The 56,653-nt window shown below is 64.4% G+C and carries 52 protein-coding genes and 2 tRNA genes (2 of these 54 running past the window's edge); 42 read left to right on the top strand and 12 right to left on the bottom strand.

What is annotated here, in order from left to right; translation table 11 throughout:
* Nucleotides 1-341, bottom strand: the start of a protein-coding gene (locus HGB41_RS10530; RefSeq protein ID WP_171083983.1) for a DEAD/DEAH box helicase. It extends 1,216 nt beyond the left edge of the window; only the first 341 of its 1,557 coding nucleotides appear in the window; its start codon is at nt 339-341; its stop codon lies off the left edge, out of view.
* Between the two features lie 404 nt (nt 342-745).
* A complete protein-coding gene (locus tag HGB41_RS10525; protein ID WP_171083981.1) occupies nt 746-2,089 on the bottom strand; it encodes a transglycosylase SLT domain-containing protein in 1,344 nt (447 codons plus the stop codon).
* Nucleotides 2,090-2,452: 363 nt separating this feature from the next.
* Between HGB41_RS10525 and HGB41_RS10520 the strand changes: the two genes are divergently transcribed.
* Together HGB41_RS10520 and HGB41_RS10515 are read left to right on the top strand one after the other, a co-directional pair.
* Complete coding sequence (locus tag HGB41_RS10520) at nt 2,453-3,028, top strand: DUF1415 domain-containing protein (protein WP_171083979.1); 576 nt, start codon at nt 2,453-2,455, stop codon at nt 3,026-3,028.
* Entirely contained in the window at nt 3,009-3,227 is a 219-nt protein-coding gene (locus HGB41_RS10515; RefSeq protein ID WP_171083977.1) for a DUF1289 domain-containing protein, read from the top strand. The genes HGB41_RS10520 and HGB41_RS10515 overlap by 20 nt, the downstream gene beginning before the upstream one ends.
* A 159-nt stretch (nt 3,228-3,386) precedes the next feature.
* On the opposite strand, the gene HGB41_RS10510 is transcribed toward HGB41_RS10515, so the two are convergent.
* Nucleotides 3,387-3,896 (bottom strand): DUF1993 domain-containing protein, encoded by a 510-nt coding sequence (locus HGB41_RS10510; RefSeq protein ID WP_171083976.1) that lies wholly within the window; start codon nt 3,894-3,896, stop codon nt 3,387-3,389.
* Between the two features lie 190 nt (nt 3,897-4,086).
* Here HGB41_RS10510 and HGB41_RS10505 point away from each other — a divergent pair, with 190 nt between their 5' ends.
* Together HGB41_RS10505 and HGB41_RS10500 are read left to right on the top strand one after the other, a co-directional pair.
* Nucleotides 4,087-7,296 carry a bifunctional diguanylate cyclase/phosphodiesterase gene (locus HGB41_RS10505; protein WP_171083974.1) on the top strand — a complete coding sequence of 1,070 codons (3,210 nt, stop codon included), beginning with the start codon at nt 4,087-4,089 and terminating at the stop codon, nt 7,294-7,296.
* Nucleotides 7,253-9,565 carry a xanthine dehydrogenase family protein molybdopterin-binding subunit gene (locus tag HGB41_RS10500; protein ID WP_171083972.1) on the top strand — a complete coding sequence of 771 codons (2,313 nt, stop codon included), beginning with the start codon at nt 7,253-7,255 and terminating at the stop codon, nt 9,563-9,565. The genes HGB41_RS10505 and HGB41_RS10500 overlap by 44 nt, the downstream gene beginning before the upstream one ends.
* 42 nt (nt 9,566-9,607) lie before the next feature.
* On the opposite strand, the gene HGB41_RS10495 is transcribed toward HGB41_RS10500, so the two are convergent.
* Nucleotides 9,608-10,027 carry a thioredoxin family protein gene (locus tag HGB41_RS10495; protein WP_171083970.1) on the bottom strand — a complete coding sequence of 140 codons (420 nt, stop codon included), beginning with the start codon at nt 10,025-10,027 and terminating at the stop codon, nt 9,608-9,610.
* Nucleotides 10,028-10,126: 99 nt separating this feature from the next.
* Between HGB41_RS10495 and tsaB the strand changes: the two genes are divergently transcribed.
* Genes tsaB through HGB41_RS10475 form a run of 4 tightly spaced genes read left to right on the top strand, consistent with a single transcriptional unit; the run spans nt 10,127 to nt 13,074 of the window.
* Nucleotides 10,127-10,837 carry a tRNA (adenosine(37)-N6)-threonylcarbamoyltransferase complex dimerization subunit type 1 TsaB gene (gene tsaB / locus HGB41_RS10490; RefSeq protein ID WP_171083968.1) on the top strand — a complete coding sequence of 237 codons (711 nt, stop codon included), beginning with the start codon at nt 10,127-10,129 and terminating at the stop codon, nt 10,835-10,837.
* Nucleotides 10,834-11,304 carry a ribosomal protein S18-alanine N-acetyltransferase gene (gene rimI / locus HGB41_RS10485; RefSeq protein ID WP_171083966.1) on the top strand — a complete coding sequence of 157 codons (471 nt, stop codon included), beginning with the start codon at nt 10,834-10,836 and terminating at the stop codon, nt 11,302-11,304. The genes tsaB and rimI overlap by 4 nt, the downstream gene beginning before the upstream one ends.
* Nucleotides 11,305-11,309: 5 nt before the next feature.
* Complete coding sequence (locus tag HGB41_RS10480) at nt 11,310-12,140, top strand: uracil-DNA glycosylase (protein WP_212760904.1); 831 nt, start codon at nt 11,310-11,312, stop codon at nt 12,138-12,140.
* On the top strand, nt 12,124-13,074 hold the full coding sequence (locus HGB41_RS10475; protein ID WP_171083962.1) for a DUF1853 family protein: 951 nt from the start codon (nt 12,124-12,126) through the stop codon (nt 13,072-13,074). Before HGB41_RS10480 ends, HGB41_RS10475 begins: the two co-directional genes overlap by 17 nt.
* Before the next feature lie 121 nt (nt 13,075-13,195).
* Here the strand turns inward: HGB41_RS10475 and lplT are convergent, their stop codons facing one another.
* Entirely contained in the window at nt 13,196-14,458 is a 1,263-nt protein-coding gene (gene lplT, locus HGB41_RS10470; protein ID WP_171083959.1) for a lysophospholipid transporter LplT, read from the bottom strand.
* A 169-nt stretch (nt 14,459-14,627) separates the two neighbouring features.
* On the opposite strand from lplT, the gene alr reads away from it, so the two are divergent.
* The 10 genes from alr (at nt 14,628) to phoR (ending at nt 24,581) form a co-directional block, all read left to right on the top strand.
* Nucleotides 14,628-15,734, top strand: a complete 1,107-nt coding sequence (alr, locus tag HGB41_RS10465; protein ID WP_171083958.1) for an alanine racemase — start codon at nt 14,628-14,630, stop codon at nt 15,732-15,734.
* Nucleotides 15,727-17,103, top strand: coding sequence for a DNA repair protein RadA (radA, locus tag HGB41_RS10460; protein ID WP_171083956.1), 1,377 nt, complete (start codon nt 15,727-15,729; stop codon nt 17,101-17,103). The genes alr and radA overlap by 8 nt, the downstream gene beginning before the upstream one ends.
* 65 nt (nt 17,104-17,168) lie before the next feature.
* Complete coding sequence (locus HGB41_RS10455; protein ID WP_171083954.1) at nt 17,169-17,489, top strand: PilZ domain-containing protein; 321 nt, start codon at nt 17,169-17,171, stop codon at nt 17,487-17,489.
* 531 nt (nt 17,490-18,020) lie between these two features.
* Nucleotides 18,021-19,058: a phosphate ABC transporter substrate-binding protein PstS gene (pstS, locus tag HGB41_RS10450; protein ID WP_171083952.1), complete on the top strand. Its 1,038-nt coding sequence runs from the start codon at nt 18,021-18,023 to the stop codon at nt 19,056-19,058.
* Between the two features lie 109 nt (nt 19,059-19,167).
* Nucleotides 19,168-20,163, top strand: coding sequence for a phosphate ABC transporter permease subunit PstC (pstC, locus tag HGB41_RS10445; protein ID WP_171084845.1), 996 nt, complete (start codon nt 19,168-19,170; stop codon nt 20,161-20,163).
* The gene (pstA, locus tag HGB41_RS10440; protein ID WP_171083950.1) at nt 20,163-21,023 is read left to right on the top strand and encodes a phosphate ABC transporter permease PstA; all 861 of its coding nucleotides are present in this window, start codon (nt 20,163-20,165) and stop codon (nt 21,021-21,023) included. The genes pstC and pstA overlap by 1 nt, the downstream gene beginning before the upstream one ends.
* Nucleotides 21,024-21,060: 37 nt before the next feature.
* Nucleotides 21,061-21,855 (top strand): phosphate ABC transporter ATP-binding protein PstB, encoded by a 795-nt coding sequence (gene pstB, locus HGB41_RS10435; RefSeq protein WP_371868502.1) that lies wholly within the window; start codon nt 21,061-21,063, stop codon nt 21,853-21,855.
* Nucleotides 21,856-21,888: 33 nt separating this feature from the next.
* Nucleotides 21,889-22,590: a phosphate signaling complex protein PhoU gene (phoU, locus tag HGB41_RS10430; RefSeq protein WP_171083947.1), complete on the top strand. Its 702-nt coding sequence runs from the start codon at nt 21,889-21,891 to the stop codon at nt 22,588-22,590.
* A gap of 2 nt (nt 22,591-22,592) precedes the next feature.
* Nucleotides 22,593-23,279, top strand: coding sequence for a response regulator (locus HGB41_RS10425; RefSeq protein WP_171083945.1), 687 nt, complete (start codon nt 22,593-22,595; stop codon nt 23,277-23,279).
* A 9-nt stretch (nt 23,280-23,288) separates the two neighbouring features.
* Nucleotides 23,289-24,581, top strand: a complete 1,293-nt coding sequence (phoR, locus tag HGB41_RS10420) for a phosphate regulon sensor histidine kinase PhoR (RefSeq protein WP_171084841.1) — start codon at nt 23,289-23,291, stop codon at nt 24,579-24,581.
* Between the two features lie 418 nt (nt 24,582-24,999).
* Here phoR and HGB41_RS10415 read toward each other — a convergent pair whose 3' ends face one another.
* Nucleotides 25,000-25,302 (bottom strand): hypothetical protein, encoded by a 303-nt coding sequence (locus HGB41_RS10415; RefSeq protein WP_171083943.1) that lies wholly within the window; start codon nt 25,300-25,302, stop codon nt 25,000-25,002.
* Nucleotides 25,303-25,529: 227 nt separating this feature from the next.
* On the opposite strand from HGB41_RS10415, the gene HGB41_RS10410 reads away from it, so the two are divergent.
* The 6 genes from HGB41_RS10410 (at nt 25,530) to HGB41_RS10385 (ending at nt 32,873) form a co-directional block, all read left to right on the top strand.
* The gene (locus HGB41_RS10410; RefSeq protein ID WP_171083941.1) at nt 25,530-26,447 is read left to right on the top strand and encodes a patatin-like phospholipase family protein; all 918 of its coding nucleotides are present in this window, start codon (nt 25,530-25,532) and stop codon (nt 26,445-26,447) included.
* A 43-nt stretch (nt 26,448-26,490) separates the two neighbouring features.
* Nucleotides 26,491-26,901, top strand: a complete 411-nt coding sequence (locus tag HGB41_RS10405; protein WP_171083940.1) for a GlcG/HbpS family heme-binding protein — start codon at nt 26,491-26,493, stop codon at nt 26,899-26,901.
* Between the two features lie 496 nt (nt 26,902-27,397).
* Nucleotides 27,398-28,561 (top strand): glutamine-hydrolyzing carbamoyl-phosphate synthase small subunit, encoded by a 1,164-nt coding sequence (gene carA, locus HGB41_RS10400; protein WP_171083938.1) that lies wholly within the window; start codon nt 27,398-27,400, stop codon nt 28,559-28,561.
* Between the two features lies 1 nt (nt 28,562).
* A complete protein-coding gene (carB, locus tag HGB41_RS10395) occupies nt 28,563-31,793 on the top strand; it encodes a carbamoyl-phosphate synthase large subunit (RefSeq protein ID WP_171083935.1) in 3,231 nt (1,076 codons plus the stop codon).
* Nucleotides 31,794-31,920: 127 nt separating this feature from the next.
* The gene (greA, locus tag HGB41_RS10390; protein ID WP_171083933.1) at nt 31,921-32,400 is read left to right on the top strand and encodes a transcription elongation factor GreA; all 480 of its coding nucleotides are present in this window, start codon (nt 31,921-31,923) and stop codon (nt 32,398-32,400) included.
* On the top strand, nt 32,400-32,873 hold the full coding sequence (locus HGB41_RS10385) for a DUF4149 domain-containing protein (protein ID WP_171083931.1): 474 nt from the start codon (nt 32,400-32,402) through the stop codon (nt 32,871-32,873). The genes greA and HGB41_RS10385 overlap by 1 nt, the downstream gene beginning before the upstream one ends.
* 182 nt (nt 32,874-33,055) lie before the next feature.
* Here HGB41_RS10385 and yhbY read toward each other — a convergent pair whose 3' ends face one another.
* Nucleotides 33,056-33,526 carry a ribosome assembly RNA-binding protein YhbY gene (yhbY, locus tag HGB41_RS10380; RefSeq protein WP_171083929.1) on the bottom strand — a complete coding sequence of 157 codons (471 nt, stop codon included), beginning with the start codon at nt 33,524-33,526 and terminating at the stop codon, nt 33,056-33,058.
* Between the two features lie 42 nt (nt 33,527-33,568).
* On the opposite strand from yhbY, the gene HGB41_RS10375 reads away from it, so the two are divergent.
* The 10 genes from HGB41_RS10375 (at nt 33,569) to HGB41_RS10330 (ending at nt 43,549) form a co-directional block, all read left to right on the top strand.
* Nucleotides 33,569-34,216 carry an RlmE family RNA methyltransferase gene (locus HGB41_RS10375; protein WP_171083927.1) on the top strand — a complete coding sequence of 216 codons (648 nt, stop codon included), beginning with the start codon at nt 33,569-33,571 and terminating at the stop codon, nt 34,214-34,216.
* Between the two features lie 218 nt (nt 34,217-34,434).
* Complete coding sequence (gene ftsH, locus HGB41_RS10370) at nt 34,435-36,321, top strand: ATP-dependent zinc metalloprotease FtsH (RefSeq protein ID WP_171083925.1); 1,887 nt, start codon at nt 34,435-34,437, stop codon at nt 36,319-36,321.
* A gap of 116 nt (nt 36,322-36,437) precedes the next feature.
* The gene (gene folP, locus HGB41_RS10365) at nt 36,438-37,286 is read left to right on the top strand and encodes a dihydropteroate synthase (RefSeq protein WP_171083923.1); all 849 of its coding nucleotides are present in this window, start codon (nt 36,438-36,440) and stop codon (nt 37,284-37,286) included.
* 77 nt (nt 37,287-37,363) lie between these two features.
* The gene (gene glmM, locus HGB41_RS10360) at nt 37,364-38,704 is read left to right on the top strand and encodes a phosphoglucosamine mutase (protein ID WP_171083921.1); all 1,341 of its coding nucleotides are present in this window, start codon (nt 37,364-37,366) and stop codon (nt 38,702-38,704) included.
* 63 nt (nt 38,705-38,767) lie between these two features.
* Nucleotides 38,768-38,844 (top strand) — tRNA-Pro (locus HGB41_RS10355).
* Nucleotides 38,845-38,928: 84 nt separating this feature from the next.
* Nucleotides 38,929-39,005: transfer RNA gene (locus HGB41_RS10350), tRNA-Arg, on the top strand.
* 138 nt (nt 39,006-39,143) lie between these two features.
* Nucleotides 39,144-39,476 (top strand): DUF5710 domain-containing protein, encoded by a 333-nt coding sequence (locus HGB41_RS10345; RefSeq protein ID WP_171083919.1) that lies wholly within the window; start codon nt 39,144-39,146, stop codon nt 39,474-39,476.
* A gap of 108 nt (nt 39,477-39,584) precedes the next feature.
* Entirely contained in the window at nt 39,585-40,547 is a 963-nt protein-coding gene (locus HGB41_RS10340) for an MBL fold metallo-hydrolase (protein WP_171083917.1), read from the top strand.
* 525 nt (nt 40,548-41,072) lie between these two features.
* Nucleotides 41,073-42,503, top strand: coding sequence for an energy transducer TonB (locus tag HGB41_RS10335; protein ID WP_171083915.1), 1,431 nt, complete (start codon nt 41,073-41,075; stop codon nt 42,501-42,503).
* 167 nt (nt 42,504-42,670) lie between these two features.
* Nucleotides 42,671-43,549, top strand: coding sequence for a polysaccharide biosynthesis/export family protein (locus HGB41_RS10330; protein WP_171083913.1), 879 nt, complete (start codon nt 42,671-42,673; stop codon nt 43,547-43,549).
* Between the two features lie 148 nt (nt 43,550-43,697).
* Here the strand turns inward: HGB41_RS10330 and HGB41_RS10325 are convergent, their stop codons facing one another.
* Nucleotides 43,698-45,542 (bottom strand): polysaccharide biosynthesis protein, encoded by a 1,845-nt coding sequence (locus tag HGB41_RS10325; RefSeq protein ID WP_229422999.1) that lies wholly within the window; start codon nt 45,540-45,542, stop codon nt 43,698-43,700.
* Here HGB41_RS10325 and HGB41_RS10320 point away from each other — a divergent pair.
* The gene (locus tag HGB41_RS10320) at nt 45,541-45,744 is read left to right on the top strand and encodes a hypothetical protein (protein WP_171083550.1); all 204 of its coding nucleotides are present in this window, start codon (nt 45,541-45,543) and stop codon (nt 45,742-45,744) included. The genes HGB41_RS10325 and HGB41_RS10320 overlap by 2 nt on opposite strands.
* 362 nt (nt 45,745-46,106) lie before the next feature.
* On the opposite strand, the gene HGB41_RS10315 is transcribed toward HGB41_RS10320, so the two are convergent.
* Nucleotides 46,107-47,057, bottom strand: a complete 951-nt coding sequence (locus HGB41_RS10315) for an N-acetylmuramoyl-L-alanine amidase-like domain-containing protein (RefSeq protein ID WP_171083908.1) — start codon at nt 47,055-47,057, stop codon at nt 46,107-46,109.
* Between the two features lie 265 nt (nt 47,058-47,322).
* On the opposite strand from HGB41_RS10315, the gene HGB41_RS10310 reads away from it, so the two are divergent.
* The 3 genes from HGB41_RS10310 to HGB41_RS10300 all read left to right on the top strand — a co-directional run bounded on the left by HGB41_RS10310 (nt 47,323) and on the right by HGB41_RS10300 (nt 50,974).
* Complete coding sequence (locus HGB41_RS10310) at nt 47,323-50,286, top strand: TonB-dependent receptor (RefSeq protein ID WP_171083906.1); 2,964 nt, start codon at nt 47,323-47,325, stop codon at nt 50,284-50,286.
* A gap of 290 nt (nt 50,287-50,576) precedes the next feature.
* The gene (locus HGB41_RS10305) at nt 50,577-50,738 is read left to right on the top strand and encodes a hypothetical protein (protein WP_171083904.1); all 162 of its coding nucleotides are present in this window, start codon (nt 50,577-50,579) and stop codon (nt 50,736-50,738) included.
* Between the two features lie 62 nt (nt 50,739-50,800).
* Nucleotides 50,801-50,974 carry a hypothetical protein gene (locus HGB41_RS10300; protein ID WP_171083901.1) on the top strand — a complete coding sequence of 58 codons (174 nt, stop codon included), beginning with the start codon at nt 50,801-50,803 and terminating at the stop codon, nt 50,972-50,974.
* A 71-nt stretch (nt 50,975-51,045) separates the two neighbouring features.
* On the opposite strand, the gene HGB41_RS10295 is transcribed toward HGB41_RS10300, so the two are convergent.
* Nucleotides 51,046-51,192: a hypothetical protein gene (locus HGB41_RS10295; protein ID WP_171083899.1), complete on the bottom strand. Its 147-nt coding sequence runs from the start codon at nt 51,190-51,192 to the stop codon at nt 51,046-51,048.
* Between the two features lie 27 nt (nt 51,193-51,219).
* Between HGB41_RS10295 and HGB41_RS10290 the strand changes: the two genes are divergently transcribed.
* The 4 genes from HGB41_RS10290 to HGB41_RS10275 are packed head-to-tail and all read left to right on the top strand — an operon-like array spanning nt 51,220 to nt 54,126.
* The gene (locus HGB41_RS10290) at nt 51,220-51,597 is read left to right on the top strand and encodes a LiaI-LiaF-like domain-containing protein (RefSeq protein WP_171083897.1); all 378 of its coding nucleotides are present in this window, start codon (nt 51,220-51,222) and stop codon (nt 51,595-51,597) included.
* Nucleotides 51,587-52,300 (top strand): LiaI-LiaF-like domain-containing protein, encoded by a 714-nt coding sequence (locus tag HGB41_RS10285; RefSeq protein ID WP_171083895.1) that lies wholly within the window; start codon nt 51,587-51,589, stop codon nt 52,298-52,300. Before HGB41_RS10290 ends, HGB41_RS10285 begins: the two co-directional genes overlap by 11 nt.
* A 13-nt stretch (nt 52,301-52,313) precedes the next feature.
* Nucleotides 52,314-53,387 (top strand): sensor histidine kinase, encoded by a 1,074-nt coding sequence (locus tag HGB41_RS10280; RefSeq protein WP_171083893.1) that lies wholly within the window; start codon nt 52,314-52,316, stop codon nt 53,385-53,387.
* A 10-nt stretch (nt 53,388-53,397) separates the two neighbouring features.
* Entirely contained in the window at nt 53,398-54,126 is a 729-nt protein-coding gene (locus HGB41_RS10275) for a LytR/AlgR family response regulator transcription factor (protein WP_171083892.1), read from the top strand.
* Here the strand turns inward: HGB41_RS10275 and HGB41_RS10270 are convergent.
* Together HGB41_RS10270 and HGB41_RS10265 are read right to left on the bottom strand one after the other, a co-directional pair.
* Entirely contained in the window at nt 54,123-56,384 is a 2,262-nt protein-coding gene (locus HGB41_RS10270) for an ATP-dependent DNA helicase (RefSeq protein WP_171084838.1), read from the bottom strand. The genes HGB41_RS10275 and HGB41_RS10270 overlap by 4 nt on opposite strands.
* 11 nt (nt 56,385-56,395) lie before the next feature.
* Nucleotides 56,396-56,653 carry the end of a VRR-NUC domain-containing protein gene (locus tag HGB41_RS10265; RefSeq protein ID WP_171083890.1) on the bottom strand. The gene runs 1,389 nt beyond the window's last position, so the window shows 258 of its 1,647 coding nt (coding positions 1,390-1,647); its start codon lies beyond the right edge, outside the window; the stop codon is at nt 56,396-56,398.

Raw genomic sequence — 56,653 nt, 5'->3', positions numbered from 1 at the left:
GCGCTGGTCACTTGCAGTGCCAGTTCGCGGGTCGGGGTCAGGACCAGCATTTTTGGCTGGGCTGCGGTGAAGCGGACTTTTTCGCCGCGGGCACGGGCCGACTGCGCGCTCTGCGCAGTGGTGCGGCCGGCGTCAAGCTGCTCGGCATTGGCCAGTTTGTTCAGGGCCGGCAGCATGAAGGCTGCGGTCTTGCCTGAACCGGTTTGCGACGACACCAGCAGGTCACGGCCGGCGATGGCAGCAGGGATAGCCTGTGCCTGCACCGGGGTCGGCTGGGTGTAGCCGGCGGCAGCGACTGCGTTGACGAGGGATGCGTGTAAACCTAGGGCTTCAAAACTCATGTGGATTTTTACTTTCGAATTAAATCATGATCGCGCGTGTCGAAACGACGAGCGCAAAATAGCAACGCGAACCAACACTACGAAATGACTCAGAATTGAAAGAAATTTCGGCACAAAAGCTTTGCGCCGGGACGGTGTCTTGTTGCTGACACACAGGGCGGGAGGGCTTTATGGGGGGCGACCAATTTGTCGCCAAGGGTTGCGATGCTGCTTGTTGTGTTACTTGTGATGCCGCTTGCTTCGTTGCCTGAGACTTTGCCTCGGCAACTGCTGCGTCCAGTCTGTTCGGACGTTCTATTGCAGCGCACAAACGACACTATACAACAGATTGGAAAACTCTGCACGCACCTGTTCAGGTGTGCAAATGGGGTGCGGGGCCGGCGCAGGGCCGGCCCCGGCGGGGATCAGCGATGCTTGCGCTTCGAGGAGGTATTGCGGGCGATGCGGTTCTTGGACGTACGGGCTTCGGCCTTGGACTTGTAGCGCGAGCCGCTTGATGCCTTGACGCGCTTGCTGGCGCTGCGTTCGGCTTCAAAGGCCACCACGGCGTTCTCGATGATGTTGTCGGCGATGTCGCCGGCATTCGATGCGGACACCTTCGGCACCAGGATGGTCGAGCCGGCCGATACGGTGGATTTGGCCGGGATGTTGTTGGCCTGGCGGATGATTTCCGGGGTGGTGCCGAACTTCGAGGCCAGCGAGGCGATGGACACGCGGGCGCCGGTGATCTTGTGGGTGGTCCAGGTGGACAGGTTGCGGCCCCACTGCGCCAGGTTCAGGTGGAACTTCTCGGCGTTTTCCTTCGGCAGCAGGATCTTGGTCTTTTCGCCGCCGGTGATGACCGGCTTCTTGAACTGCGGGTTCAGGGCGCGGAATTCGTCGAGCGACATTTCCGCCAGCTGGGCGGCGACGGCGACATCGATGTCGCTGGTCTTGTCGATTGCGGTGAAATAAGGCTGGTTGTCGATCGCCGGCAGTGCCACGTTGTACTGGGCCGGGTTGGCGACGATGTTCTTGACGGCCTGCAGCTTCGGTACGTAGTTGCGGGTCTCGGCCGGCATCAGCTCGGCCAGGCTTTCGAAGTCGGTGCCCTTGCCGAGCGCCTGGTTCTTCTTGATGGCGCGCTGGACATTGCCTTCGCCCCAGTTATACGCTGCCAGGGCCAGCTGCCAGTCGCCGAACATCGTGTACAGGCGCTGCAGGTAGGTCAGGGCAGCATCGGTCGAGGCCAGCACGCCGCGGCGCTCGTCCTTGAACATGTTCTGCTTGAGGTCGTAGTCCTTGCCGGTGCCCGGCACGAACTGCCACAGGCCGGCGGCGCTGGCGGTGGACAGGGCTTGCGGGTTGAAGGCGGATTCGATTACCGGCAGCAGCGCCAGTTCGGTCGGCATGCCGCGCTTTTCGAGTTCCTGCACGATATGGTAGAGATAGGGCGAGGCGCGGCCCGATATGCGCTTGAGGCTGTCCGGACGGACGCTGTAGGCCTGGGTGTGGCGGGCGACCAGGCTGTTGTCGATATCCGGGATCGCGTAACCGCTGCGGATTCGGCCCCAGACGTCGGTTTCCTTGAATTCGTCCGCCTTGAGCAGGCCAGGTGCGGTCAACAGGGCAGGGCGGAGGGTCGACGCGGAGGCAGTCGCTGTGCTGGCCACAGGGGCAGCGGGCGCGGTCTCCATCGCGTAAGTCATCGGGGCGGCCAACAGGGCCAGCGCGGCAGTCGCTAAGGTCTTGCGGATCATATCGTGCATCGCTTTCCAGTGTTGCGTCCAGGAACGAACGGACTAGGTAAGGGGGCAGTGTACGTAGGCATGCTCTTACGCGTCAAGAAGTAAGTCCTGCTCGTTACAAATTATTCTCCAGTTGTTATCTTCGTAAATTGCCATCCTGAACACGAAAGATGGGTGCAAATTGGCAGGGGATCGCGGTAACAAGCGAACGAAACTTGGCTCTGCCTGTGCGTTGATAAGGACGCTGGAACCCGCATGCATGCGGCATGAATCCTATGCCTTCAGGGCTAGCCTAGTCCTGCCGGGGTACCGATCTATGAGGGCACGCAAAGAGTGCGTACAATCCGGCTTCCGCATCCCGCATTCCTGAATGAGCCGTCACCCATGAGCACTACGAAACCGAACCTGAACGCCGACGACGACGCAGTCATTGCCGCCACCCGCCGCTGGCTGGAACGGGCCGTCATTGGCCTGAACCTCTGTCCCTTTGCCAAGGCTGTCTATATAAAGGAGCAGGTGCGCTATGTGGTGTCGAATGCGACTACGCCTGAAGCGCTGCTCGAGCAGCTCATGGACGAACTGCAGCGCCTGTCGGACACCCCGGCCGAAGAGGTCGACACAACCCTGCTGGTCCATCCTTTCGTGCTGACCAGTTTCGAGGACTACAACGAGTTCCTGGATGTGGCCGATGCGGCGGTCGAGGACATGCAGCTGGACGGCGAACTGCAGGTGGCCAGCTTCCACCCGGACTACCAGTTCGCCGATACCGACCCGAACGACATCGCCAACTACACCAACCGCGCGCCTTACCCGATCCTGCACCTGCTGCGCGAGGACAGCATCGACCGCGCGGTCGAGGCCTTCCCGGAAGCGGCCGAGATCTTCGAGAAGAATATCGATACCATGGAAAAGCTGGGTCATGACGGCTGGGACAAGCTCGATGTCGGCCCAGCCCAGTAATCCCGCCGGGCCGGGCAAGGTGCCGGAGCGGCCGGACACGCCTTGCGTGGCGGTGTGCTCGACGACCTTCGATGACGTGTGCCGGGGCTGCGGGCGGACCGTGGCCGAGGTGGCGCACTGGGTCTCGATGAGCGCCGAGGATAAAGAGAAGGTGTGGGTGCGGATCCTGTCTGAGGGATATCCACGGCGAAATACGTAGGGTGGGCGGCTTTGCCGCCCGCGCGTTCAACCAGCGGTAGCACGGACGCAGTGCGGTTTTCATCCGATAACTTTCACCGCGTGGGCAAGGTAATTCAGGGCAATGCCCTGAATTACGGATTGCCCACCCTACGGGTTGGTGGCTATTCCACGGTCGCGATCAGCTCACACCCAAAAAGTCGCGCTTGCCGATCGGCACGCCGTTGTGGCGCAGGATCGCGTAGGCAGTCGTGACATGGAAGTAGAAGTTCGGCAGCACGAAGCCGACCAGGTAGGCGTCGCCGCTGTCGAAATGGCGTGCGCGTTCGCCGGCGCCGTGGGTGACCGGGCGCTCGCCCGACGCCGCGATGTCTTCCTCGGGCAGCGACTCGATATAGCCGAGGGTCTTGGTGATGCGCTGCTGGAGTTCGGCGAAGGTCTGCTCATTGTCCTCGTAGCGCGGCACTTCCTGGCCGGCAAGGCGCGCACTTGCGCCCTTGGCGAAGTCGGTGGCGACCTGCACCTGCTTGATAAGAGGGAACATGTCGGGGAACAGGCGGGCCTGCAGCAGGGCCACCGGTTCGATCTTGTGCTGCTGGGCGTGCGTTTCGGCGGTTTCCAGCACGGCGGCGAGGCTGCCCAGCGTGCGGCGGAACACCGGGACCGAGGCGGAATACATGGTCAGGCTCATCGAGTCTCCTCTGAAAGATTCAATCATAACAAGTCTTGTCGCGTCCTGCCGACAGGCGCAGGCAGGCTGGTCCGGCGGTGCCCGCAATTGCGTGACTCGTTGCAATCTAGCATGCATAATCAAGGTATTCTCTTGCCATAAATAAATGGGTGTTTCCTTGCGCGAGCGCAAGGGCCGCGCCGACTGCCCCATGCCCCTGTCACGTTTCACTTTCCGCGGATTGCCGGCCCGGCTGCGCAAACTGTATGGCCGCTCGATCTATGGCGCGCTGCTGCTGGTTGTGTTCGGCAGCCTGGCCGTGCCCGCCGTCGTCGGGGGTGTGTTCCTGATCGGCGTGCAGGAACGCGAAGCGGCCGTGCGCAGCCTGAACGATGCGCTGCAGCGCAATGCCGATATCCTGGCCCTCGGCATGCAGGAGTCGCTGTGGGACATGAACCTGGAAGCGGCGCGGTCGCTGGTCGATTCCTTCATGCGCGACCCGGCCGTGGTGCATGTCGAGGTGCGCGGCCTGTCGCAGGAAGAAATCATCAGCCGGCGCGCCGTGCTGGCGCCGGGCGCGCGCGCCTACCGCGCCGAGCGCGACATCGTGGTGCAGGGCCAGAAGATCGGCCGGGTGGTGCTCGAGATGGGCGATTACCGCAGCGAGCAGGAACTGCGTGCCAAGCAGCGCAATTATGCGCTGGTGCTGGCGATCCAGCTCGGCATCTCGCTGCTGCTGATCGCGCTGCTGCTCAGGCGCCGCCTGCTCTCGCCGCTGCGCACGCTCACCGGTTTTTCCGACCGCCTGGCGCGCGGCGACTTCGATACCCCGCTGGTGCTGGATGCCGGCGACGAGCTGGGACGCCTGGGCGGGCAGATGGAGCGCATGCGCATGGCGATCGGCGAACTGTTCGCCGACATCGGCCGGCGCGAGGAACAGTTCCGCACCATCGTCACCCAGGTGCCGGGCGCCGTGTTCCGCGCCCGTCCCGGCGGCGCGATCGATTTCGTCAGCGACGCCATCGAGGACATCACCGGCTATCCGGCCGAGCGCTTCATGCTGGCCACGACCGACGACTGGGCCAACATCATCCATCCCGAAGACCGGCGCCTGCAGCGCCACCTGGCCAAGGACGCGCTAACGGCGGGCAGCCCCTACGAAGTCGAATACCGCATCATCGACGCAGGCGGCATCGAACGCTGGGTGCTGGAAAGCGGCCAGCCGCAGGGCGAGTGGGGCAGCGACGGATTCCGGGTGGACGGCATCATCTACGACATCAGCGCGCGCAAGCATGACGAAATGCGCATCGAGGCGCTGCTGACCGAGCAGGGTGCGATCCTGGACAACGTGATGTTCGGCGTGCTGTTCGTGCGCCAGCGCCGCATCGTCTCGGCCAACCGCCGCGGCGAAGAGCTGTTCGGTTATGCCGACGGCGGCATGGTCGGCAGTTCGACCGAGATCCTCTTCCCCGGCCGCGCCGAGGTCGAGCAGCGCTGGATCGAGAGCTACCCCGGCCGTGCCGGGAGCCCTGACACCGGCGAGGAAATCCAGTTCCGGCACCGCGACGGCACCCCGTTCTGGCTGCTGGTCAGCGGCAGCGCGCTCGATCCGGCGCGGCCCAACGACGGCAGTATCTGGGTGTTTGCCGACATCACCGAACGCAAGCAGGCCGAGGAAAAGCTGCGCCTGTCCGCCACCGTGCTCGAACACATCGCCGACGGCGTGATGGTGCTCGACGTGTTCGGCAAGATCATCGCCACCAACCCGGCCTTCACCCAGATCACCGGCTATACCGAACGCGAAGCGCTGGGCCAGCACTCTAGCCTGACCCGCTCGACCCGCCACGACGACGGCTTCTACCAGCAGCTGTGGGGCGACCTGGCCGACACCGGCTTCTGGCGCGGCGAGATCTGGGACACCCGCAAGAATGGCGAAGTCTACCTCGAGTCGCTCACGGTGTCGGCGGTGCGCAACGACGAGGACGGCGACGACGAAGACGCGGTCACCCACTATGTCTGCGTGTTCAGCGACATCACCCGGGTCAAGGAATCGCAGGACAAGCTCGACCACCTTGCTCACCACGACCCCCTGACCGCGCTGCCCAACCGGCTGCTGTTCCACGACCGCCTGCAGCACGCGATGGTCCGCGCGGCGCGCGCCGACGAGCAGCTGGCGGTGCTGTTCATCGACCTGGACCGCTTCAAGAACGTCAACGACACGCTCGGCCACCACGTCGGCGACGAGCTGCTCAAGCAGGTTGCCGGCGCGCTCACCAAGTGCCTGCGCGAAGGCGATACGCTGGCGCGCCTGGGCGGCGACGAATTCATCGTGCTGCTGGAAGACGTCAAGGGTGCATTCGGTGCGGTCCACGTAGCCGGCAAGCTGATGACCCTGTTCGAGCAGCCGTTCACGGTGTCGGGCTACGAACTGTTCGTCACCGCCAGCGTCGGCATCAGCCTGTTCCCACAGGACGGCGTCGACCTGAACATGCTCATTCGGAATGCCGACGTGGCGATGTACCAGGCCAAGGCGCGCGGCCGCAACGGCTACCAGTTCTATGCGCCGTCGATGAGCGGCGAGGGCGTCGAGCGCCTGCGCCTGGAAACCATGCTGCGCCGCGCGATCGAGAAAAACGAGATCTTCCTCCACTACCAGCCGCAGGTCGACATCGACAGCGGCCGCCTGGTCGGCGTCGAGGCCCTGGTGCGCTGGCAGAGCCCGGAGCTGGGGCGGGTAGAGCCGACGCGCTTCATCCCGGTGGCCGAGGACACCGGTTTCATCGGCCAGCTGGGGCAGTGGGTGCTGGCCGAGGCCTGCCGCCAGATGGTATGCTGGGATACCGATGGGCTGCGGGTGCCGAAGATGGCCGTCAACCTGTCGGTGCGCCAGTTCGACCGCGGCAGCATCGCGCCGACGGTGGCGGCGGTACTGCACGGCGCTGGCTTGGCGCCGGCGCGCCTGCAGCTCGAGGTGACCGAGTCGGTCATCATGAACACCGGCGATGCGCTGGAATACATCAACGACCTGCGCGCGATCGGCGTGGGGCTGGCGATCGACGATTTCGGCACCGGTTATTCGTCGCTGGCCTATTTGAAGCAGCTGCCGGTGCAGACCCTGAAGATCGACCGCAGCTTCATCAAGGATATCTCGGCCGACGCCGGGGCCGATGCCAATGCGGAAGCGATCGCGGTGGCGATCATCCAGCTCGGCAAGAGCCTGAATTTGTCGGTGATTGCGGAAGGCGTGGAGTCGGAAGAGCAGGCGGCCTTCCTGCTGCGCCATGGCTGCAGCCACGCGCAGGGTTACCTGTATAGCCGGCCGGTGCTGCCGGCGGAAATACTGGCACGCTGGGGCCAGGGACAAGACAAAGAACAACATGACGCGAACGAGGCCGCAGCAAGCAACACCGACAACACCTGACACCAGGCCAAAGCGCGGGCGCCGGCGTTTCCTCGCCGGCGGCCTGCTCGCCACCGGCGCCCTGCTGGTCGGCTGGGGCTTCCAGCCGCCGCGCCAGCGCCTGCATGCGGCCGAACCGCTGCCGCTCGATGGCGGGGCGGTCGGCCTGAATGGCTGGGTCGCGATCGCGCCGGACGGCACGGTCTCGGTGGTGGTGCCGCGCAGCGAGATGGGGCAGGGCGTGCATACCGCCCTGCCGATGCTGGTGGCCGAGGAGCTCGACGTGCCGCTGGCAGCAGTGCGCATCGTGCAGGCGCCGATCGACAAGATCTACGCCAATCTCACCGTCCTGCGCGAGACTCTGCCCTTCCATCCGGACGACGATGGCCGCACGCGCCAGGGTGCGCAGTGGCTGGCGGCCAAGCTGGGACGCGAACTGGGCATCATGTTCACCGGCGGTTCCACCAGCGTCAAGGACGCCTGGCTGCCGATGCGCGAAGCGGGCGCCGTGGCGCGCGCCATGCTGGTCAAGGCGGCCGCCGAGCGCTGGCGGGTGCCGCTGGCGCAATGCCGGACCGAAGACGGTTTCGTGGTCCACGCGCGCGGCGCACGCCTGGCCTACGGCGCACTGGCGCAGGATGCCGCCCGTGTCGGCGCCGGCATCGATAGCAGCGACGTGCGCCTGAAGGAAGCAGCCGAATTCCGCCTGATCGGCAAGCCGGTGCCGCGCCTGGACAGCCGCGCCAAGGTGACGGGCGCCGCGCGCTTCGGCATCGATGCGCGCGTGCCCGGCATGGTGTATGCCGCGGTGAAGATGTCGCCCGTGGTCGGGGGCACGGTGGCCTCCTTCGACGCCGCCGCCGTGGCCGCGATGCCGGGCGTGCTGCAGGTGGTCGCGATTCCTGGCGTGCCGGGCGACCGTACTGGCGCCGGGGCCGGCGTGGCTGTGGTCGCCGCCAGCTGGTGGCAGGCGCGCCAGGGGGTGGCGGCCTTGCCGGTGACCTGGGACGAGGGCCTGTCGGCACGGTTGTCGACCGAGGTCGTGTTCGAGCAATTCGCGCGCGCACTCGATGAAGAAAGCGGCTATGTCTACCACGAGGCGGGCACCCAGGACGTGCGCGGCGCGGCCCTGACTGTCACGGCCGAATACCGCGCGCCCTACCTGGCGCATGCGACGATGGAACCGGTGAACTGCACCGCCCAGGTCGAAGGCGGCAAGGTGCGCCTGTGGGCCTCGACCCAGGTGCCGAGCGTCGCCGTCGACGTGGCCGCGCGCGTGGCCGGCGTGGCGCGCGAGGACGTGGCTATCGAGGTGATGCTGCTGGGCGGCGGCTTCGGCCGCCGGCTCGAGGCCGACATGGTGGCCCAGGCAGTCACGGTGGCGCTGGCCGCTGGCGGCAAGCCGGTGCAGCTGATCTGGACCCGCGAAGACGACACCACCCACGACGTCTACCGTCCGGCGGCGCTGGCGCGCTTCCGCGCCCACCTCGACGCCGGGGGGAACATCCTGGCCTGGGATAACAAATCCGCCAGCGGCGCCATCGGCCACCAGTATTTCGCCCGTAACCTCGGCTTGCCGGGCGTGGGGCCGGACAAGACCACGGCCGAAGGCGAATACGACATGCAGTACGCGGTCGCGAACCAGCGCATCGCCCACGTCACCGTCGACAGCCCGGTGCCGATCGGCTACTGGCGCTCGGTGGGGCATTCGCACAATGCCTTCTTCAAGGAGGGTTTCATCGACGAGCTGGCGCATGCAGGCAAGCGCGATGGGGTCGAATTCCGGCGCGCGATGCTCAAGTCGCACCCGCGTGCGCTGGCGGTGCTCGATGCCGCGGTGGCCCGGGCCGGCCAACCGGAAAAGGGGCGTGCCCACGGCGTCGCGCTGCACCGCTCCTTCGGCAGCACCGTGGCCCAGGTGGCCGAGGTGTCGGTCGAAGGAAAGCAGATTCGCGTGCACCGGGTCTGGTGCGCGATCGATTGCGGCATCGTGGTGAACCCGAACATCGTCGCGCAGCAGGTGGAGTCGGGCGTGCTGTTTGGCCTGTCGGCGGCGCTGCACGGCGAGATCACGCTGAAGGACGGGCGGGTGCAGCAGTCGAATTTCGGCGACTACCCGGTGCTGCGCATGAGCGAGGCGCCGCAAGTGGAAACCATCATCATGCCGAGCGCAGCGCATCCGGAAGGGGTGGGCGAGCCGGCCACGCCGCCGATCGCGCCGGCGGTGGCGGCAGCCGTGTTCACGCTGACCGGGCAGCGGCTGCGCAGCCTGCCGCTGCGGTTGAGTTAAGAAGAATTAACCCAAGCCGGCAAAGAATAAGCGGAAGTTAATCTAGGCCGCCAGCAGCGCGCGCAGGTTGCAGTCGCGCTGCCAGGCGCGCCGCTCTTCGCTCGAGTTGGCCCAGCTAGCCATTTCTGCCGGCGTCTGGGCGGCCTGGGCCTGCACCAGCCGGTCGGCCACGATCGCATCCGGCAGCATGGTGCCGAAGAAGCCGACGGTATCGCCGCGCTGCACCAGCAGGGTCGGGAAGTTGTCGACGTCGAGGTCGCCCACGATGTCGGCCTGGTCTTCGATGTCGATCCAGACGAAGGTCTTGTCCGGGTGGCGCGTGGCGAGCAGCTCGAAGGTGGCGCGGTAGGTCGCGCAGGTGCCGCACCAGGCGGCGCACAGGCAGGCGACCGTCAGGGCGTCTCCTTCGATGGCGGCGGCGACGGCTTCGCGGTTGGCGGAATCCAGGGTCAGGCTTTGCATGAGCCGAATTCTACCGCGTGTTGCCCGGTTCTTGTGCATCCCGGATGTGCCGGCGGCGCCGCCGTGGTAGATGGGCGGCCGAGCGGGTAAAATGTCGGCATGTCATACATCCTCGCCATTGAAACCTCGTCCGAGCTCGCATCCTGCGCGCTGCTGGCCGGGGACACCGTCTTCGCCCGTTCCACTTCCGGCGTGCGCACCCATTCGCAATCGATTTTGCCGATGGTGCAGGAATTGCTGGCCGAAGCCGGCATCCGGCTCGCCGATTGCGATGCCGTGGCCTTTGGCGCCGGCCCCGGCTCCTTTACCGGCGTGCGCACCGCCTGCGGCGTGGCCCAGGGCCTGGGCTTCGGCGCCGGCCTGCCGGTAGTGCCGATGGTGACCCTGGCGGCGATGGCCGAAGCCTGCCGCGCCCGCACCGGCGCCAGCGAGGTGCTGGCGGTGCTGGATGCGCGCATGAACGAGGTGTACTGGGCGCAGTACCGCCATGACGGCGCCGGCTGGACCGAAATGGTGGCGCCGGCCTTGAGTGCACCGGAGGCCGTGCAGCCGCTGCCTGTGGACGGACTGGCTGCCTGCGGAAACGGCTTCGCGGTCTACGCCGAGGCATTTGCCGGGAAGGACTTCGCCGCCGGCGCCATCGACGACATCCTGCCGCATGCGCGCGAGATGGCGCTGCTCGCCGCGCCGGCCCTGGCGGCCGGCCTGGGTGTGCCTGCGGCCCAGGCCCAGCCGCTCTACCTGCGCAACAAGATCGCCTTCACCAGCGCCGAGCGCCTGGCGATCAATGCGGCAAAGGCCGGGGCATGACGGGTTTGGACGCGGTCGGCCGGCTGGCGTTCGCGCCGATGACGGCGTTCGATGTCGACGAGGTGCATGCGCTCGAATGCAGCGTGTTCCCGCATCCGTGGAGCCGGACGAATTTCACCGATTCGCTGGCCAGCGGCTACGATGCCTGGACCGTGCGCGACCCTGGTGGCCTGCTTGCCGGCTACTACCTCTTGATGTATGCGGTCGACGAGGCGCACCTGCTCGACGTCGCGGTCGCTGCCGGCCGCCAGCGCCAGGGGCTGGGGCGTTACCTGCTCGACCGCATCGGCGCGCGTGCGAAGGCGCAGGGCATGGACTCGATCCTGCTCGAAGTGCGCCCGTCGAACGAACGCGCTGTCGCTGTCTACCGCCGCTACGGCTACCGTGAAATCGGCCGCCGCAAAGGCTATTATCCGGCCCATGCCGGCCTGCGCGAAGATGCCATTGTGATGAGGCTGGACCTGTGAACCGAATGACCAGCCGCGACGCGGCCTTCCTGGCCGAGATGGGCATCGGCCCGTTGTGGAGCGTGCGTGCAGCATCCGAGGCTGCAGCCGACGCCGTCCCCGAAGCTGTCGCGGCAGCGCCCGTTGTACCCGCACCCGCGCCGGCAGCTGCGCTGGCGCCGCCGCCGATGCCGCGCCAGGTCGCCGAGCCGGCCGCGGCGCGCACCTGGACCCCGCCGGTCGTCGAGCCGATCCCCGTGCCGGAGCAGGTCGACGTCTCCGCGCTCGACTGGGACGGCCTGCGCCAGGCTGTGGCCAACTGCCGGCATTGCAACGCCTGCAGCGAAGGCCGCAAGCCGGTGTTCGGCACCGGCGCCCGACAGGCGCGCTGGCTGGTCGCTGCGGGCACTGCCAGCGTTCTTGACGAACAGGCCGGCGAGCCGATGACGGGCGACCCCGGCAAGCTGCTCGACAACATGCTGCTGGCCGCCGGCATGTCGCGCGAGACCGACGTGTACATCACCAGCCTGGTGAAATGCCGGCCCGCCAACCGCAATGGCGGCGACCGTGCGCCGACGCTCGATGAAGTGGCGGCCTGCCGTCCCTTCCTGGAGCGCGAGCGCGAACTGTGCGGCGCTTCTGCCATCCTGACCCTGGGCCAGGTGGCCGCCAACGGCCTGCTCGGCAAGCCGCTGCAAGAGCCTCTGGCCGGTTCGCGCGGCGCCACCCACCGCCTGGGCGCGGTGCCGATGGTCGCCACCCTGCACCCCGGCGAACTGCTGCGGCGCGGCGCCGACAAGGCGCTGGCCTGGGCCGATCTGTGCCGGGCGAAGGCGGCCAATGGACAAGCTGGCTGAGAGCTACCAGCAAGGTTTCCACCGCCGCTTGGGCCACCTGCGGCGGGCCCGGGTGCGGGCCCTGGCCTGGCTGCTCGATGCGCCTGATTTACTGGATGCGGACGAACCCCTGTGGCTTGGGCGCATCGCCAGGCTGGGCCCCATCACGCCCGAAGTGGCCGCATGGCTGGCCCGCCTCGACCACGATCCCGCCCCCCTGGATGCCGCGCTCGGCCCGCGCGTGTACACGCGCCTCGGCCTCTACGCCGAGAAGCTGATGGCCTTCTATTACGAGCAGCAGGGCCGCTTGGTCGCCCACGGCCTGCAGGTGCGCGCCAACCGCAACGCTACCATCGGCGAATTCGACTTCCTGCTGGAAGACGGGCCGGATGCGGTCGAGCACATCGAATTCGCTACCAAGTTCTATTTGCTCGACGGTGATGGTGGCGACAGTCCGCGGCAATTCGATGCCCTGGTCGGTCCCAACCTGGCCGACAGCCTGGGCGCGAAGATGCGCAAGGTGTTCGAGCGCCAGCTCAGCCTGGGCGAGCATCCCGCCGCCCAGCCGATCCTGCCGCGCCCTGTCGCCAAGGCGCGGGCGCTGGTCAAGGGCTGGCTGTTTTACCCGGCAGGCAGCTGGCCGGACATGCAGGGTATCGCTGCCGGCCATTGCCGCGGCTTCTGGTGTGCGCTCGACGAGATCGAGACCCTGAGCGGCGAAGCATTCCTGGTCCTGCCGAAGCTGCAATGGCTCGCGCCATTCCGCGCCAGTTCAGCCGAGCGGATGATGAATGGCGCGCAACTGCGGGCAGAACTCGAGGCGCAGTTCGAGACCAACCCGACGCCGGTGCTGGTGGCGGTGGTGCGGAACCTGGCGGGAATGATCGAGGAAGTCGACCGTGGTTTCATCGTACCCAACGATTGGCGCGAACGCGCCGCAGCCCGACGCCCGTAGGGTGGGCAGATTCTGCCCACGCGTTCAACCAGCTGGCGATTAGCCGAGACGACAATTCATACGTGATTTGAACGCGTGGGCAAGGAACTTGCCCACCCTACGGTGAGCGACTAAGCCGCTGTTAGTGCTTATGCTCGCCGATCAGCGCCAGCGAATCATGCTCGCGCTGGTTGGCCGCATGCTTGCGGCCGATGAAATACATGATGCCGGCGACCGACAGGCCGAACATGACGACGATGATGTCCAGGTCCAGGTTCAGCGTGATCATGATCGCGTACAGCGCCAGCATGGTCAGGATCGACAGGTTTTCGTTGAAGTTCTGGACCGCGATCGAGTGGCCGGCGCTCATCAGGACGTGGCCGCGGTGCTGGAGCAGGGCGTTCATCGGCACCACGAAGAAGCCGGACAGGAAGCCGATCAGCGTCAGCAGCGGGTAGGCGAAGTTCACCGAGGTGACGAACACCATGCTGCAGACCACCAGGCCCATGATGATCCCGAGCGGGATCACAGTCAGGGATTTGCGCAGCGGGATGATGCGCGCCGCCATGACCGCGCCCAGCGCCACGCCGATCGCGACCACGCCGATCAGGTTGGTCGCCTTATCGAGCGGCATGTGCAGCGAGCGCTCGGCCCATTTCAGCACGATGAACTGCAGGGTCGCGCCGGCGCCCCAGAACAGGGTGGTCACGGCCAGCGAAATCTGGCCCAGCTTGTCGCGCCACAGGGTCGCCGAGCAGTTGGCGAAATCGGCGATCAGTTTGGCCGGGTTGCGTTCCTGGTGCTCGTAGCGCGCGCCGGTATCCGGGATGCGCAGGTTGAACAGGGTCGCCAGCACGTAGATCACTACCACCACCGACATGGCGGCTTCCGCGCCGGTGTCGATGCCGCTCTCGAAGCCGGGGATATCGAAGCTCAGCAGCCAGGCGCTGCCGTGCGTGCTGACCAGGGTGCCGCCCAGCACGGTGCCGAAGATGATCGACATCACGGTGAGGCCTTCGATCCAGCCATTGGCCGGCACGAGTTTCTCGGGCGGCAGCAGTTCGGTGAGGATGCCGTATTTGGCGGGGGAGTAGACGGCCGCGCCGAAGCCGACGACGGCATAGGCCAGCAGCGGGTGCACGCTCAGGAACATTAGCGCACAGCCGAACACCTTGATCAGGTTGGCGATGAACATCACGCGGCCCTTGGGCAGCGAGTCGGCGAAGGCGCCCACGAAGGCGGCCAGCAGCACGTAAAAGAGCACGAATGAGAGCTTCAGCAGCGGAGTCAGCGAAGCCGGGGCATTCATCGACGTCAACAGACTGATCGCAACAAACAGGAGCGCATTGTCTGCCAGCGACGAGAAAAACTGCGCCGCCATGATGGTATAAAAACCACGGTTCATTCTAAAAGAGTAAAAGCTGGTCCGAGTTGCTTTATACCATGAATGATCCCCGCTCCAAAAGAAAACCCGCCTTGCCGGCACTCTGCCGTTCGGCACGCCATTGCCCACTCCGGTAAAATAGACCCTTTCCCAGACCTTGAACGCCGGCCCGAAAACGCCGGTATTGACGATGCCACGTCCGCTCTCCGCCACCATCCATCTCGACTCCATGCAACACAACCTGTCGCGCGCGCGCAGCTGCGCGCCGCACGCGAAGATCTGGGCCGTCGTCAAGGCCAACGCCTATGGCCACGGCCTGGAGCGCGCCATGCGCGGCTTCGCCCTGGCCGACGGCCTGGCCCTGATCGAGCTTGAATACGCGGTGCGCCTGCGCGAGGGCGGCTGGATCAAGCCGGTGCTGCTGCTGGAGGGGATCTTCGACGCTTCGGACGTGCCGCTGCTGGCCGAACACAATATCAATAGTACGGTGCACTGCATCGAGCAGATCAAGATGCTCGAGTACACCCAGCTGTATCGCCCGATCGACGTGCACCTGAAGATGAACACCGGGATGAACCGCCTGGGCTTCCAGCCCGGCGACTACGCGGCCGCCTTCAAGCGGCTGCGCGCGATCCCGGGCATCCGCAACATCACCCACATGACCCACTTCGCGAATGCAGACGAGCTGGAACACCCGCGCCTGACCATCGCCGAGCAGGTGCGCCGCTTCCAGCATGGGGTCCAGGGGCTGGCGGGCGAACGCAGCCTGTCGAATTCCGGCGGCGTGCTGCACCAGGCCGACCTCGGCGACGCCTTGTCGAACGACTGGGTCCGCCCCGGCGTCATGCTCTACGGCGGGACCCCGGGCGGGCGTAGCGCGCTCGATTACGGCCTGCGCCCGACCATGACCCTGCGCTCGGAAATCATCGGCATTCAGGAACTCGTCGCTGGCGACACCGTCGGCTACGGCAGCCGCTTCGAGGCCAGCGGCCCGATGACGGTGGGCGTGGTGGCCTGCGGCTATGCCGACGGCTACCCGCGCCATGCGCCGCACGGCACTCCGGTAGTGGTCGACGGCGTGCGTACCACCCTGGTCGGGCGGGTCTCGATGGACATGATGACGGTCGACCTGACGCCGATCCGGAATGCGCGCGTCGGCAGCAAGGTGACCTTGTGGGGTGACGGTCTGCCGATCGACGAGGTGGCGCAAGCCGCCGGCACGATCGGCTATGAATTGATGTGCGCACTCGCCGGGCGGGTGCGCGTACAAGAGGGACGGATGGGAACCGATGGCTAAATCACGAACCGCCTTTGTCTGCAGCGAATGCGGCGCCACCGCCAGCCGCTGGGCCGGCCAATGCCCGGACTGCAAGGCCTGGAACACCCTGGTCGAGAGCGTGGTCGAGGCGCCGGGCGTGAACCGCATGTCGCAGGTCCAGCATAAGAGCTTGGCGCAGACCGCGCCGGTGCTGTCGCTGAAGGACATCGATGCGCTCGATGTGCCCCGCTTCGGCACCGGCATCGAGGAATTCGACCGCGTGCTGGGCGGCGGCCTGGTGGCCGGCGGCGTGGTGCTGATCGGCGGCGACCCGGGCATCGGCAAGTCGACCCTGCTGCTGCAGGCGCTGGCCAACCTGGCAGCGACCCGCAACACCTTGTATGTCAGCGGCGAGGAATCCGGCTCCCAGATCGCGCTGCGCGCACGCCGGCTGTCGGTCGATTCGTCCGAGCTGAATTTCCAGGCCGAGATCCAGCTCGAGAAAATCCTCGGCACACTCAGCGACCTCAAGCCGGAAGTGGCGGTGATCGATTCGATCCAGACCCTGTATTCGGACGCGCTGACCTCGGCCCCCGGCTCGGTGGCCCAGGTGCGCGAATGCGCGGCCCAGCTCACGCGCATGGCCAAGCAGACCGGGGTGACCATCATCCTGGTGGGCCACGTGACGAAAGAGGGCGCGCTGGCCGGCCCGCGCGTGCTCGAACACATCGTCGACACCGTGCTGTATTTCGAAGGAGACACCCAGTCGAGCTTCCGCCTGGTGCGGGCGATCAAGAACCGCTTCGGCGCCGTGAACGAGCTGGGCGTGTTCGCGATGACCGAGAAGGGCCTCAAAGGCGTCTCGAACCCGTCGGCGCTGTTCCTGTCGCAGCACGACAGCCAGGTGCCGGGATCCTGCGTGATGGTCACGCAAGAGGGCACGCGCCCGCTGCTGGTCGAGATCCAGGCCCTGGTCGACGCCAGCCACCTGCCGAATGCGCGCCGCCTGTCGGTGGGCCTGGAACAGAACCGGCTGGCGATGCTGCTCGCCGTGCTGCACCGCCATGCCGGCATCGCCGCCTTCGACCAGGATGTCTTCATCAACGCGGTCGGCGGCGTCAAGATTGCCGAACCCGCGGCCGACCTGGCCGTGCTGCTGGCGATTAACTCATCGATGCGCAACAAACCGCTGCCGCGCGGCCTGGTGGTGTTCGGCGAAGTCGGCCTGGCCGGCGAGATCCGCCCGGCCCCGCGTGGCCAGGAGCGCCTGAAGGAAGCGGCCAAGCTCGGGTTTTCGCACGCCCTGATCCCGAAAGGGAATGTGCCGAAGCAGAAAATCGAGGGCATGACCATCATCGCGGTGGAACGCATCGACCAGGCTTTTACCAAGCTGCGCGAGCTCGACTGAGCACGCCTGCGCTTCTATAATCCTTCCTGGCCCATCCACTCACAGTCTGACAGGTTTGGTATAACGTGTTTTCAGAACAAAGGACATCCGAACGCAAGCTGCTGCGCACCCGCGCCCGCGTCGCCATGGAAGGCGCGGCCATGGTCAGCGGCCGCACCAGCGACCTTGGCGCGAATGGCGTCTGCATCCACTTCCCGGACCCGCTGCCGGTTGGCCAGACGGGGCAGGTCAGCTTCGAACTGCTCATCGACGGCAAACAGGTCGCCATCAGCGCGCGGGCGCGGGCTCTCTACTGCATCTTCAGCAATGGCGAGTTCAAGGTCGGCTTCCAGTTCCTGAACCTGGAACTGGCGGCGATGACGGCGGTAGCGCGCTACCTGCGTTGACGCGGGCGCCCATCTGGCGCCGGCGCTCAGGCGCTCCATAGCAAAACGGCGAGTGCCCATTGGGCCTCGCCGTTCTGTCGCTTTATGACATGATCCGGAAAGCCGGATCCACACTATTCGTGATAGTGATCGGTCAGGCTTTCCTTGCTGCCTTTCACTTCTTGGAAAATCTCGAAGGCAACCAGTCCAGCCAACCCGCTGAGAATACCAAATACCATAATACTGAACATAAATCTAAACGCCTTTCAGCATTCCCTCCCTGTGAAGAACCTGAATTCAGGTTAGCAGAAGGCGCTGTCTTTACAAGGCGGGCGGAGGGGGCATGGCGATAATATTTTTGCACTAGTCGGGGCCGCCTGGACCAGCGACGTCGGACTGCCCCGGCAACCGTGTGCGCCACAGCCGGAAACCGGGGCAAGCTACGGCCGGCGCGCTCAATTATTACATCTGTCATGAACTTGTCATAATCGCGCAGTAGACTTCGCAGCGTCACTCAACGGGTTCGCCCGGGCCTCCTCGAAAGGAACCACCATGCGTATGAAGCATCTGTTCATCTCCGTCGCGATCGCCGCATCGAGCTTCGCTGCAGCCGCCCAGGCTGCCAACATCACCGGCGCCGGTGCGACCTTCCCGTACCCGATCTACGCAAAATGGGCCGAAATGTACAAGGCCACCTCGGGCAACGGCCTGAATTACCAGTCGGTCGGCTCGGGCGCCGGCATCAAGCAGATCAAGGCCAAGACCGTCGATTTCGGCGCCTCGGACATGCCGCTGTCGGCCGCTGATTTGAACGAGGCAGGCCTGTTCCAGTTCCCGGCCATCATGGGCGGCGTGGTGCCGGTCGTGAACCTGCCGGGCACCACCCCGGGCCAGCTCAAGCTGACCGGCGCCGTCATCGCCGACATCTTCCTTGGCAAGATCACCAAGTGGAATGCGCCGCAGATCGCCGCGCTGAACCCGGGCGTCAAGCTGCCGGACGACGACATTACCGTCGTGCACCGCGCCGACAGCTCGGGCACGTCCTTCCTCTGGACCGACTACCTGTCGCAGACCAGCGCCGAATGGAAAACCAAGGTCGGCGCCGGCACCGCGGTGAAGTGGGCCGTGGGCGTGGGCGGCAAGGGCAATGAAGGCGTGGCCGCCAACGTGCAGCGCATTAAGGGCTCGATCGGCTATGTCGAATGGGCCTATGCCAAGAAGAACCGCATGCAGCACACCCAGCTGCAGAACAAGGACGGCGCCTACCTGCAGCCGGATGACGACGGCTTCAAGGCCGCCGCCGCCGGCGCCAACTGGGCCGGGACCCCGGGCTTCGCCGTGGTGCTGACCAACCAGGCCGGCAAGGCCAGCTGGCCGATCACCGGCGCGTCCTACATCCTGGTGCACAAGAGCCAGGCCGACGCTGCCAAGGGCAAGGAAGTGCTGAAGTTCTTCGACTGGGCCTACAAGAACGGCGACGCCGCTGCAGCCGAGCTGGACTACGTGCCGATGCCGGACGCCGTCACCAAGCTGGTGCAGGACGCCTGGCGCGCCAATGTGAAGGACGCTGCGGGCAAGGCGATCTGGTAATTTCCCTTTCACAGCGCAGGGAAGGGCTGGCAGGGTCCCCAAGACCGTCAGCCCTTTCGTTCGCCAGCAAGATTGACAAAAAGTTATGAGCGTACAACCCTCCGCCGCGATGCCCGACCTGCCCAAGCAGGCTCTGGATAACGGTTTCCACTCCGTCGCCCTGCGCAATACGATGCGCAACCAGCGCATCCAGGACTTCTTCTTCCACAAGATCACGCTGCTGTTCGCGGCCTCGGTGCTGCTGGTCCTGGTCGGCATCATCGTTTCGCTGGTGATCGGCGCCTGGCCGGCCCTCAAGGAGTTCGGACCGGGCTTCGTGACGCGGGTCGAATGGGATCCGGTGGGCGACCAGTTCGGCGCCATGATCGCGATCTGGGGCACCCTCGCCACCTCGCTGATCGCACTGGCCGTGGCCTTCCCGATCAGCTTCGGCATTGCGCTGTTCCTCACCGAGATCTGCCCGGTCTGGCTGCGCCGCCCGATGGGCACCGCGGTCGAGCTGCTTGCCGGCGTGCCTTCGATCATCTACGGCATGTGGGGCCTGTTCGTGTTCGCGCCCCTGTTCGCCGACCACGTCCAGCCGCTGCTGAAAAGCACCCTCGGCCAGTTGCCGGTGATCGGCCAGCTGTTCCAGGGCCCGACCATGGGCATCGGCATCCTGACCGCCGGACTGATCCTGGCGATCATGATCATCCCTTTCATTGCCTCCGTGATGCGCGACGTGTTCGAGATCGTCCCGACCGTGCTGAAGGAATCCGCGTATGGACTCGGTTGCACCAAGTGGGAAGTGGTGCGCAAGGTCGTGCTGCCCTACACCCGCAACGGCGTGGTCGGCGGCGTGATGCTGGGCCTGGGCCGCGCCCTGGGCGAGACCATGGCCGTGACCTTCGTGATCGGCAATGCGCACGACCTGTCGTGGTCGCTGTTCTCGGCCGGTAATTCAATTTCCTCGACCCTGGCCAACGAATTCGCCGAAGCCGCCTCGCCGCTGCACGTGTCTTCGCTGTTCGCGCTGGCCCTGATCCTGTTCGCCATCACCTTCATCGTGCTGTCGGCAGCCAAACTGATGCTGGTCGGGATGTCCCGCAAGGAAGGCACCAAATAATGAACACCGCTGCGAAAAACCCCGTCTACCGCAAGCGCCTGATGGCGCACCGCTTCGGTATCGTGCTGTCCGTGATCGCGATGGGCATCGGCCTGGCCTTCCTGGCCTGGATCCTGGCCACGCTCCTGATCAACGGCCTGGGCGCGCTGTCGATCAACATGTTCACGGCCGATACCCCGGCGCCGGGCAGCGAAGGCGGTGGCCTGCGCAACGCCATCCTGGGCAGCCTGATGATGGTCGGCCTGTCGACCGCGATCAGCACCCCGATCGGCATCCTGGCCGGCATCTACCTGGCCGAATACGGCGAAGGTAACAAGTTTGCCCAGGTGACGCGCTTCGTGACCGACATCATGCTGTCGGCCCCGTCGATCGTGATCGGCCTGTTCGTGTACGCCATCTATGTCGCCAACGTCCAGCACTTCTCCGGTTACGCCGGCACCATCGCGCTGTCGCTGATCGCGGTGCCGGTGGTGGTGCGCACCACCGACAACATGCTGCGCCTGGTGCCGACCAGCCTGCTCGAAGCGGCCTACGCCCTGGGCGCGCCGCACTGGAAGGTCGCCACGCAAGTGCGCCTGCGCGCCGTGAAGGCCGGCGTGATCACCGGCGCGCTGCTGGCGCTGGCCCGCATCTCTGGCGAGACCGCGCCGCTGCTGTTCACCGCGCTGAACAACCAGTTCTTCAGCGCCGACATGAACGCGCCGATGGCCAACCTGCCGGTCGTGATCTATCAGTTCGCCATGAGCCCGTACGACGACTGGCGTTCGCTGGCCTGGGGCGGCGCGCTGCTGGTGACCTTTACCGTGCTGCTGCTGAACATCCTGTCGCGCACCGTGTTCAGCCAGAAGACGCCAAGCTGACCGACTGCGCACTCGCTAACCATTCTTGAAAAACGTGATGACCCAACTTATGCCAAACCAGTCGCCGGCCGCTGCCAAAGCGAAGACGATCGAGATCGAAGGCCTGAACTTCTTTTACGGTAAAGCGCACAGCCTGAAGGACGTCAGCCTCGACATCCACGACAAGCGGGTGACGGCCTTCATCGGCCCGTCGGGCTGCGGCAAGTCGACCCTGCTGCGCACCCTGAACCGGATGTACGACCTGTACCCCGGCCAGCGTGCCGAAGGTTCGATCATGTACCACGGCCGCAACATCCTGGAGCCTGGCGTCGACGTCAACATGCTGCGCGCCAAGATCGGCATGGTCTTCCAGAAACCGACCCCGTTCCCGATGTCGATCTACGACAACATCGCCTTCGGCGTGCGCCTGTACGAGAACCTGTCGAAGGGCGAGATGGACGAGCGCGTGGAATGGGCACTCAAGAAGGCGGCGCTGTGGGAGGAAGCCAAGGACAAGCTCAACAAGAGCGGCCTGTCGCTGTCGGGCGGCCAGCAGCAGCGCCTGTGCATCGCGCGCGGCGTGGCGGTGAAACCGGACGTGCTGCTGCTGGACGAGCCGACCTCGGCGCTGGACCCGATCTCGACCGCGAAGATCGAGGAACTGATCAGCGAGCTCAAAAAGGACTACACGATCACCATCGTGACCCACAACATGCAGCAGGCGGCGCGCTGTTCCGATTACACCGCCTACATGTACCTGGGCGAACTCGTGGAATTCGGCGAAACCGACCAGATCTTCATGAATCCTGCACGCAAGGAAACCCAGGATTACATCACCGGTCGTTTTGGCTGATCACGAAAACACAAACAATAGACGGAGAGTTACATGACGGGCGAGCATTCATCCAAGCAGTACGACCAGGAGCTGGAAGCGATTCGTTCCAAGGTCCTCTTGATGGGCGGTATGGTGGAAACCCAGTTCGACGAAGCACTCGAATGCTTCCGCACGGGCGACACCGCGCGCGCCGACCGCGTGATGGCCGAGGACCAGGCCGTCAACCAGCTCGAAGTGCAGCTCGACGACGCCTGCAGCCACCTGATCGTGCGCCGCCAGCCGACCGCCAACGACCTGCGCACCGTGATGGCCAGCATCAAGGTCATCACCGACCTCGAGCGCATCGGCGACGAAGCTTCGAAGATCGCACGCACCTCCAAGAGCCTGTACGAGCGCGGCAGCACCAGCTTCGCGCACTACGACATGATCCGCACCATTGCCAGAGCGACCGGCGAGCTCCTGCACAACGCGCTGGATGCCTTCGCGCGCCTGGACGGCAAGCAGGCACTGGAACTGATCGCGGCCGACGAAAGCATCGACCACGAGTTCCGCACCATCCTGCGCAACCTGATCACCTTCATGATGGAAGACCCGCGCACGATCTCGTCGGCGCTGGATACGCTGTGGGTGGCCAAGGCGATCGAGCGCGTCGGCGACCACGCCAAGAACATTGCCGAATACGTGATCTATGTGGTCGAAGGCCGCGACATCCGCCACAGCAAGCCGGCGGTCATCGAGCAGCCGGCGATTTAAACATGGCGGACAACACGCGCGTGCTGGTGGTCGAAGACGAACCCGCGATCGTCGAGCTGGTGAAGTATTCGCTGCGCGAAGCGGGCTGGGACATCTGCACTGCCGACACCGTCGCCCGCGCCTGGGACAGCATCACGCACGGCAAGCCCGATTTGCTGCTGCTGGACTGGATGCTGCCCGACCAGAGCGGCCTGCGCCTGCTGGCGCGCCTGCGGGGCGACCGCGATTTCCAGGACATCCCGGTGATCATGCTGACCGCCAAGAGCATGGAAGAAGACAAGCTCGCAGGCCTGAATACGGGCGCGGACGATTACGTGACCAAGCCGTTCTCGCCGCGCGAGCTGCTGGCCAGGAGCCGCGCCCTGTTGCGCCGCAAGAGCCCGCACCTGTCGGAGGCGCCGCTGCGCGCCGGCAGCGTGGTGCTCGACCCGAACAGCTGCACGGTCTCGGTCGAGAACGCGCAGATCGACATCGGCAATGCCGAATACAAGTTGCTGAAATTCCTGATGGCGCACCGCGAGCGCGTGTTCTCGCGCGCCCAGCTGCTCGACAAGGTATGGGGCGACCATGCCGTCATCGAGGAACGCACGGTCGACGTGCACGTGTTACGGCTGCGCAAGGCGCTCAAGGGCGCGGATGGCCTGATCCGGACGGTGCGCAGCGTCGGCTACATGCTGTCCGAGAAGTAAATGGGCTCGATGAATCCGAAGGTACTGTTCTGGGTGCCGGCGCTGCTGCGCCTGTGCCTGGTGTTCGTGGCGGCGCTGGTGGTCTGGTGGATGTCCGGCGTGGTCGAGGCGCTGGTGTTCGCGCTGGCGGCGGTGATCATCGCGCTGTTCGTCCAGCTGCGCTACCTGCACGAGCTGGGCGAATGGCTGAACAACCCGCACAGCAGCCGCCTGCCGGACGGGTGGGGCGCCTGGACCGACGTGTTCGCGCGCCTGTACCGCCTGCGCCGCGAGGACGAGCGCCACCAGGCCGAGATGGCCGAATGGCTGGCGCGCTTCCGCCAGGCCATGCAGATGCTGCCGGAAGGCGTGGCCATCATGGACGACGTGCTGTTCCTCGAATGGTGCAACGAAGCGGCCGAGCGCCACCTGGGTCTGAGTCTGGCGCGCGACAAGGGCCTGCGCGTGACCAACCTGGTGCGCCATCCCGAATTCATCGACTACGTGATCCTGGGGCGCTATGAGACGCCGCTGACGCTGTCCTTCCGTGGCCGCAAGCTGGAATGCCGCATCATCCCGTTCGAGAACCGGCGCCAGATCCTGGTCACGCACGACGCCACCGATACGGAACGGATCGAAGCGATGCGGCGCGATTTCATCGCCAACGCCTCGCACGAACTGCGCACGCCGCTGACCGTGATCGTCGGTTTCCTCGAAATCGCCATGTCCGACCCGGGCCTGGACGTCGCGACCCGCACCGCCCACCTGGCCCTGATGACGGAACAGGCGCAGCGCATGCAGCGCCTGATCGGCGACATGCTGACCCTGTCGCGCCTGGAGTCGGACGAGTTCCCGCTCAAGCGCGAGCGGGTCGACGTGCGGGCGCTGGTGCAATCGGTGGCGGCAGAAGCGAATGCCCTGTCGGGCGGGCGCCACACGATCGACGTCGAGGTCGACGGCCCGGACGTGATGGGCAGTGCCGAAGAGCTGCGCAGCGCTTTCGCCAACCTGGCCTCGAATGCAGTGCGCTACTCGCCGCAGGGCGGCACCATCCGCCTGAAATGGACCCGCGGTGCGGACGACCTGCGTTTCTCGGTGATGGATTGCGGGATCGGCATCGAACCGATCCACATTTCGCGCCTGACCGAACGCTTCTACCGCGTCGACAAGAGCCGCTCGCGCGAGACCCAGGGCACGGGACTCGGGCTGGCGATCGTCAAGCACGTGCTGCTGCGCCACGGCGGGCGCTTGGTGATCAGTTCGGTGCCGGGGCAGGGGAGTAGTTTTACGGCGGTGTTGCCGAATACGTCCCTGCCGGGCTGACGCACCAAGACAATTGGGGTCAGAGTCGAATTAATCGGAAAGATTGTTAAATTTCCGAATAATTCGACTCTGACCCTCATTACCTTTACCGCACTGGTGTTGCAACTTAATTAGGGTCAGAGTCAAATTGTAGGAAATATTTTCTTGAGGGCTTCGAATTCTGGCCGAAGTTTGCTTCTCAGAACAGATCAAGTGCTCAGAGACCGTTTCTCTTCCAAGAGGGCATGGAAAACGCCGTAAATTAATTGGGGTCAGAGTCGAATTGCAGGAAATTTTTGAAAGTTGCTCAACAATTCGACTCTGACCCTAATTAAAAATTGTGCATTCATGAAATCTTCCGGTTTATTCGACTCTGACCCCATTTTTTCTTGTGATCGGCGGGTGGACGTTCAAGCTCACTCGGGCCGCTGAGCGGCATTCATGGGCAAAGATGGTGGAGCAGCCCGCAGTTTGCCAGCGCGTTGTACTGCCCAAGCATTGCGTACGCTTCCTCGACGATCCGGTCTTGCTCGGACGACTCGGGGTCAAAGGTCTGCAAATCGTCGAGCTCGTCATAAGTGAGCAGGCCTTGTTCGACCATCCAGGCCAGCTGGCGGGCAGGGTCAGGGTCGCGCGCCATGTCGATCCATTGTGGATGGGCCAGGACGGCGGTTCGGTGTGCGGCACTGATCAGCGCTAGGGCGACAGGAAGTGAATTGACTGCAGTACGGGTGTTGGCCATGGCCGCCTCCGAATCTCGTATCGAAGAGCAATGCTAGCGATAAATTCCTCGGCGCAATCAGCGCTGGCGCAAGACCGCATTGTGTAGCCAGGGCGCGTTTGTGATTGCAAGGCCGCGTGTTGTTTCTCTCAACACGAAAGTATGAGCCAGCGCGCCGGTTTAGCCGCACTGAACGGTTCGCCCGGCAGTCGGGGTACAATCGTGCCTCGCTCTCTTTCTCACCGTCTATGTTCTCTCGCCGTCTGTCCCTGATCGCCTGCGCCGCGCTGCTCTTGAGCGCTTGCGGCAGCACCCCGACTCCGCCTCCCGTCACTCCGGTTGCCCAGCAGGCGACGCCGCCTTCACCGCCGCGCAAGGTCCGCATCGGCCTGGCCCTGGGCGGCGGCGCCGCGCGTGGTTTTGCCCATATCGGCGTCATCAAGGCACTGGAAGCCCAGGGCATCGTGCCCGAGATCATCGTGGGCACCAGCGCCGGCTCGGTGGTCGGCTCGCTGTACGCATCCGGCCTGAACGGCTTTGCGCTGCAGAAGACGGCCATGGCCATGGACGAGGCCACCATTTCCGACTGGGCCTTGCCGCTGTTCGGCAAGTCGACCGGCGTGCTGAAAGGCGAGGCCTTGCAGAGCTATGTCAACAAGGCCGTCAACAACGTGCCGATGGAGCGCCTGAAGATCCGCTTCGGCGCGGTGGCCACCGACCTGCGCACCGGCCAGCCAATCCTGTTCAACAAGGGCAATACCGGCATGGCCGTGCGCGCCTCGTCGGCAGTCCCCAGCGTGTTCCAGCCGGTGAAGATCGGCGCCAACTCCTATGTCGATGGCGGCCTGGTGGCGCCGGTGCCGGTCAAGTTCGTCAAGGACATGGGCGCTGATTTCATCATTGCCGTGAACATTTCCAGCGCGACCGAAGGCGCGGCCACCGCCAGCTCGCTTGACGTACTGATGCAGACTTTCAGCATCATGGGCCAGCGCCTGAACTATTTCGAGCTGAAGGAAGCCGACATCGTCATCACGCCGGCGCTCGGCAACATGGGCAGCAGCGACTTCGGCAGCCGCAACCTGGCAATCCTGGCCGGCGAGCAGGCGGCGGCAAGCGTGATGCCGCAGATTAAGGCCAAGCTCAAGGCCAAGCAGCAAGCTCATTAACGCGCTTGAATTGAAACCTGCGCAGACACCCATGGGAACCGACATGCAATCGAAGCCTTACCTCACCCTCGGCGACGTCAAGAAAATCGCCGCAGCCGCGGAAAGCGAAGCCGTGCGCAACAACTGGGCGGTGTCGATCGCCATCGTCGACGACGGCGGCCACCAGCTCTGGTTCCAGCGCCTCGATGGCGCGGCGCCGATTTCGTCGCATATCGCGCCGGCCAAGGCGAAAACGGCCGCGCTGGGCCGCCGCGAATCGAAGATCTATGAAGACCTGATCAATAACGGCCGTACCTCCTTCCTGTCGGCGCCTGAAATCGAAGGCATGCTCGAAGGCGGCGTGCCGGTCATCGTCGACGGCCACGTCATCGGCGCCGTCGGCGTCTCCGGAGTCAAGTCGACCGAGGATGCGCAGGTCGCCAAGGCCGGTATCGCCGCCCTGACCGACGGCTGAGCTGAGCTGGCGCTGCGGGCATGCAGGCGCCCGCGTGGCGAAGGCCGGCCACTTGAGAGCCGCTGGAGACCCGTAGGGTGGGCAGATTCTGCCCACGCGTTCAACTTGTCTTCCCTCCGTAGAACGGCGACTTTATTCAGACACTGATTGAACGCGTGGGCAAGAAACTTGCCCACCCTACGATTCTCACTATTCGACTGTCATACCCGCGCAGCGCCTTTTCTCAATAGCCTGCCACCCGCACCCAGTGTTTCCGCGCCGACTTCCCCACCTGTCCCGGCAAAAATAGCGGCACTTCTATAGAATTGCTGCATTGCCGAATAGGGCGCTTTCGCGCTATAATTTGGAAGTTTAGCCATTCACACATCAGCCGTAGCGCCTACCCATCATCCCTCATTCAACTTGATATCCATTTCCCGGCACGCATAGTCCGCCCGGGCACTTTGGATGTCGGTCTGACGTGGCGCAGCTACGGTAACTTTATTGGGAGTTACCCTTGCCGCCATTTTTTTCTGGCCCAGCCGTCCCGGCCATCCTGGCCCTCGCAGACGGAACGATTTTCAGAGGACATTCCATTGGCGCTGCCGGCCATACGACCGGCGAAGTGGTGTTTAACACTGCAATCACCGGCTACCAGGAAATCCTCACCGACCCCAGCTATTCGCGTCAGATCGTCACCCTGACCTACCCGCACATCGGCAACTACGGCGTCAACCCGTCGGACGTCGAGGCCTCAAAGGTTCACGCCGCCGGCCTGATCATCCGTGACCTGCCGCTGCTGGCATCGAATTTCCGTTCCACCATGTCGCTGGCGGACTACCTGAAGCTCGAGAACGTGGTCGCCATCGCCGGCATCGATACCCGCAAGCTGACCCGTATCCTGCGCGAGAAGGGCGCCCAGGGCGGCGCCATCCTCACCGGTACGCAAGGCAACCAGCCATCGGAAGCGCAGGCGCTGGAACTGGCACGCTCCTTCCCTGGCCTGTCGGGTATGGACCTGGCCAAGGTCGTGTCGGTGAAGGAATCGTATGTGTTCACCGAAACCGAGTGGAAGCTGGGCGAGGGCTTCGGCAAGCAGGAGAACCCGCGATACCACGTGGTCGCTTTTGATTACGGCGTCAAGCGCAACATCCTGCGCATGCTCGCCGAGCGCGGCTGCAAAGTGACCGTGCTCCCGGCCGAATCGACCGCGGCCGATGCGCTGGCGCTGAACCCGGACGGCATCTTCCTGGCCAACGGCCCGGGCGATCCCGAACCCTGCGATTACGCGATCAAGGCCAGCGCGGAGCTGATCGAGAAGGGCATCCCGACCTTCGGCATCTGCCTCGGCCACCAGATCATGGCGCTGGCTTCCGGCGCCAAGACGATGAAGATGAAGTTCGGCCACCACGGCGCCAACCACCCGGTGCAGGACCTGGATTCGAAGAAGGTCTTGATCACGTCGCAGAACCACGGTTTCGCGGTCGATCCGGACACGCTGCCGTCCAACTGCCGCGTCACCCACGTGTCGCTGTTCGACGGTTCGCTGCAGGGCTTCGAGCGCACCGACAAGCCGGCCTTCTGCTTCCAGGGCCACCCGGAAGCCTCGCCCGGCCCGACCGACGTCGCCTACCTGTTTGACCGCTTCATCGCCCTGATGCAAGCTGCGGAGAAAAAATAACATGCCAAAACGTAGTGATATCAAAAGCATCCTGATCATCGGCGCCGGTCCGATCGTCATCGGCCAGGCGGTCGAATTCGATTACTCGGGCGCCCAGGCCTGCAAGGCCTTGCGCGAAGAAGGCTACAAGGTCATCCTGGTGAATTCGAACCCGGCGACCATCATGACCGACCCGGAAACGGCCGACGTCACCTATATCGAGCCGATCACCTGGAAGGTCGTCGAGACCATCATCGCCAAGGAGCGCCCGGACGCAATCCTGCCGACCATGGGCGGCCAGACCGCGCTGAACTGCGCGCTCGACCTGCACCACAACGGCGTGCTCGAGAAATACAATGTCGAGCTGATCGGCGCCACGCCGGAAGCCATCGACAAGGCCGAGGACCGCTCCAAGTTCAAGGACGCGATGACCAAGATCGGCCTGGGTTCGGCACGCTCGGGCGTGGCGCACTCGATGGAAGAATCCTGGACCGTGCAGCGCGAGCTGGGCTTCCCGACCATCATCCGTCCTTCGTTCACGATGGGCGGCAGCGGTGGCGGCATCGCCTACAACGAAGAAGAATTCGAAGCGATCTGCAAGCGTGGCCTGGAAGCTTCGCCGACCAACGAGCTCTTGATCGAAGAGTCGCTGCTCGGCTGGAAAGAGTACGAGATGGAGGTTGTCCGCGACAAGAACGACAACTGCATCATCATCTGCTCGATCGAGAACCTGGATCCGATGGGCGTGCACACCGGTGACTCGATCACGGTGGCGCCGGCGCAGACGCTGACCGACAAGGAATACCAGATCATGCGCAACGCGTCGATCGACGTGCTGCGCGAGATCGGCGTCGATACCGGCGGCTCGAACGTGCAGTTCGCGATCAACCCGAAAGATGGCCGCATGATCGTCATCGAGATGAACCCGCGCGTGTCGCGTTCGTCGGCGCTGGCATCGAAAGCCACCGGCTTCCCGATCGCCAAGGTGGCGGCCAAGCTGGCGGTGGGCTTTACGCTCGACGAACTGCGCAACGAGATCACCGGCGGCGCGACCCCGGCCTCGTTCGAGCCGTCGATCGATTATGTGGTCGTCAAGATCCCGCGCTTCACTTTCGAGAAATTCCCGACCGCCGACAAGCACCTGACCACGCAAATGAAATCGGTGGGCGAGGTGATGGCGATGGGCCGCACCTTCCAGGAGTCGTTCCAGAAGGCGCTGCGCGGCCTGGAAGTGGGCGTCGACGGACTGAACGAAAAGACCCGCGACCGCGAGAAGATCGAAGAGGAACTCGGCGAGCCGGGCCCGGACCGCATCTGGTACGTGGGCGACGCCTTCGCCCAGGGCTTCACCCTGGACGAGGTGCACAACCTCACCAAGATCGACCCGTGGTTCCTGGTGCAGATCAAGGAGATCGTCGACATCGAACTGTGGCTCGACCACCAGAAGCTCGATAGCCTGGACAAGCCGACCTTCTACAAGCTCAAGCAAAAAGGATTCTCGGACCGCCGCCTGGCCTTCCTGATGCAGACCACGCCGGAAGCGGTGCGCAAGCAGCGCCACGCGCTGGGCATCCGCCCGGTGTACAAGCGGGTCGACACCTGCGCGGCGGAGTTCGCGACCAATACCGCCTACATGTATTCCACGTACGACGAAGAGTGCGAGTCCAACCCGACCGACAAGAAGAAGATCATGGTGCTGGGCGGTGGCCCGAACCGCATCGGCCAGGGCATCGAGTTCGACTACTGCTGCGTGCACGCGGCCCTCGCCATGCGCGAAGACGGCTACGAGACCATCATGGTCAACTGTAACCCGGAGACCGTGTCGACCGACTACGACACCTCGGACCGCCTGTACTTTGAGTCGCTGACCCTGGAAGACGTGCTGGAAATCGTCGAGCTGGAAAAGCCGGTCGGCGTGATCGTGCAGTACGGCGGCCAGACTCCACTCAAGCTCGCACTCGACCTGGAAGCCAACGGCGTGCCGATCATCGGCACTTCGCCGGACATGATCGATGCGGCCGAAGACCGCGAGCGTTTCCAGCAGCTGCTGCAAAAGCTCGGCCTGCGCCAGCCGCCGAACCGCACCGCGCGCACGGAAAGCCAGGCGCTCGAGCTGGCCCAGGAAATCGGCTACCCGCTGGTGGTGCGCCCATCCTATGTGCTGGGTGGCCGCGCGATGGAAATCGTCCACGAGCAGCGCGACCTCGAGCGCTACATGCGCGAAGCGGTCAAGGTCTCGCATGATTCCCCGGTGCTGCTGGACCGCTTCCTGAACGACGCCATCGAAGTCGACGTCGACTGCATCTCGGATGGCGAAGCCACCTTCATCGGCGGCGTGATGGAACACATCGAACAGGCCGGCGTGCACTCGGGCGATTCGGCCTGCTCGCTGCCGCCGTACTCGCTGTCGCAGGAAACCATTGCGGAACTCAAGCACCAGACGTCCTTGATGGCGAAAGCCCTGAACGTGGTCGGCCTGATGAACGTGCAGTTCGCGATCCAGCAGTCGGAAGTCGACGGCAAGACGGTCGATACCGTGTTCGTGCTGGAAGTGAACCCGCGTGCATCGCGCACCGTGCCGTTCGTATCGAAAGCCACCGGCCTGCAGCTGGCCAAGATCGCGGCGCGCTGCATGGTAGGCCAGACCCTGGCCAGCCAGGGCATCACGAAAGAAATCGTCCCGCCGTTCTACAGCGTGAAGGAAGTCGTCTTCCCGTTCGTGAAATTCCCCGGCGTCGATACCATCCTCGGGCCGGAGATGAAATCGACCGGTGAAGTCATGGGTGTCGGCATGACCTTCGGCGAAGCCTTCGTGAAGTCGCAGCTGGCGGCCGGCATCATCCTGCCGACCAAGGGCACCGTCTTCCTGTCGGTGAAGGCCTCGGACAAGCCGCGCGCAGTCGGCGTGGCGCGCGAGCTGGTGGCGCTGGGCTTCTCGCTGGTGGCGACCAAGGGCACCGCTGCCGTGATCTCGGCCGCAGGCATCCCGGTGCGCGCGGTGAACAAGGTCATGGAAGGGCGCCCGCACGTGGTCGACATGATCAAAAACCGCGAGATCGTCATGGTCGTCAATACGGTCGAGGAAAAGCGCTCGGCGGTAACCGACTCGCGCACGATCCGCACCTCGGCCCTGCAGTCGCGCGTCGTCACCTATACGACGATTGCCGGCGCGGAAGCGGCGATCGAAGGCATGCGTCATATCGACGAACTCCAGGTGTACGATTTACAAGGCCTGCATAACACCTTAAACTAGGCGTGAAAGCAGCAATGCAGTAAGCTGGAAGCAGTACCCCGTCAAACCACAGAGCTCGTGCGCCCTAGGGCGCGCGTACTCTGTGGTTTTCACTTGGTACGTCGACAAACGAACACCATAGACAGACATGAACAATACCGTCCCATTGACCAAATACGGCGCCCAACTCCTGAAGGAAGAGCTGCACCAGCTCAAGACCAAGGAGCGCCGTATCGTGATCGACGCGATCGCCGAAGCGCGCTCGCATGGCGACCTGTCGGAAAACGCCGAATACGATGCCGCGAAAGAGCGCCAGGCCTTCGTGGAAGGCCGCATCGCCGAACTGGAAAGCAAGCTGAGCGCCGCGCAGATCATCGATCCGACCACGCTCGATGCCGAAGGCCGCGTCGTCTTCGCCTCGACCGTCGACCTCGAAGACCTGGATAACGGCCAGAAGGTCACCTACCAGATCGTCGGCCTCGACGAAGCCGACCTGAAACTGAACAAGGTATCGGTGACCTCGCCGATCGCCCGCGCCCTGATCGGCAAGTATGCCGGCGACGTGGTGGAAGTGCAGGCGCCGTCCGGCCCGCGCGAATACGAAATCCTGGAAGTGCGCTACATCTGATGGGGGCAGCCGCGCCTTCACGCCTGGCGTCCCGGCTGGCGGGCGCCCGGCTGCTGGTGGCGGTGCTGTGGGCGGGTGCGCTGTGGGCGCTCGGTTACATCGCGGCGCCTGCCGTCTTTGCCTCGGTGCCGAGCACGGTCGCGGGCGACGTCGTCGCCAGCCTGCTGGCGCGTTTGGCCTGGGTGTCGTTCGGGTGCGCCGCGCTGATGCTGGCGCTGGTGCGCTTTGCCGGGGATCTCGATCCCGCACGCCGCCGTTCGCTCTACCTGCTGGTGCTGGCGATGCTGGCCTGCGCGCTGGTGATGTATGTCGGCCTGCAGCCGGCCATGGCCCAGATGCGCGAGCTGGCCGGGCAGGGCGGTGTGAGGGCGTCGCCGTACTGGACGCAGTTCGCCGTCCTGCACGGGGTGTCGCAGCTGTTTCACGTGATCGAGAGCGTGCTGGCGGCTTTTCTGGTGCTGAAAAGCCGTTGACCGGTAGGGTGGGCAAGTTCCTCGCCCACGCGTTCAACCAGTGTAGGCTTTGTGGAGCTGTCATCCTGTTCATGTACTAGTTGAACGCGTGGGCAGAATCTGCCCACCCTACGAAATCCGAAAACGCATGCGACAGGCGAAAAAAAACCGGGTCGCCCCGGTTTTGGCCTTGCGCGGCGCGATCACTTGTTCAGTGCATTCTTCTTGGTGCTGGCCTGGCGCGGTTTGGCGCGCTTGATGTTGCCGCCTGCCGTCACGCGCTCGTTCCCCTTGATCATGACCTTGGTGACGCTCGGCTTCTTGGTGCCGCTGGCGCTGGCCTTGACGATGGTGACTTCGCGCATGCCCTTGCCGGACTTGCTGCTGCGTTCCTTGACGACTTCCTTTTTCGGGCGGTAGACCACCAGCAGCTTGCCAATGTGCTGGACCGGCGCGGCCTCGAGCTCGGTGCAGATCTGCTCGTACATGGCGATGCGGGCTTCGCGGTCGTCGCCGAACACGCGGACCTTGATCAGGCCGTGCGAATCGAGGCTGCCAGCAATTTCTTTCATGACGGATTCGGTCAGGCCGGATTCGCCAATCATGACAACGGGATTCAGTCCGTGGGCTTCAGCGCGCAGTGCGCTACGCTCGGCCGGGGTGAGTTTAAGCATAATAATATTTAGATGTACCTTTAAAAGCAGTATTCTACGCGAATGGCCAAGAACAAATTAAACAAAAACTGGTTACACGACCATATTAACGATCCGTACGTCAAACTGGCCCAGAAAGAAGGCTACCGCGCTCGCGCGGCGTTCAAGCTGAAGGAAATCGACGAAAGCGAAAAGCTGATCAAGCCGGGCCAGGTCATTGTCGACCTCGGCTGCACGCCGGGCAGCTGGGCGCAGTACACCCGGCGCAAGCTGGCGGGCAAGGATGGCGGCGGTATCCACGGCACCATCATCGGGCTCGACATGCTGCCGATGGAGCCGATTGCCGACGTGATGTTCATCCAGGGCGACTTTCGCGAGGAAGAAGTGCTGGACCAGCTCGCCGTCGTGCTGCACGGGCGCCAGGTCGACCTCGTGCTGTCGGACATGGCGCCCAACCTATCCGGCATTCCGACCGCCGATGCTGCGCGGATGGAACACTTGATTGACCTTGCTATTGAGTTTTCTCAACATCACTTGAAACCGACCGGCGGATTGCTGGTGAAAAGCTTCAAAGACATGGGATTTACCCAGATACTGGAGAAATTCAAGCAGGAATTCAAGACGGTCAAGCAGGTCAAACCCAAGGCCAGCCGCGACAAGTCGTCCGAAATTTTCCTGCTTGGGCGTGGCCTGAAGAATCCTGCTGCGTAAAAAGCAACGCATGACGCCGTTTTAGCCCTTGATATTCGGCGGGGCAACCGCACATTTGCCGCGTAAGGCCGGCATCGCGAAGGTTCGCGCTGCTTGCTGAGCATGCAAATATGGCATTTTGGCACTAGTGCCGTACGTTGCGTGGCAGCGTCGGCTTATTGCGGTTAAAATCGCGATACTGATATCGGTAGAGATGCAAGCGCATCGGAGGAGTTTTCGTGAATAATATGTTTTCCAAATCCGCCATCTGGGTGGTCGTTGCACTGCTGTTGTTCATGCTGTTCAAGCAGTTCGACAACCACAGCGTCGCAGGCGGGAGCAAGACCATTGCTTATTCCGAACTGCTTGACGATGTGAAGGCCCGTCGTATCAAGGACGTGGTCATCGAAGGGTCGAATATCACCGCGACCCGCCAGGACGACAGCAAGGTACGCGCCACCGCCACCATCCTCGACAAGGGCCTGATCGGCGACCTGCGCGAAAACGGCGTGCGCTTCGACGTCAAGCCGCCAGAAGAACCATCGTTCCTGCAGCAGGTCTTCATCTCGTGGTTCCCGATGCTGCTGCTGATCGGCGTGTGGGTGTTCTTCATGCGCCAGATGCAGGGCGGCGGCAAGGGCGGCGCTTTCTCCTTCGGCAAATCGAAGGCGCGCATGCTCGATGAAACCAATAACACCGTCACCTTCGCCGACGTCGCCGGTTGCGACGAAGCGAAAGAAGAAGTCAGCGAGATCGTCGACTTCCTGAAAGACCCGACCAAGTTCCAGAAACTGGGCGGTCGTATCCCGCGTGGCGTGCTGATGGTCGGTCCTCCGGGCACGGGTAAAACCCTGCTGGCGCGCGCCATCGCCGGCGAAGCCAAGGTGCCGTTCTTCTCGATCTCGGGTTCCGACTTCGTCGAGATGTTCGTCGGCGTGGGTGCATCCCGTGTCCGTGACATGTTCGAGAACGCCAAGAAGCATTCGCCTTGCATCATTTTCATCGACGAGATCGACGCCGTCGGCCGCCACCGTGGCGCCGGCATGGGCGGCGGTAACGACGAACGCGAACAGACGCTGAACCAGCTGCTGGTCGAGATGGACGGCTTCGAAGCCTCGTCCGGCGTGATCGTCATCGCCGCCACCAACCGCGCCGACGTGCTCGACAAGGCGCTGCTGCGTCCGGGCCGTTTCGACCGCCAGGTGACGGTGGGCCTGCCGGATATCCGCGGCCGCGAGCAGATCCTGAACGTGCACATGCGTAAAGTACCTATCGGCACCGACGTCAAGGCCGACATCCTGGCGCGCGGCACCCCGGGCTTCTCGGGCGCCGACCTGGCCAACCTGGTCAACGAGGCTGCTCTGTTCGCAGCGCGTCGCAGCAAGCGCCTGGTCGAGATGATCGATTTCGAAGACGCCAAGGACAAGATCTATATGGGTCCTGAGCGCAAGTCGATGATCATCCGCGAGGAAGAGCGCCGCAATACGGCCTACCACGAGTCGGGCCATGCGGTGATCGCCAAGCTGTTGCCGAAGGCTGATCCCGTGCACAAGGTCACGATCATGCCGCGCGGCTATGCGCTCGGCCTGACCTGGCAGCTGCCGGAGCACGACGCGCTGTCCGGCTACAAAGACAAGATGCTCGAGGAAATTTCGATCCTGTTCGGCGGGCGTATCGCCGAAGAGATCTTCGTCGGCCAGATGTCGACCGGCGCCTCGAACGACTTCGCCCGTGCCACCAAACTGGCGCGTTCGATGGTGACCCGCTTCGGCATGTCCGAGAGCATGGGCGTGATGGTCTACGAAGACAGCGAGAACGAAGGCTTCTTCGGCGGCGCCACCAAGACCATCTCGGAAGCGACACAGCAAAAGGTCGACGCCGAGATCCGCGCGATCCTCGACACCCAGTATGCGCTGTCGCGCCGCCTGCTCGAAGAAAACCGCGACAAGGTTGAAGCCATGACCAAGGCGCTACTCGATTGGGAAACCATCGACGCCGAGCAGATCAACGACATCATGGCCGGCCGCGAGCCGCGCCAGTCGCCGACCAGCATCCTGACCAAGCGCACGCCTCCGGGCGACGGCGGTTCGGGTGGCGTGGCGCCAAACGCCACGGCGCCGGCTTGAGCGCGCGATTCGAGCCTTGATTCAATCCTTGATTTGATCGCCTGAATCACCCCCTACGAAAGGCATCCTTCCGGATGCCTTTTGTTTGTTAACGCTGCCGCCCGTTTTTTCCAGCCATGCCAAAGAACCTGCAATGCGGCCAGTTCAGCTTCGCGCTGGACGGCCCGGCCTCAGCCCATCCAGTCGTGATGGGGATCCTGAACGTCACCCCCGATTCCTTTTCCGATGGGGGCCGCTACCAGGGCCTTGAATTCGCGCTGTCGCACGCGGAAGAAATGATGCGCGAGGGCGCCACCATGATCGACATCGGCGGCGAATCCACGCGCCCCGGTTCGCCCGGCGTGCCCCTTGGCGAAGAGTTGGCGCGGGTGATGCCGGCGCTGTATGCGTTGCGCACGCTCGACGTCGCGCTGTCGGTCGATACCTGCAAGCCCGAGGTGATGCGCGAAGCACTCATTGCCGGCGCCGACATGATCAACGACATCAATGCCTTCCAGGCGCCGGGCGCGCTTGATGCCGTGCGCGACAGCGATAGCGGCCTGTGCGTCATGCACATGCAGGCGACGCCGCAAACCATGCAGCAGGCGCCCCGCTATGCCGACGTGGTGGGGGAGGTGATCGGCTTCCTCCAGGCTCGCGTCGAGGCGATGGTGCGCGAGGGCATTGCACGCGAGCGCATCTGCATCGACCCGGGCTTTGGTTTCGGCAAGACCGTCGAACATAATTTTGCCTTGCTGCGCGGCTTGCAGCGCATCCGCGACGAGGTCGGCCTGCCGGTGCTGGCCGGCCTGTCGCGCAAGTCGATGATCGGGGCCGTGACGGGCCGTCCGGTTGAACAACGTATTGCAGGCAGTGTCGCTGGGGCATTGGCTGCGGCAGCGCATGGCGCTAGAATCGTGCGTGTGCATGATGTAGCAGATACGGTCGATGCCTTGAAGGTATGGCATGCGGCCAATTACGAATAATCAAGAGTTAGCACGTGCAAGCACAAGCAAGCACGAATAACTAAGCGAATAATCACGGAAAAGAAAAGAGAATAAGAATGGCACGTAAATATTTCGGTACGGATGGCATTCGCGGTTTAGTGGGCACCGCGCCGATTACTCCCGACTTCGTCATGCGCCTCGGCTATGCGGCCGGCACGGTGCTGGCCAAGGGCGGAAAATCGACCAGCGGCCGTCCGGTCGTCCTGATCGGCAAGGACACGCGCATCTCGGGCTATATGCTGGAAGCCGCACTGGAAGCGGGCTTTTCGGCCGCCGGCGTGGACGTGATGCTGGCCGGCCCGATGCCGACACCGGCCATTGCCTACCTGACCCGCGCGCTGCGCCTGCAGGCCGGCGTCGTCATCTCGGCCTCGCACAACCCGTTCCAGGACAATGGCATCAAGTTCTTCTCGGGACACGGCACCAAGCTCCCCGATGCGGTGGAAATGGAAATCGAAGAGGCCATCGACCAGCCAATGGGCTGCGTGTCTTCCGACAAGCTGGGCCGTGCCTCCCGCCTGCGCGACGCCCAGGGCCGCTACATCGAATTCTGCAAGAGCACTTTCCCGAACGAACTCGACCTGCGCGGCCTGAAGATCGTGGTCGACAGCGCCCACGGCGCAGCCTATAACATCGCCTCGCACGTGTTCCACGAACTCGGCGCCGAGGTGATCTCGATCGGCAACCAGCCGGACGGCTTCAATATTAACGCCGGCGTCGGCGCCACGGCGCCGAAAGCCTTGTCGGAGGCCGTCGTCACCAACAAGGCCGACCTCGGCATCGCACTCGATGGCGATGCCGACCGGCTGATCATGGTCGACGCCACCGGCCGCGTCTATAACGGCGACGAGTTGCTCTACCTGATGGTGCGCGACCGCATGTCGACCGGCCCGGTGGCCGGCGCCGTCGGCACCCTGATGACCAATATGGCGCTGGAAGTGGCCTTCAAGGAAATGGGCGTCGGCTTTGCGCGCGCCAAGGTCGGCGACCGCTACGTGCTGGAAGTCATGCAGGAACGCGGCTGGCTGTTCGGTGGCGAAAGTTCGGGCCACCTGCTGGCGCTCGACAAGCACTCGACCGGCGACGGCATCGTCTCGGCGCTGCAGGTCCTGTCGGCGCTCAAGCGCAGCAACAAGTCGCTGGCCGAATGCTGCAGCGAGCTGACCCTGTACCCGCAGACGCTGATCAACAAGAAGGTCGCCCCGGGCTTCGACTGGACCAGCAACAGCGCCGTCGTGGCCGAAAAAGAGGCCGTCGAGCGCGAGCTGGGCGATACCGGCCGCGTGCTGATCCGCGCATCGGGCACCGAGCCCCTGATCCGCGTCATGGTCGAAGCCAAGGAAGCCGAGCTTGCCGAGAGCATGGCGCGCCGCATCGCCGACAAGCTGGCGGCCTGAGGAGGCACCGAGCTGCAAGGCGATTTGACGTAGCCCTTCCGGGGGAGTATTATGCGTCTTATTCGGAGTGTAGCGCAGCCCGGTAGCGCACCTGGTTTGGGACCAGGGGGTCCAAGGTTCGAATCCTTGTACTCCGACCAAAGTTTTCCCTGCGGGCTGTCTTTTGACAGCCCGTTTTATTTTGTCGGACCGCCGCACCGGCGCGCCTAGCGGCGTTCCATCATCTGCCCATAGCTCAGTTGGATAGAGCATCAGCCTTCTAAGCTGAGGGTCGCTGGTTCGAACCCAGCTGGGCAGGCCATCCCCGTCACGCCCATGCGCGCCATTCACAACTTGTGGAACCGGCCAAGGCTTCGCGAATCCTTCTCCTTGCAGTAAGATCACGGTCCCGGACCCGGCGCCCCGCCGCGGTCGCTCATCCTGGACGCTTTCCGACACCATGCTTTTCCTGACTGTTCCCTATGCCGAAAAGGACGAAGCGAAAGCGCTCGGCGCCCGCTGGAATCCCACCAAACGCCGCTGGTATGTTCCCGATGGCGTCGCTACTGCCGCGTTCGAAAAATGGGCCGGGCAGGGTGGCGATACGGCTGCGCCGGCATCTGGCGGACGGGTCGACAGTTACCAGGGCAAGACCGTGGTCGGGACGAACTATGTCGCGCTGGAACACGGCTGTAATCCGTTCGAGCCTTGTGCCCAATGCAGCGCGACGCTGGCCGGCACGCCGTGGGAGAAGGCGCGCCAGCACCTTGTAGGGGTAGTCGCCAAGCTCTAGCAGGCCCTGATCCCGCAGGCAGGCAAGCGGACGGCGTATTCCGACCTGACGTGTTAACGTTTCGGCAGCGCGGACCGCCCCGGCCGCGCCCGGCCCGGAGACCGTTCCATGCGTTTCGCACGATTGTTCAAGACCTGTTTCCTGATTGCCGCGCTGTACGGGTGGACGGGTGCAGCGCAGGCCGACGCCACCGCGACTCCGGCGCAGGGAGAAACCTTCACGCTGCAACTGGCAGCGGGCGCGCCGTCCCAGGACGCACTGGCCCACGACGCGGGCACGGTGCAGTTCATCGGCACCGCGACGGTGATCATCCGCTTCCAGGGCTTTACCATCCTGACCGACCCGAACTTCCTGCACAAGGGTGAGCACGTGCATCTTGGCTATGGCCTGACATCCGAACGGCAGACCAACCCGGCCATCCGCTTTGAAGACCTGCCGCCGATCGACCTGGTCGTGCTGTCGCACTTCCATGACGACCATTTCGACAAGAAAGTGCAGGAGCGCCTCAAGCGGTCGACCCCCGTCATCAGCACGAAGGAAGCGGGTGAACGGCTCAAGCGCATGGGGTTCACGCGCACTTTCGGCCTGAGTACCTGGGACCGCGTCGACGTGAGCAAGGGGCCAGCGCGCCTGCGCATCACTGCCGCTCCTGGCCGGCACGGCCCTGCGGCTGTTGCCGTGCTGCTGCCGAAAACCATGGGTTCGGTGCTCGACTTCGGCGCCAATGCGGCGCTGCCCGACTACCGCATGTATATCAGCGGCGACACGCTGGTCTACGACGATATCAGCGCCATCCCGCAACGCTTCCCTGGCATCGACCTGGCGCTGCTCCACCTTGGTGGCACGCGCATCCTCGGCGTGGTCACAGTGACGATGGACGGCAAGGACGGCGTGCGCATGATGCAGGTGGTCAGGCCCAAAAAGACCGTGCCGATCCATTACAACGATTATGACGTATTCAAGTCGCCGCTCGAGGACTTCGCCCGCGAGGTCAAGGCCGCGGGCCTCGACAAGGACGTTATCTACCTGTCGCATGGGCAAACTTACGAATTCGCCCCCGTCCAGCGTTGATCGGCCGACTATTGATGCAGCGTGCCGCCCGCTGCGATTCTTATCGTGCGCGCCTCGCCATAATGCTGAGTAAACGCTAAGATGCCAGCTTGACAATGTTGCACCGGGACGGGCATGGCTCCAGCCAACGCAAGCAGTCGACAACCGCCGCGCGGCCATACGGATCGGCGCCTCGGGGCCGGGGTGGCCGTGTCGGTGCTGCTGCACGCCTTGCTGCTGTCGCTGCAGTTCGGCATGCCCGGGATCGATACCGGGAGCGGCGGTCCTCTATCAGTGGTCCTGGCGCCGCCGCTGCCGCCTGCTGCTGAACCGCTGCCCGTGCCCCCGGTTGGGCAGGCACCATTGCCGCCTGTGCCTGCGCCTGTCGCGCCTCCGGCTGCACCTCCCATTGCGGCCCCAACGGCCGGCGGCCTTCGGCTGGTCGATCCCATTGCTCCAGAGCCCGCTGCTGCATTGGCGGCAGCGAGCAAGCCGGCCAGGTCCAAGCCTCCCAAGCGCAGCCGCCCGGCCACCCCGAAGCGGCGCATGCCATCGGTGACGACCCCGGTGATCGCGGCCGAGGCGCGTCCCGACTCCGCATTCACCGTGCCGCTTCCCGAGGTCGACCCGCCGCTGGAGCGGCTGCTCGCGGATGCCGCCACGGAACCCGAGGCCGAAGCCAGCCTGCACGAGGAGGAGCAGGCACAGGAGCCGCAAAATTCGGCCCCGGCTGCGTTGATCCGGGAAGCTGATCGCTTGCAGGCCGAAGCATCGCGACTGGCCGCCGAGGCAGCGGAACTACGCTTGGCGCGGGAACGCGAGCGCCTCGCAGCGGAGCAAGGCGCGGCCGAAGCGCGGCGCGCGCAGGAGCGCCTGACACAGCAACAGGCCGAGCAGCAAGCCCGGCAGCAACTCGAGAAGCGAGCCACTGAGGAGCTGCTGGCAAGGGAGCGGCTGGCTGCGCAGCAGGGTGAGCAACAGCTCGCCCAACAGGCGCGTGTCGAGCAAGAACCTGCCCGGCTGCGGGCAGAAAACGAGCGCCAGCTCTCAACCAACGAGGCGGCGGCACAGCGCCGGCGGGAACAGGAGGCGCTCGCGCGCCACGCGGAACAGCGCCGGGTGGAGGAAACCGCTGCGCGAGAAGCCCAGTTGCTCGAGCGCCAGCACCTGGAGGAATTCCAGCGGCGGATCGCCGAACAGCTCGCACAGCGCGAGCGCGAGGAAGCCCTGCGGCTGGCGCAAGAGCAGGGAGAGCGCGAGCGGCTCGAAGAACTTGCCCGGCGCCGCCTGGCCGAAGAGCGCGCGCGCCGCGACGCGGATGAGCGTGCCGAGGCGGAGCGTCTTGCCCAGCAGCGCGCCCGTGAAGCGGCGCGCCAGGCTGCCGTAGCGCCTGCACGCTCCGACGCGGCGCTGCCCGGACCGGATGGGCAGGGCGGGCCGGGCCCGGCTATCGGTCAGGGCGCCGGCCCGGGCGCCGGTCCCGGCACCGGGGCAGGCCCTCGGCGTCCCGCGGCCGGCGCGCTGGCTGGCGGCGTCGGCAGCCGCGCGCGAGAACTGCTGCGCGGAGTCACGATCCCCAGCGTCGAGCCACCGGCCCGGGTCCACCAGCAAGCGGATCCGCGCCGCGTGGTCGCCGGCGGCGCCGAGCGGGACGCGCCGCTGCGCCTGTATGTCGACAGCGTGCGCCAGAAGCTCGAGCGCAATGCGGTGCTGGGCGGCGCACGCTTCGCGTCGCGCGAGGTGCGCATCGATCCGCTGGTCAGCCTGTCGCTGCGCAGCGACGGCAGCATCGACGAGGTCACCATCGTGCGCTCGAGCGGCCGGCCCGATATGGACGACGCGGTGCGCCGCTTCGTGCGCCTGAATGCCCGCTACTCGGCCTTTCCCCCGAACGTCGCCGCACGCTTCGACGTGATCGAAATCCGCCGGGTCTGGGCCTTTGCCGACGGCCTGAAGCTCATGGAAGAGCTGCGCTGATTTCCCTATCAGCACTTAGCAAGGCCGCCAAGGCCTGACTTTTGATGCGGTGCAAAGCCAAGCCTGATGGACCCCGTACGCTGAGCTGAACGGCTCAAGTAACGGTCCATTTTTGATAGGCAACAATCATGGCTTTGTTTTGTTCGGGTGCAATAAAAGCTTGCTGCATGGCTGCGCTGGTACTGGCGCTGGCCGGATGCGCCACCGGTATCGGCTTCGACTCCCCAGTGGGAGCGGACAGCGCGGACGGCAGCGCCGCGCCGCCTACCGAGCTCATTACCGACAGGCTGATCGCTGCCGAGCGCGCTGCCACTGCCGGCAGCGCACGCCAGGATCTTACGCCCCTGTTCGTGGCGAAGCCGCCACCGTATACGATCGGCCGTGGCGACATCCTGTCAATCGTGGTCTGGGACCACCCCGAACTGGCTTCGGGCGGCATGAATACAGCCGCCGCGCTGGCCACCGGCAGCGCGGCGCCCCCAAATGTGGCGACGCCCGGCTTCGCGGTGGACCACCTTGGACGCATCCAGTTCCCACTCATCGGCCTGCTCACCATGGAAGGCCTGACCGAAGAGCAGGCGCGCGAACTGCTGGCCAAAAAGCTGGCGCGCTACCTTGCTCAACCGAATGTCACCTTGCGCGTCCAGTCCTACCGCAGCAGGCGCGTCTACGTCGACGGCGAGGTGCGCACGCCCGGACTGCAGGCGATCGACGACATTCCCATGACACTCGTGGAAGCGCTCAACCGGGCCGGCGGTATGTTGCCCAGCGCCGACCAGAGCCGCATCGTCCTCGAGCGTGGAGAGCGGCGCTACACCGTCAACCTGCGCGAACTGGTGCAGAAGGGCGTGAACCCCGGCACCATCCTGCTGGGGCATGGCGACGTGGTCCGCGTCCATTCGCGTGACGAAAGCAAGGTATTCGTCTCGGGCGAGGTGATCACCCCGAAAGCGCTCACCATGCACAACGGCCGCCTGACGCTCAACGAGGCGCTTGGCGAGACCGGCGGCATCAGTCCCCTGAGCGGCGACGCGCGCCAGGTTTAGCCGAGGCCGACGATGCCGATGACGGCGGTGCGGTCCTGCAGCTTGGCCAGCAGCTGCTCCAGTTGAGGGGAGGTGTTCTCGTCGCGCATGGGTATCCTCGTCAGTCAGTGACAGTGGTAGGGCGGGGTTCAGGCTTCAAAGACAGGCTTTAAATTCGGAACGGTACGAACTTCTTGATCAGGCTCGGTCGCGGGGTGTCGGCCATGTCGGCCACCAGGGGTGGCGCCAGGTCGGGCGAGGTCGGCACGTATTCGGCGACGATGGCCTTGACCATCGATTCGATCGTGCCGCGCTCGTGGGTTTCGCAGGCCATCATCAGGCAGGTGATGCAGGTCTCGAGCACGCTCGGGCGCAGTGCGCTCTCCTTCATTCGCATGATGCGCGGGTGCTCGCTGGGGAAGACCGTGCCGTCGGTGAGCAGTTCTTCGTGCAGCTTCTCGCCCGGGAACAGTCCGACGAACTGGACCTCGATGTCGCCGCGCGGGTTCTGCGGCGTGCGCTCGGTCAGGCCCGACATGGCGATCATGGTGCGCGCCAGGTCGACGATCTTGACCGGTTCACCCATGTCGAGCACGAACACGTCGCCGCCCTTGGCCATGGCGCCGGCCTGGATCACCAGCTGCGCCGCTTCGGCGATGAGCATGAAGTAGCGCGACACTTCGGGATGGGTGATGGTCAGCGGGCCGCCGCGGGCGATCTGGCGCTGGAACAGCGGGATCACCGAGCCGGACGAACCGAGCACGTTGCCGAAGCGGACCATGCAGAAGGTGGTGTGGGCGCCGTGGCGCACGGCTGCGGCCTGGAAGATCAGTTCTGCGATGCGCTTGCTGGCGCCCATGATATTGGTGGGCCGCACCGCCTTGTCGCTGGAAATCAGGACGCAGGTTTCGACCTGCTGCTTGGCGGCGGCACTGGCCACCACCTGGGCGCCGACTACGTTGTTGCGCAATCCTTCGACGATATTCTTCTCTACCAGCGGCACGTGCTTGTAGGCCGCCGCATGGTAGATGGTGTTGACCTTGCCTTCACGCAGGACCCGTTCGACCAGGTCGCTGTTGCAGACCGAGCCCAGGTGGGCGTGGATGGTCAGGGCAGGGAAGCGCGTGGTGAGCTCCTGGCGCACGGTGTACAGCGCATACTCGGAGTGGTCGAGCAGGTGCAGTTCGCTCGGGGTGAGCGTGACGATCTGGCGGCACAGTTCGCTGCCGATCGAGCCGCCGGCACCGGTCACGAGCACGCTCTTGCCACGCACGCAGCGGGCGAACAGGTCGAGCCGCGGCGGCACTGCCGGCCGGCCCAGCAGGTCTTCGAACTTGAGTTCGCGGATGGTGCCGCGCGCCGGTGGGCGGTCGTCGGCCAGGTCGACCACGCGGCTCAGGATCTTGGTGGGAATGCCGGCCTGGCCAAGGCGCTGCATGATGTCGCGCAACCGCTCCGCGGGAACCGACGGCAGGGCGATGACGATGGTACGGATGCCCTGGGCAGCTACCAGTTCAGCGAGGCGGGTGGTATTAAATACCCGCAGGCCGGCGATGGTGCGTTCATTCAGGGCGCGCTTGTCGTCGAAAAAGCAGACCGGGCGGTATTCGTCGCTATGGCGCATCGCCTGCACCAGGCGGGCGCCAGCCTCGCCGGCACCGTAGACGGCCACTGCATCGGATTTGCTGGTGGTGCGCCCGCTGCGGGCCCGCAGCAGGTTGCGCAAGCCGATGCGCGACATGACCACATACGAAAAAACCACAAACCAGTAAATAGCGAGTGCGCTACGAGGAAAACGCGGTTCGTTCATCACGATTAATACAACATAAACGCATAATATGGCGAATGCTAATGCCGCACCGGTCATGCTCAATAAACGCTGGTCGATAAAGCGGATGACCGCGCGATAAAGATCGGATATGGAAAATGCCGCTATTGTCACCACGGCGACGAGTACATAAGACGCTGGCCCGTAATTCATTGCGAGTTTTAAATCTCCCCCGCGCAATATCATGGCGATCAGAAAACACACCGGCAATGCCAGCAGGTCGGTCGTGACCATCAGGGCAATCTTGCTTGTGCGGCTCATTGACACCATCCTGGTGCACAACTGGCTGAAAAGATCGAAGCTAAAATTCGACATGGCGATCCGCTGGTGGTTAAGAAAATTAGTGGCGCTGCAAATGAATTGGTGCGTGGAGATTATTCGGGAATAATTAATCGGCTCGCCGCAATGTCGTTCAGCTGGGCATTCAATAAATTTTGTAAATTTATTATCTGGCGTCCACTAAGTGAGGAGCTTGACTTGACTCAACGGCAAAGAGTGAATTAAAACGAAACCGGCTAGAATTAAATATGAGAAATGTAATTGGGAAATAGATGGCCTATTTAATTTCCCTAAATTATTTAACTGTTGTGAAGTTGTCTAAGCCGCAGGAGCCCTGCGTTCGAATAAGACAAGAAGAAAAGCGAGGAAGGCGGATGCGGGCGCGCCACGCGTCGAAAAGGCGTGGGTGCGGGAGGGGGAGGGGAGGTGCAGCTGCCGCCGGACCGTGCGGGCCGCGGCAAGAAAGGGGGATCAGCCGCGGTGAGGGCGCCCGGGACGAGGTTGCGGCGCCATCGGCGGCACCGTGACCGGTTCGTTCAGGCGCAGGAACTTGAAACCGGCCAGCACCTGGCCGCGCCTGCCCTCGCGGGCATTGCGCGCCTCGCGCTCGGCGGCGCGCGCGATGAAGGAGTCGAAGGTTTCTTCGCGCACCTGCGGCGCCTGCGAGTGCAGGAAGTGGCGTTCGCCGTTCGACCCTAGTACCACCAGTCCGACGTGCGAGGCCCAGTATTCGCCGTCGCGGGTGGAGATCACGTTGACGAAGTCGCCTTCCTGCAGCTGCGCGGCGATGTCCGCCACGCCCTCTTTGGATACGAAGGCCTGGCGGCTGCTCTCCACCGGGATGTCGCGCACGGTGTTGTGCCGGCTGCGCAGGAATCGCGCCCGGTCCACCGTCATCGCATAGGACGGGCCATTCGGGCCCGCAAGCTCCGCGCTGATGTCGGTCACCAGCCAGCGGTTGGCCACGTTCCAGTCCATCTCGGTGTAGTGGTTGCGGGTGGCCACGCCGATCACGCCATCGTGGTAGCGGATCCGCTGCAGCATCCAGAAGAATTCTTCCCACGATCCGGAGAGCGCCATCGCATAGGTATGCTCGGCGAATACCACGCAGTCGCTTTCCTTCAGGCTGAAAAGCGGCAAATTGTCGTGGATTTCATACGGGAACTCGCCCAGCAGGTGCAGCGAATAGGGCTGGCCGAGGTTCTTGCGACCGATCGCGGCGATCCGCTTGCGCAAATCCGGCTCTGTGGCCTGGACGTGGGCGATGTAGCGGCCGGCTTCCTGCGGCGTCATCTGGTAGACCTGCTTTTGCAGCACCGCCGCGAGCGGAGGCTCGGCGGGTGGCGTGGCAGGATGCCGGGGTGGGGCGCTGGCGCAGCCGGTGAGGGCGGCGCCTGCAAGCAGCAGGAGGGCGAGGCGCATGGTCATCGAAAAGAAGTAAGGAGAAGTAGTAAAGAGTGGCCCACGCTACTCCCGCGCGCGCGGCCACGGGTAATGAAATTTTATGCAGGCAGTATAACTTTTACATGTCCTGAATATGTACATTCCTCAAAGTTATATAGCGTCTAAAACAAGTGATTATTCAGCAAGGGCCTAGTTCATCAATACTCCGAGAATGGCAGCGATGGCGCCTGCCTTGGCAGACCGACAGCACCCAACTAAAGCAAAATCATCAGGAGACACCACAATGTTCAAGCAGAAGCCGCTCGCCGCGGCCGTATCGATGGCGGTATGGAGCCTGGCAGCCGTGCCGGCCATGGCGCAGGATGCACCCGCGGGCCAGATCCAGACCGTCGAAGTCACGGGCATCCGTGCCTCGATGGCGAAATCGCTGGCCGTCAAGCGCGATGCGGGCGCCAACGTCGAAGTGATCACCGCCGAAGACGTCGGCAAGATGCCGGACAAGAACCTGGCCGATTCGCTGCAGCGCCTCGCCGGCGTCGCCGTGCGTACCGACTACGATGAAGCCGAGAAGGTCGCCATGCGCGGCTCCAACCCGGACCACACCCTGATCCTGTTCAACGGCCACACCGTCTCGGGCGGCGACTGGTATGTCGCCGACCAGCTCTCGAGCAGCCGCTCGACCAGCCTCTCGCTGATGCCTTCCTCGGTGCTGAACCAGGCCATCGTGTACAAGACCTCGCAGGCCAACATCGTCGACGGCGGCATGGCCGGCACGATCAACGTCAGCACCCGCAAGCCGCTGGCCCAGAAAGAGCGCCTGACCGGCGTCGTCAACCTCGGCGCCGTCTACTCGGAACTGCCGGGCAAGGCGGCGCACGATACCAACGCGTCGATGAACTGGAAGAACGAGTCGAATACCTTTGGCTTCATCCTGCAGGGCTTCGCCGAAAAGCGCCACGTGCGCCGCGATTCGGCCTCGCGCTTCGCCTACGCGGGCGGCAGCGGCTGGGATGTGATCAATACCTCGACCATGCTTGGCATTACCGACGCCTCGCTGGCCGGCACCGGCTACAAGGCCTCGGACCTGAACGGCGTGCGCATCCCGGGCTCGATGAGCACCGAATTCGTCGAGAGCGTGCGTGACCGCAAGGGCGGCATGTTCTCGGCCCAGTTCAAGCCGAACGCCGATCTCGACATGATCATGACCGGCTTCCATTCGGAGATGAAGGCCGATAACTTCGGCCGCCTCAACGCCGGCGCCATGTTCAGCATGCTGCGCGGCCAGGGCGGCATACAGGGCGGCGCCGCGCCAACCCTGTCGAACGGCCAGCGCGTCTACGCGCAGATCAGGAACCCGGTCATCGTCAACGAGCGCACCATCTACGGCCACGACCTGAAGGTGCTGAAGTCTGCCGACATCGTCTACCCGGCCGGCACCACGCCGCAGTACATCGGCGAGACCGAGGGCGCCTACCGTGAAGGCGCCAAGGCCACCAGCGCCTTCCTCGACCTCGACGTCAAGTACCGCGTCAGCCAGGACCTGACCGTCAAGGGCCTGCTGTCGAGCACCAAGGGCACCGGCCAGACCGGCCTCGACCAGGGCCTGACCTACACCCGCTACGGCACCGGCGTGCGCTATGCGCTGGGCGACCTGCGTGACGCGCCGTTTGTCCAGTATTTCGGCACCGGCCCCAATGTCCCGGGACGCAATGCCGACGGCAGCGGTTTCGTGCTGAGCGGCCGCGCCGCCTCGGGCGTGAAGACCACCGACAAGGAAACCAGCCTCAACCTCGATGCCGAATACAAGCTCGACCACGGACTGCTGAAGTCGCTCGACTTCGGCGCACGCCATGCCGACCACCGTCGCGACAGCGCGCGCCGCTTCCCGCAGCTGCGCACCGGCGCCCTGTCGGCGAACGAGCCGGTCGCCGGTTCGAACTTCATCCCGTATCCGGCCGACTTCGGCGCCGACCTGGACGGCCCGGCAGGCTGGGACAACACCAGCTGGACCCTGACCCCGGAGGCGCTGAAGGCCTACTTCACGGCCAACTACAAGCCGACCAACGCGGAATGGGAACGCCGCGTCTCGACCGAACTGGACATGCGCGAGCGCCAGAGCGCTGCCTATGTCATGGCCAACCTCGAAGGCGACCGCTGGTCGGGCGACCTTGGCCTGCGCTATGTGCGCACCAAGATCAATGCCGCGGTGCCGTCGCCGATCCCGGCCGGCTTGTGCCCACGTACCGAGCCAGGCAAGCCGGTGACCACCTGCGCCGCGGTGCCGGGCGCGATCACCACCGCCAGCGACGGCGTGCAGTACTACGACGGCGTGCCATTCGTGGTCAACTCGGGGGTGATGTATTTCAAGGAAGCCAAGGAAAGCACCTTCAACAACCTGCTGCCTAGCATGAACATCCGCTACGAGCTGATGAAGGACCATATCCTGCGTTTCGGCGCCAGCAAGACCATAGCGCGCCAGAATTACAACCTGCTCGGCGCCGGCTACGGCTCGCCGGCCTGTACCGACGGCGTCTGCCAGGTCACCGGCCCGAACCCGAACCTGGAGCCGCTGTTCTCCAAGAACCTCGACCTGTCCTATTCGTGGTACCTGGGAAGCCGTTCGATGTTTGGCTTCAACCTGTTCGCGTCGAACATCACCGGCTATCCGAAGACCGGCGTCGCCGGCCAGGACCAGGTGCAGCTGCTCGACCCGCGTGATTCGCAGATCAAGAACTTCGCGGTCAATTCGGCCTCGCAGCAGGGCGCCCGCATCCGCGGCATCGAAGTGATGTACGAGCAGCCGTTCGGCGACACCGGCTTCGGCTTCACTTCGAACGCCAGCAAGTCCAGGACCCGCGTCGACGACGGCCGTCCTATGGTGGGCGCGTCGGAATACGCGGCCAACCTGGGCCTGTACTTCGAGAACGACAAGCTTTCGGCCCGCCTGGTCGCCAACTACCGCAGCGAGTACATCAACACCTCGACTGCGCCGGCGCCGAACGCCAACAGCCAGGGCCTGTCGACCATCAACGGCATCCTGATGCCGGTCGCACCGACCATCGCGGCACCGGTGACCACGCTGGCCTTCAACGCCAGCTACAACCTGATGCCGAACCTGCAGCTGTCCTTCAACGCGACCAACCTGACCAACGTGAAGCGCGCTTACTACCGCTACAGCGAAGAAGAGCAGCAGAAGCTGGATGTTTCAGGCCGCATCTACTACCTGAACCTGAAGTATCGCTTCTGATCACCTGCAGGTCCGTTTTGCAAAGGGAGCTTCGGCTCCCTTTTTTTCGTGCGCATGCGGCCTGCCTTCCAATGCCGCCATTCGCCGTGTAGGAGCGCACCTATCGAAAAGTGTGTGCCATCTAACGGTTGCTTTTCCGGGTCATCGTTATGATGAAGCTGTGTGAGTGAGGGACTGCGAAATAAACCCGCGGCGCCAACAGCTCAACAGGTTAGCCGGTCGCCTCGAGGACCGGCACCAGATCCGGGCCGGCGCGCAGGCGAGGGCCCCAAACAGCAGCGGAGGTTGCCATGTCCGAGATCACCTACCCACCCAAGCACTTGGTGCGCGAATACCTCGAGCGTCGCTCGCGGGATACCGCACCGCCACCGTCGCCGGAAGAAATCCGGCGCCAGCTTGGCTGGGGCATGCTGATGCCGGCCGATCTCAAGATGGGCAGCAACCGCTCGTAATTCCATACCGCGCCAGGACGGGGCGGCCATCACCGCAAGACGGTGCTCACCAGGAGACGTTTATGACCAACAAAATCGGCAACAAACATGAAGCACAACATCGCGGCAAACAGGAACGCCTGGAAATCCGCCGCACCAATATCGCGCGCGAAGCCGTGAAAATGGCCGAGGCCCGCGGCAAATACCGCAACCAGGTCAAGGGCCGTCCACAGATGGACCAATCGGCTTCTGCCTGATAGCGACACTGAACGCACGGCCCGCCTCCTTGTAGGCGGGCTTTTTTTCGTCCCGGGTTTCGTTTGCCCATTCATCCTTGCGACCTTCGTCGCCGCTCGCCGCCTTCCAGCGCCGCCGCCGGCAATCCGCCGAATTCTTCGCCATTCGCCGCCCCGGCGCCGCCATTCACCGAATGGCGCTTTTCGACCTGCCTGCAGCCCGGGTATCGTGTGTCCATACCGATCACACACGAGGAGTCGCAACCATGTACAACGAAGATGCATACCGCTGGCGCAAGCAGGTGGTCTGGGGCCTGCTGCTGATTGTCGTGGGCACGGTCGTCCTGCTCGACCGCCTGTACTATATCGACGCCGGCTCGCTGTGGCATTACTGGCCGCTGCTGCTGGTCGTCGTCGGCATCAACCAGACCATCGGCTACCCGAGCCCGCGCGAATTCGGCAACGGCCTCTGGACCGTCTTCATCGGCCTGTGGCTGTTCGCCTGCTTCGAGCACGTGTTTGGCCTGACCTTCCGTAACAGCTGGCCGCTGTTCATCCTCGCCTGGGGCGTGAAGATGGTGGCCGAACCATTCGTCGTCCGCCGCCTCGCCCACAACCATACGGAGAACCAGCATGCAAAATAAATTCCAGCCGAAGGGCGTGACCAGCCAGGTGGTGCTTGGCCTGATGGTCATCTTCGTAGGCCTGCTGTTCCTGCTCGATAACCTCGACATCCTCGACACGCGCCGCGCCGTCTCGTTCTGGCCGATGCTGTTCATCATTGTCGGCACCGTCAAGCTGTGCGACACCCAGACCCGCGGCGGCCAGCTGATGGGCACCGGCTTCATCGGGCTTGGTGTGCTCATCATGCTGGACCGGATGGACATCATCGATTTCAACTGGCGCGTCCTGTGGCCGCTGTTCTTCATCGGCTTCGGTGTGTACACCCTGTACAGGGCGCGCACCGGGCGCCGCATGATGTCGATCGACGGCGCCAAGGGCGAGGCGGACCTCGGCGGCGACGGCGTGGTGGACATCACCGCCATCCTGGGCGGCTTCGACCGGCGTGTCTTCACCCCGAATTTCCGCGGCGGAGAGATCACGGCGGTAATGGGGGGCTGCGCCCTCGACCTGCGCAATTCGTCGATCCAGGGCGAGGCGGTGGTCAACGTGTTCGCCTTCTGGGGCGGCGTCACGCTCAAGGTTCCGCCCGACTGGACGGTGATCCTGGACGGCACGCCGATCATGGGCGGCTTCGAGGAAAAGACCATCGCACCGCCGGATAACAGCAAGCGCCTGGTCGTCCGCGGCTACGCGATCATGGGTGGCGTGGAGATTCGCAACTGATGGCAGCGACCCGATGAACGGCGGTTCCTGGGCGCGGCGCAGCGTTGCGCTCTACCTGCTGGCCTGGCTGATGCTCGGCGTGCTGCTGGCCGGCCTGGTCAACGCCGGCACCGGCGCCGGCCCGGCCGCCAGCCTGGTGTTCACGCTGCCGTTGACGCTGTTCTATGCCAGCGCCTGCGGCTTCTCCGCCTACTACCTGTGCCGCGCCTATCCGCTGGGACAGCGCAGGCTGGGAGCGGTGTTGTCGGTGTTCTTCTTCAGCGCCTTGAGCGCGGCGGTGCTGTGGTGCGCGGCGGCCAGCGCCTGGGCTTCGCTGTGCACGTTGCTGATGGCGGAAGCGGTGGAGGTGACGCGCCCCTTCGTGGCAGTCATGCTCGGGATCGGGATGCTGCTGTACTGGATGACCGCGGTCGCGCACTACCTGGTGCTGGAGTTCGAGCGCGCCCGCCGCGCCGAGACCCGCGAACTGGAATCGCGCCTGCTGGCGCAGGACGCGGAGCTGCGCATGCTGCGCACCCAGATCGACCCGCACTTCCTGTTCAACAGCCTGAACTCGATCAGCGCGCTCACCGGCATCGACCCGGGACGGGCCCGCGACATGACCTTGCAGCTGGCCGGCTTCTTCCGCCAGACGCTCGGCCTCGAAGTCCACCGCAAGGTCGCACTCAGCGACGAAGTGGCGCTGCTCGAACGCTTCCTGGCGATCGAGCAGGTGCGCTTCGGCCCGCGGCTGGTCTTTGCCCATCACGTGGGCGAAGGCGCCAGCGAATGCCTGCTGCCGCCGATGATCCTGCAGCCGCTGGTGGAGAATGCGGTCAAGCATGGGATCGGCCAGCTGCTCGATGGCGGTACCATTGCAGTATTGGCCGAACGCGCGGGTTCGCTGCTGCGCATCCGGGTCGAGAACGACATCGATCCGGACGAGGCGGGATCGCATGCAGGCGGCAAGGGCATCGGCCTGGTCAACGTGCGCCAGCGGCTGGCAGCGGCCTACGGCAGGGAAGGCAGCGTGCACTGGGCACGCGAAGGCGACAAATTCAGGGTAGACCTGGTGCTGCCCGCAGAGACGAAAATGAGTGAAAAATGAGGGGAAACAGATGCGCGTGCTGATCGTCGACGATGAATACCTGGCGCGCGCACTGCTGCGCGAATTCCTCGGCGCACATCCCGACGTCGAGATCGTCGGCGAGTGCGCCAACGGCTTCGAAGCGGTGAAGGCCATCGGCGAGCTCGATCCGGAGGTCGTCTTCCTGGACATCCAGATGCCCAAGCTCGATGGCTTCGAAGTGGTCGAGCTGGCGGGCAGCAAGCCGCACTATATTTTTGCCACCGCCTACGACCAGTTCGCGCTGCGCGCCTTCGAAGTGCATGCGATCGATTACCTGCTCAAGCCCTTCTCGCGCGAACGCCTCGGCCAGGCGCTCGAGCATGCGCGCAGCCGCCAGACCCCGCCGGCGCAGTTGCAGGCAGCGGTGGCCGAAGCGGCCCAGCGCCACGGCTACCTGGAACGCGTGCTGATCAAGGACGGAACCCGTGTGCACGTGGTGCCGGCGTTAAGCATCGACTACATCGAGGCCCAGGACGACTACGTGCAGGTCACAAGCGCCGGCAAGGCCTGGCTCAAGAACCAGCGCATGTCCGAGCTTGAAGCCCAGCTCGACCCGCAGGTGTTCATCCGCATCCACCGCTCGTATATCGTGAATGTCGGTTCGATCGCGCGCATCGAACCCACCAGCAAGGATAACTACTGCGCCGTGCTGAAGGATGGTGTCAAGCTGCCGATCAGCCGCAGCGGCTACCAGAAGGTGCGCGAACTGATGCGCTAGGCCTGAGCGTTGGTACGGCCATCAACGTCCCACCATGCGGGCAGCAGGGCGCGCACGTCCGGCTTGCCGAAACGGTCGTCGATCAGCCAGACCACGCCGCGATCCTGTTCGGTGCGGATCACGCGCCCCGCCGCCTGCACCACCTTCTGCATGCCGGGATATAAATAGGTGTAGTCGTAGCCGGCCCCGAACATCGCGCCCATCCGCTCGCGCAGCTGCTCGTTCACCGGGTTCACCTGCGGCAGGCCGAGCGTAGCGACAAAGGCGCCGATCAGGCGGTCGCCCGGTAAGTCGATACCTTCGCCGAAGGACCCGCCGAGCACCGCGAAACCGACTCCGCGCCCGCCAAGGGTGAAGCGCTCGAGGAAGGCGGCGCGCTCAGGCTCGCTCATGCGCCGCTCCTGGCGCCAGGCCGGAAAGCCCGGGTGGCGCTGCTCGAGCTGCGCCAGCACTTGCTCCATGTAGTCGAAACTGCTGAAGAAGGCCAGGTAGTTGCCTTCGCGGGAAGCGTACTGGCGCGCGATCAGGTCGGCGATGGGGGCGAGCGAGGCGGCGCGATGCTGGTAGCGCGTCGAGATGCCGCCGGCGATGTGCACTTCCAGTTGGCAGGCGGTAAACGGCGAGGCAACGTCGGCCCAGGCGGTATCCGCCGGCATGCCGAGCAGGTCGCAGAAATAATACCAGGGACTGAGCGTGGCCGAGAACAGGGTGACCGAATGCGCCATGGCGAAGCGCGGCTTGAGGAAGGGCGCCGGCACCACGTTGCGGATGCTGATGATGGAATCGCGCACGCCGGCGCGCGCCAGGTCGCATAGCGAATGCTCGCCGAAGGATTCGGCCAGCCGCAGGAAACCGAGCGCGTCAAAATGGAAACGCTGCAGGTCGGGTTCGAGCGGCCCGGGTGCATCAAGCAGGAAGTCGTTGACGGTGCTGGTCGCGTTCTGCAGCGCGTCGATCAGCTTGGGCGGGACTTCGTGCAGTACCTGGTAGGGCGCCGGGGCTTCCTTGTCGACGCCGGTCCAGGCGCGGCCGACGCGTTCCAGCGCCTTCCTGACGATTTCCGGCGCGTTGGCGCGCGCGATGCGCAGGTTGGCGCGGTCCAGCTCCGCGCTGTACATCGAGCGCGCACGCGACACCATGTTGTGGGCTTCGTCGACCAGTACGCTGGTGCGCCAGCCATTGTTCAGGGTGAGCGCATACAGCATCGCACCGCCGTCGAAGTAGTAGTTGTAGTCGCCCACCACCACGTCGGCCCAGCGCGCCATTTCGCTGCCGAGGTAATAGGGGCAGACATCGTGTGCGAGCGCTACCTCGCGCAAGGCCTCGCGGTCAAGGACCGGAACATGGGCTGCCGCCGAACGGGCGGCAGGCAGGCGGTCGTAGAAGCCTTTTGCAAGCGGGCAGGCGTCGCCCTGGCAGGCCTTGTCGGGATGTTCGCAGGCCTTGTCGCGCGCCGTCAGTTCGAGCACGCGCAGCGGGATGCCCGCCCTGCTGGTCAGGCTGGCGGTCGCGTCCAGCGCCAGGCGGCGGCCCGGTGTTTTCGCAGCCAGGAAGAACACCTTGTCGAGGCTTTGCTGCGGCATCGCCTTCAGCACAGGGAACAGGCTACCGATGGTCTTGCCGATGCCGGTCGGGGCCTGCGCCAGCAGGCAGCGTCCGCTGGCATTCGCGCGGTAGACGTTTTCAGCCAGCTCGCGCTGGCCCGGGCGGAAGTCCGCGTGGGGAAAGCGCAACGTGCCCAGGCCCGCATCGCGCGCGGCGCGGTGCGCCGCTTCCTGCTCCGCCCAGCTCGAGAAACCCTCGCACAGCTGCGCAAACAGTAACGCCAGGTCGGCCGCGTCGCGGCTCTCGCGCAGCACGGTCTCAATCCCGCTGCCGATGTCGTAATAGACCAGGGCCAGGTTCACCTGGGCCAGGCCCAGTTGCCGGCATAGCAGGTGGCCGTAGACCCGTACCTGGGCCCAGTGCAGGTGGCGGTGGTTGTCGGGGATGGAGCTGAACTTGCCGCGGTGCGTCTTGATCTCTTCGACCAGGTTCTCGTCCGGGTCGTAGCCATCGGCGCGGCCACGCACGTGCAGGTCGCCCCAGTCGCCGGACAGCGACACTTCGGTGCGGTAGTTGCCGCCGCGGCGGCCCTGCACGACGGTGTGCCCGGCGATGCCTTCCTGGGCGGTGGGCGAGGGCGTAAAGCGCAGGTCGAGGTCTCCCTGCTTGGCGGTGAACTCGCACAGGGCGCGTACCGCGACACTGTATTTCAGGCCGACTTCAGTCAAGCAGCTTGCTCCCACTGCAGGTAGCACACCGACACAGGCATCCCGTGCGCCGCGCAGTAGTCGATCCAGCGCAGCTGGTTGTCCTGCAGCCGGTCGCCCGGACCTTTCACTTCGATCATGGTGTAGCGCTTTTCGCCAGGCCAGAACTGGATCAGGTCAGGGAAGCCGGTGCGGTTGGACTTGACGTCGGCCAGGATGCGCTCGCACCACTTGCGCAGGTGCGCGGCCGGGATGCATTCCAGCGCCAGCTCGAG

Source organism: Telluria aromaticivorans (genome assembly GCF_013003915.1).
Taxonomy (GTDB): Bacteria; Pseudomonadota; Gammaproteobacteria; order Burkholderiales; family Burkholderiaceae_D; genus Telluria; species Telluria aromaticivorans.
This window is presented reverse-complemented; position numbering and strand designations above follow the sequence as displayed.

Coding starts and splice junctions, on each gene's coding strand:
- HGB41_RS10525 (WP_171083981.1), bottom strand. CDS start 2,089: ATGCACGATATGATCCGCAAGACCTTAGCGACTGCCGCGCTGGCCCTG.
- HGB41_RS10520 (WP_171083979.1), top strand. CDS start 2,453: ATGAGCACTACGAAACCGAACCTGAACGCCGACGACGACGCAGTCATT.
- HGB41_RS10515 (WP_171083977.1), top strand. CDS start 3,009: ATGTCGGCCCAGCCCAGTAATCCCGCCGGGCCGGGCAAGGTGCCGGAG.
- HGB41_RS10510 (WP_171083976.1), bottom strand. CDS start 3,896: ATGAGCCTGACCATGTATTCCGCCTCGGTCCCGGTGTTCCGCCGCACG.
- HGB41_RS10505 (WP_171083974.1), top strand. CDS start 4,087: ATGCCCCTGTCACGTTTCACTTTCCGCGGATTGCCGGCCCGGCTGCGC.
- HGB41_RS10500 (WP_171083972.1), top strand. CDS start 7,253: ATGACGCGAACGAGGCCGCAGCAAGCAACACCGACAACACCTGACACC.
- HGB41_RS10495 (WP_171083970.1), bottom strand. CDS start 10,027: ATGCAAAGCCTGACCCTGGATTCCGCCAACCGCGAAGCCGTCGCCGCC.
- tsaB (WP_171083968.1), top strand. CDS start 10,127: ATGTCATACATCCTCGCCATTGAAACCTCGTCCGAGCTCGCATCCTGC.
- rimI (WP_171083966.1), top strand. CDS start 10,834: ATGACGGGTTTGGACGCGGTCGGCCGGCTGGCGTTCGCGCCGATGACG.
- HGB41_RS10480 (WP_212760904.1), top strand. CDS start 11,310: ATGACCAGCCGCGACGCGGCCTTCCTGGCCGAGATGGGCATCGGCCCG.
- HGB41_RS10475 (WP_171083962.1), top strand. CDS start 12,124: ATGGACAAGCTGGCTGAGAGCTACCAGCAAGGTTTCCACCGCCGCTTG.
- lplT (WP_171083959.1), bottom strand. CDS start 14,458: ATGAACCGTGGTTTTTATACCATCATGGCGGCGCAGTTTTTCTCGTCG.
- alr (WP_171083958.1), top strand. CDS start 14,628: ATGCCACGTCCGCTCTCCGCCACCATCCATCTCGACTCCATGCAACAC.
- radA (WP_171083956.1), top strand. CDS start 15,727: ATGGCTAAATCACGAACCGCCTTTGTCTGCAGCGAATGCGGCGCCACC.
- pstS (WP_171083952.1), top strand. CDS start 18,021: ATGCGTATGAAGCATCTGTTCATCTCCGTCGCGATCGCCGCATCGAGC.
- pstC (WP_171084845.1), top strand. CDS start 19,168: ATGCCCGACCTGCCCAAGCAGGCTCTGGATAACGGTTTCCACTCCGTC.
- pstA (WP_171083950.1), top strand. CDS start 20,163: ATGAACACCGCTGCGAAAAACCCCGTCTACCGCAAGCGCCTGATGGCG.
- pstB (WP_371868502.1), top strand. CDS start 21,061: ATGACCCAACTTATGCCAAACCAGTCGCCGGCCGCTGCCAAAGCGAAG.
- phoU (WP_171083947.1), top strand. CDS start 21,889: ATGACGGGCGAGCATTCATCCAAGCAGTACGACCAGGAGCTGGAAGCG.
- HGB41_RS10425 (WP_171083945.1), top strand. CDS start 22,593: ATGGCGGACAACACGCGCGTGCTGGTGGTCGAAGACGAACCCGCGATC.
- phoR (WP_171084841.1), top strand. CDS start 23,289: ATGAATCCGAAGGTACTGTTCTGGGTGCCGGCGCTGCTGCGCCTGTGC.
- HGB41_RS10415 (WP_171083943.1), bottom strand. CDS start 25,302: ATGGCCAACACCCGTACTGCAGTCAATTCACTTCCTGTCGCCCTAGCG.
- HGB41_RS10410 (WP_171083941.1), top strand. CDS start 25,530: ATGTTCTCTCGCCGTCTGTCCCTGATCGCCTGCGCCGCGCTGCTCTTG.
- HGB41_RS10405 (WP_171083940.1), top strand. CDS start 26,491: ATGCAATCGAAGCCTTACCTCACCCTCGGCGACGTCAAGAAAATCGCC.
- carB (WP_171083935.1), top strand. CDS start 28,563: ATGCCAAAACGTAGTGATATCAAAAGCATCCTGATCATCGGCGCCGGT.
- greA (WP_171083933.1), top strand. CDS start 31,921: ATGAACAATACCGTCCCATTGACCAAATACGGCGCCCAACTCCTGAAG.
- HGB41_RS10385 (WP_171083931.1), top strand. CDS start 32,400: ATGGGGGCAGCCGCGCCTTCACGCCTGGCGTCCCGGCTGGCGGGCGCC.
- yhbY (WP_171083929.1), bottom strand. CDS start 33,526: ATGCTTAAACTCACCCCGGCCGAGCGTAGCGCACTGCGCGCTGAAGCC.
- HGB41_RS10375 (WP_171083927.1), top strand. CDS start 33,569: ATGGCCAAGAACAAATTAAACAAAAACTGGTTACACGACCATATTAAC.
- folP (WP_171083923.1), top strand. CDS start 36,438: ATGCCAAAGAACCTGCAATGCGGCCAGTTCAGCTTCGCGCTGGACGGC.
- glmM (WP_171083921.1), top strand. CDS start 37,364: ATGGCACGTAAATATTTCGGTACGGATGGCATTCGCGGTTTAGTGGGC.
- HGB41_RS10345 (WP_171083919.1), top strand. CDS start 39,144: ATGCTTTTCCTGACTGTTCCCTATGCCGAAAAGGACGAAGCGAAAGCG.
- HGB41_RS10340 (WP_171083917.1), top strand. CDS start 39,585: ATGCGTTTCGCACGATTGTTCAAGACCTGTTTCCTGATTGCCGCGCTG.
- HGB41_RS10335 (WP_171083915.1), top strand. CDS start 41,073: ATGCCATCGGTGACGACCCCGGTGATCGCGGCCGAGGCGCGTCCCGAC.
- HGB41_RS10330 (WP_171083913.1), top strand. CDS start 42,671: ATGGCTGCGCTGGTACTGGCGCTGGCCGGATGCGCCACCGGTATCGGC.
- HGB41_RS10320 (WP_171083550.1), top strand. CDS start 45,541: ATGGCGATCAGAAAACACACCGGCAATGCCAGCAGGTCGGTCGTGACC.
- HGB41_RS10325 (WP_229422999.1), bottom strand. CDS start 45,542: ATGATATTGCGCGGGGGAGATTTAAAACTCGCAATGAATTACGGGCCA.
- HGB41_RS10315 (WP_171083908.1), bottom strand. CDS start 47,057: ATGCGCCTCGCCCTCCTGCTGCTTGCAGGCGCCGCCCTCACCGGCTGC.
- HGB41_RS10310 (WP_171083906.1), top strand. CDS start 47,323: ATGTTCAAGCAGAAGCCGCTCGCCGCGGCCGTATCGATGGCGGTATGG.
- HGB41_RS10305 (WP_171083904.1), top strand. CDS start 50,577: ATGTCCGAGATCACCTACCCACCCAAGCACTTGGTGCGCGAATACCTC.
- HGB41_RS10300 (WP_171083901.1), top strand. CDS start 50,801: ATGACCAACAAAATCGGCAACAAACATGAAGCACAACATCGCGGCAAA.
- HGB41_RS10295 (WP_171083899.1), bottom strand. CDS start 51,192: ATGGACACACGATACCCGGGCTGCAGGCAGGTCGAAAAGCGCCATTCG.
- HGB41_RS10290 (WP_171083897.1), top strand. CDS start 51,220: ATGTACAACGAAGATGCATACCGCTGGCGCAAGCAGGTGGTCTGGGGC.
- HGB41_RS10285 (WP_171083895.1), top strand. CDS start 51,587: ATGCAAAATAAATTCCAGCCGAAGGGCGTGACCAGCCAGGTGGTGCTT.
- HGB41_RS10280 (WP_171083893.1), top strand. CDS start 52,314: ATGAACGGCGGTTCCTGGGCGCGGCGCAGCGTTGCGCTCTACCTGCTG.
- HGB41_RS10275 (WP_171083892.1), top strand. CDS start 53,398: ATGCGCGTGCTGATCGTCGACGATGAATACCTGGCGCGCGCACTGCTG.